We start from the raw sequence: 57671 nt of genomic DNA, 5'->3' as shown, positions 1-57671 counted from the left end.
TGGGCGTCCTTCAATACCGTGCGCGCCTTGCCGGTGCGTAAGCCGGTGAGCGAGGCAAAACCGCCCTTGGGCAGATGAATCGGCACACTGACGCCGCAGGTCAGCTGGCGTTCATGCAGGTAGGAGGAAACGGGAGCGTGGCACGGGTCGATGATCTTTTGCAGGGCGGTCTCTGTCTTCGCCTCATAGGACCAGACAAACGGTGATACCGAACTCAATGCCAGGTGTTGCACCGGGTCGATCTGGTAAAACCCTTCGCTGCACCATAAGGCGTGCCAGTCGGCCGGTGTGTTGCGCAGTTGCAACAGCGAAGGCGTGATCAGTGCGCCGTTGAGATCGATGGGCACCGGGCTGTAGTCATACACCAGCGCATCGAAGCCCAGTTGTTGGGCCAGGATAAACGTATTGTCCATCTGTTCATCCAGGCTCCTGCCCGGTATGAGGCGATTATTGAAGGCGGTCAGCTTGGCCAGCATCCGTTCTGCTCCCGAATTCATTTGAATCTCGACTTGCTGCAAGTAGAATGCCACGCCCCGGCGAAGGACTGCCAGGCCAAACCTATAAGAAATACTAGGTTATGGACGCACGGCATCCTCGGTAGTGTTGACCTGATAAACGGCCGCTACCCGCCAGGCCGATACAACACAAGGAATGTATGCATGTGGCGTGAAATTGCCCCCGACCAGCAATACAACGTGCAAGTCGACGGCCATAACCTCGTGGTCTACAGCTTTGGCGAAGGCGATGAGGTGCTGCTGTGTCTCAACGGCGGGCCGGGCCTGCCGTGTGACTATCTGCGCGACGCCCATGGCTGGCTCAAAGCACATAACCTGCGAGTGGTTGCATTCGACCAGCTTGGCACAGGCGCATCAGCCAGACCGACCGATGCCGCACTGTGGGAAATCCGCCGTTATGTCGAAGAAGTCGAGACCGTGCGCCAGGCGCTGGGCCTGGGCCGCGTGCATTTGCTCGGGCACTCCTGGGGCGGTTGGCTGGGGATCGAATATGCCGTGCATTATCCCGGTGCGCTCAAAAGCCTGATCCTGGAAAACACCGTCGGCGACATTCCCCACCTGTCCCAGGAGCTGGAGCGCCTGCGCGGCGCCCTGGGCAGCGAAACCGTGGCCATGATGCAACGCCACGAAGCCATGGGCACCCTCGACCACCCGCAGTACCAGGCCGCCATCACCTTGCTCAACTACCGCCACGTGTGTCGGCTCGACGAATGGCCGGAGCCGGTCAAGCGCTCCCTGGGCGACTGGAACATGGGGCCTTACGAAACCATGCAAGGCCCCAACGAGTTCCTCTATATCGGCAACCTCAAGGACTGGAACCGCCTCAAGGAAATGGCCGAGTTCACGATGCCGATCCTGATCACCACCGGCCAACATGACGAACTTACCCCCGCTTGCGCAATGCGCATGAAACTAGCAGCACCCCACGCCGAGTTGCATGTGTTCCCCAACAGCAGTCATATGCCGTTTTACGAGGAGCCGCAGGCGTACTTCCCGGTGCTGCTGGACTTCCTCGCTCGCCACCGAGACTGACGCATGAACCTGGCGCGCTACCGTTTTGTGTTGTCCCGGCCCCTGCAATTGCTGCCGGTGCTGCTGGGCATCAGCCTGATCACCTTCGTGTTGGTGCGCTCGATTCCTGGCGACCCGGCGCGCGCCTTGCTGGGTTCGCGCAGCACGCCGGATGCGCTGCTGAAGATCCGCGCCCAGTTCGGCCTCGACCAGCCTTTGTGGTTGCAATACTTTTACTTCCTGAAAAACCTGCTCAAGGGCGACCTCGGCCAATCGCTGCTGTACAAGGTCGACGCCCTGAAACTGATCGTCACCCGGATCGAGCCGACCCTGGTGCTGGTGCTGGGCAGCGTGGTGCTCGCGTTGTTGATAGCGGTGCCACTGGCAACGATTGCGGCGCGCCAGCAAGGCCGTTGGGCAGACAAGCTGATCCGCGTGTTCACCACGGTCGGCCTGGGCATGCCGGCGTTCTGGCTGGGGTTGATGCTGATCCTGCTGCTCAGCGTGAAATGGGGCTTGTTCCCGGTGTCTGGTTACGGGCGCACCTGGCTGGACAAGGCGCACCACATGCTCTTGCCGTGCCTGACCATCGCCCTGGCGCTGTCGGCGGTGCTGGTGCGTAACCTGCGGGCGAGCATGTTGATGGAATTGCAGGCGGATCACGTCACCGCCGCACGCGCACGCGGGCTGTCGGAAGGCGCGGTGTTTCGCCGGCATGTGCTGCCCAACGCTCTGGTGCCGGCGGTCAACCTGCTGGCGGTCAACATCGGTTGGCTGATCAGCGGCACGGTGGTCATCGAAAGCCTGTTCGCGATTCCAGGCATCGGCCAGTTGCTGGTGCGCGGCATTTTCACCCGTGACTACATGGTGGTGCAGGGCGTGGCGATGGTGCTGGCCTGTGCCACGGTGGTGGTCAACTTCATGGCTGACCTGGTGACAGTGGCCCTCGACCCACGGGTGAAGATGCAATGAGCAGTCGCCCCCTGATGGCCCCATGGCGCTTGCGCCTGCGCTTTGGTTTTCGCAATGGCCGACTGACCGCCGCATGGGGGTTGTTGATCCTGTTCGCGTGGTTGGCCCTGGCGCTGTTTGCGCCGTGGGTCGCGCCCTATGACCCCATCGCGCAGGACACCGGCATGAGTTTGCTGGCCCCCAGCCTTGCCCATCCGTTGGGTACGGACAATTACGGCAGGGACATCCTGTCGAGGGTGATCTGGGGTGCGCGCATCGACCTGCAGTTGGCGGTTATCGGGGTGATCTTCCCTTTCATCATTGGCACCTTTATCGGTGCGGTCTCGGGTTATATCGGCGGGCGTTTCGACAGTGTCTGCATGCGTGTGATCGACGTGGTGCTGGCGTTCCCGTTCCTGGTGCTGATGCTGGCGATCATGGCCATCCTCGGGCCGGGCTTACAGAGTTTTTACATCGCCATGGCGCTGGTGGGCTGGGTGTCGTATGCGCGCCTGATTCGCTCGCAGATCCTGGTGCTCAAGGAAAGCGAGTTCGCCCTGGCCGCCAAGAGCCTGGGCTTTGGCCATGGACGCATTCTGTTCCGGCATTTGCTGCCCAATGCGCTGTTTGGCTCCATCGTGTTTTCCATGTCCGACGCGGTGCTGGTGCTGCTCAACGGCGCCGCCGTCAGTTACCTGGGCCTGGGGGTGCAACCACCGACCGCCGAATGGGGGACGATGGTGGCCGAGGGGCAAGCCTTTATCACCACCGCCTGGTGGATCTGCACCTTTCCGGGCCTGGCCATCGTGACCTTGGCCATGGGCTTCAGCCTGTTGGCCGATGGTGTTGCGCAGGTATTGGGGGAGCGCTCATGAGCCTGCTGAAGGTGCGCGACCTCAGTGTGATCGCCAACAACGCCGGGCGTGAGGTCACCTTGGTGGACCGGGTGTCTTTCGACCTGGCCGAGGGTGAAGTCCTCGGCCTGGTGGGCGAGAGCGGTTCGGGCAAGACCATGGCCTGTCGCGGCCTGATGCGTCTGTTGCCATCGCCCAACCTGCGGGTGCAGGGCGGCGCGGTGCAGTTGGCCGGCCAGGACTTATTGGCACTGGATGATGCCGGTATGCGCGCCGTGCGCGGCGGGCAGTTGGGCATGGTCTTCCAGAACCCCAGCAGCCACCTGGACCCGCTGATGCGTATCGGTGAGCAGATCGCCGAGGGCATCCGCCTGCATCAAGGTGCGTCGAAAAAAGACGCGCGCTTGCAGGCGATCGAGGTATTGCGTCAGGTCGGGATTCCCGATCCGCAGGCCCGGGTCGACAACTACCCCCATGAGTTTTCCGGTGGCATGCGCCAGCGCGCAATGATTGCCGTGGCCCTGGGCTGCAACCCGAAGGTGTTGATCGCCGACGAACCGACCACGGCCCTGGATGTGACGGTGCAGGCGCAAATCCTGCGGCTGTTGCTCGACCTGCGCGACCAGCGTGGCCTGTCGATCATCATGATCACCCATGACCTGGGCGTGGTGGCGCAAACCTGCGATGCCATCGCCGTGATGTACGCCGGGCGCCTGTGCGAGCACGGCAGCAAATACGAACTGCTGGCCCAACCGCAACATCCGTATACCGCAGGCCTGATCGACTGCCAGCCGGCCCACAGCAGCGGGCATGCGTTGTTGCGCACCATTGCTGGCCAGCCGCCGTTGCTCGATGCATTGCCCGACGGCTGCCGCTTCCACCCGCGCTGCCCGCAGGCAGGCGCCTTGTGCACCGAGTTGCTGCCCCAGGGCGCACGCGTGGCCTGTCACTACCCGTTGGGAGCGCGCCCATGAGCTTGTTACAGCTCAAGGATCTGGAAGTGCGCTTTGCCGCGTCCGGCAGCGGCCTGCTGGGCCTCAACCGCCAGTGGGTGAGGGCGGTGAACGGGGTGTCGCTGAACCTCGCTGCCGGTGAAACCCTGGGTTTGGTGGGCGAGTCCGGCAGTGGCAAGAGCACCCTGGGCCGGGCAATTCTGCACCTCAACCCGATCAGCGCCGGGCAGGTGTTGTTCGACGGTATCGACATGGCCCATGGCAGCGCCATCGACATTGCCCGGCTGCGGCATGAAACCGCGATGATTTTCCAGGACCCCTACGCCGCACTCAATCCACGGCACAGCATTGGCGAAACCCTCGCCGAGGTACTGCGTGTGCAGGGTAAGGTGGCGGCGCAGCAGATTCCTGAGCGTGTGAATGAGTTGCTCGAACTGGTCGGCTTGCGTCCTGAGCTGGCTTCACGCAAGCCCGGCTCTCTCAGTGGCGGCCAGTGCCAGCGCGTGGGTATCGCCCGGGCGCTGGCGGTGGAGCCGCGCCTGATCATTGCCGATGAATGTGTGGCGGCGCTGGATGTGTCGATCCAGGGCCAGATCATCAACCTGCTGCTGGAACTGCAACAGCGCATGAACCTGGCGATCCTGTTTATCGCCCATGACCTGGCCATCGTGCGACGCCTGTGCGACCGCGTGGCGGTGATGTACCTTGGCAAGATCGTCGAGGAAGGCCCGGTGGAAGCGGTGTTCACCGCGCCGCGTCACCCGTATACGGCGGCGCTGATCCAGGCCATCCCGGAGATCGATCCGCACCGGCCATTGCCTGCGCAGCCATTGCCCGGCGAACCGCCGAGCCCGCTGAATCTGCCGACTGGTTGTGCCTTTCACCCGCGTTGCCGGTATGCGCAAGCCAAGTGTTCCTCGGTATTGCCCCCCACCCATTTCCTGCACGAGCATCGGTACAGTTGCGTGCTTGAAGACCCTTTGCTTTGACCTTCTGCCATTCATTAACAAGGAGTTGTGATATGCACTCGCGCCACTTGAAATTGCTCGCCGCCGCTACCCTCACGGCCTGGTCGCTGACCGCCGGCCTGGCACAGGCCGCCGGTGTGCTCACCATCGGCTGCCGTGAAGACAGCACCACCTTCGACCCGATCAAAAGCGCGCAAAACCGCGACACCTGGGTATTTGCCAACGTCTACGACACCCTGGTGCGCGTGGATAACCTGGGCACCAAAATGGAACCGGGCCTGGCCGAAAGCTGGGACATTTCCAAGGATGGCCTGACCTACACCTTCAAGCTGCGCGAGGCGAAGTTCTCTGACGGCTCGCCGATCACTGCCGCCGACGCCGCATTCAGCCTGCTGCGCATCCGCGACAACAAGGCCTCCTTGTGGAGCGACCCGTTCAGCCTGATCAACACCGCCACGGCCAGCGATGCCAAGACCCTGGTGGTCACCTTGAAAACCCCGGCGGTGGCCTTCCTCTCGCAACTGGCGTCGCCAACGGTGTCGATCCTGTCGGAAAAAGCCATGACCAAGATGGGCGAAGACGCCTACTCGGAAAACCCGGTGACCTCCGGCGCGTTTACCGTGGACGAGTGGCGCAAGGGCGACCGCGTGATCCTGAAGAAAAACCCGAATTTCTGGCAGGCCGGCAGCGTGAGCCTGGACGGCGTGGAATGGGTGTCGGTGACCGATGACAACACGCGCATGCGCATGGTGCAGAACAACGAACTCGACACGGCGATCTTCGTGCCGTTCTCCCGGGTCGAAGAACTGAAAAAAGACCAGAACGTGGTGATCCACGCCGACCCGTCCACCCGTGAAGATCACCTGTTGATCAACCACGAGCACGGCTTGTTGGCCAAGCCGCAAGTGCGCCAGGCCCTGGACATGGCCATCGACAAGCAATCGCTGGTCAAAGCCGTTACTTACGGTCAAGGCACCGTGGCTTATTCCTACATTCCAAAGGGCTCGCTGTACCACTACGCCAACAATCTGCAACGCCCGTACGACCCGGCCGAAGCCAAGAAGCTGCTGGCCGCTGCAGGTGCCCAGGATTTGAAGCTCAACTACGTGGTCAACGCCGGCAACGAGGCCGACGAGCAGATCGCGGTGATCATCAAAGACCAGCTGGCCAAGGTCGGTGTGACCGCCAACCTGCAAAAAGTCGACCCGACCCAAAGCTGGCAGATGCTGGTAGACGGTGAGTACGATATTTCGGTGATGTACTGGACCAACGACATCCTCGACCCCGACCAGAAAACCACCTTCGTGCTGGGCCACGATACCAACCAGAACTACATGACCCGCTACAAGAACGACCAGGTCAAGGCCTTGGTGGCGGCTGCGCGGATCGAGGCAGACCCGGCCAAGCGTGAGCAAATGTATGTGGAGTTGCAGAAACTGGCCAAACAGGATGTGAACTGGATTGACCTGTACTACAGCCCGTACATCAACATCTCACGCAAGAACGTAAGCAACTTCCTGCAGAACCCGTTGGGGCGCTTCACCCTTGAGGAAGTGGTCAAAAACTGAGTATTTGAGTACACCACAAAGCAATGTGGGAGCTGGCTTGCCTGCGATACAGACACCTCGGTGCTTCAGTGACACCGCGGTGATGCTATCGCAGGCAAGCCAGCTCCCACCTTTGTTTTGCGGTGTGTCAGGGCTTACTGCGCATCGAAGGCCTGGCCATTGATGCCCGCACTGTCCGGCCCCATCAGGTACAGGTACACCGGCATGATCTCTTCCGGCGCCGGCCTTTCCATCGGGTTTTCCCCTGGGTACGCCTGGGCGCGCATGCTGGTGCGGGTGCCGCCCGGGTTGATGCTGTTGGCGCGCACTGCGGCCACATCTTCCAGTTCATCGGCCAGGGTTTGCATCAGCCCCTCGGTGGCGAACTTGGACACGCCATAGGCACCCCAATAAGCACGGCCCTTGCGCCCGACGCTGCTGGAGGTGAATACCACCGACGCATCCTGGGACAGCTTGAGCAACGGCAGTAAAGTGCTGGTCAGCATGAACATCGCGTTGACGTTGACGTGCATCACCCGCATGAAGTTCTCGCCGGACAACTGCTCGATGGGCGTGCGCGGGCCGATGATCGAGGCGTTGTGCAACAAACCGTCGAGGTGGCCGAATGCCTTTTCGATCATCGCTGCCAGCTCATCGTATTGATGGGGCAGGGCGGTCTCCAGGTTGAACGGGATCACCACCGGCTGTGGGTGGCCGGCGGCTTCGATCTCGTCATACACCTGGGCCAGGTTGGCTTCGGTCTTGCCCAGCAACAGCACGGTGGCGCCATGGGCGGCATAGGTCTTCGCCGCTGCCGCGCCAATCCCGCGACCGGCGCCGGTTACCAGGATGATCCGGCCTTTGAGCAGTTCTGGAGGGGCAGAGTAATCAAACATAAATAGCCTCGACAAATTTCAAGGTGATACAGCTCTTGAAGTGGAATCCATATCCTGTGGGAGCTGGCTTGCCTGCGATGGCGGACGACCTGTCGCCAAATGTGCTGGCTGGCAGACCGCTATCGCAGGCAAGCCAGCTCCCACATTGCTTCGAACCATCAGCAACTGCACAGGGCGTTATCCAGCACCTTGCGCAATTCCAGCGGGTGATCCACCACCACATCCGCGCCCCAGTGGCGGGGGTTGTCGTCCGGGTGGATATAGCCATAGGTGACCGCCGCCGTGCGCGTACCAGCATCGCGGCCGGATTCGATGTCGCGCAGGTCATCGCCCACGAACAGCACGCTGGCCGGGTCCAGGTCGAGCATCTTGCACGCCAGAATCATCGGCTCCGGGTCCGGCTTGCTGTTTTTCACGTGGTCCGGGCAGATCAGCACGGCCGAACGCTCGGCCAGGCCCAGCCGTTGCATGATCGGTTCGGCAAAGCGCACCGGCTTGTTGGTGACCACACCCCAGATCAACTTGGCTTTCTCGATGTCTTCCAGCAGCTCGGCCATGCCGTCGAACAGCTTGCTGTGGACTGCGCAATCCTTGAGGTAACGCTCCAGGAATTCCTGGCGCAGTTCCTCAAAACCCGGCGACTCCGGGTCCATCGAGAAGGTCACCGCGACCATCGCCCGCGCACCACCGGAAATTTCATCGCGGATGTGCTGCGGGTTGATCGGCGCCAGGCCACGGTCGGCGCGCATGGCCTGGCAGATGGCGATAAAGTCCGGCGCGGTGTCCAGCAGGGTACCGTCCATGTCGAAGAGAACCGCTCGCAACTTCACAGGCTTACTCCTCGCGCAGGGTCTGGATCATGTAGTTGACGTCAACATCGTTGGCCAGCTTGTAGTGCTTGGTCAGCGGGTTGTAGGTCAGGCCGATGATGTCCTTGACGGTCAGCCCGGCTTGGCGGCTCCACGCACCCAGCTCGGAAGGGCGGATGAATTTCTTGAAATCATGGGTGCCGCGCGGCAGCAGCTTCATGATGTATTCAGCGCCGATGATCGCGAACAGGTAGGCCTTGGGGTTGCGGTTGATGGTGGAGAAGAACACCTGGCCTCCGGGCTTGACCATACGGAAGCAAGCACGGATCACCGAGGACGGGTCCGGCACGTGTTCGAGCATTTCCAGGCAGGTGACCACGTCGAACTGCTCGGGCATTTCCTCGGCCAGGGCTTCGGCAGTGATCTGGCGGTATTCCACGCTCACGCCGGATTCGAGCTGGTGCAACTGGGCTACGGCCAGCGGCGCTTCGCCCATGTCGATGCCCATGACGGTGGCGCCGCGCTGGGCCATGGCTTCGCTGAGGATGCCGCCGCCGCAACCGACGTCCAGCACTTTCTTGCCGGCCAGGTTGACGCGCTCGTCAATCCAATTGACCCGCAGTGGATTGATGTCGTGCAAGGGCTTGAATTCGCTCTCGCGGTCCCACCAGCGATGGGCAAGGGCTTCAAACTTGGCGATTTCGGCGTGGTCGACGTTGCTCATGGTGAATCCTCTGAATCTGATAAGTCGGTGTGTCGCGGTTGAACCCAAGGCTTCAGCCGCGTCGTTATTCGCTGTGCCCGCTGATGCGTTGGCCCCAGGCAATGGCCGTGGCGGTCAACTGTTGTTCATCCATGCGGGTCAATTGCCGGTCGTCGAGCAATGGCTTGCCGGCAACCCAAAGGTGTTTCACGCAATCGCGCCCGGTGGCATATATAAGCTGTGAGACCGGATCGTAGATCGGTTGTTGCGCCAGCCCGGAAAGATCAAAAGCGACGATGTCTGCCGCCTTGCCGACTTCCAGGGAGCCAATCTGGCTGTCCAGGCCCATCGCCCTGGCGCCGTTGAGTGTGGCCATGCGCAAGGCGCGGTGGGCATCCAGCGCAGTGGCCGAACCGGCCACGGCCTTGGCCAGCATCGCCGCCGTGCGGGTTTCGCCAAGCAGATCCAGGTCATTGTTGCTGGCGGCGCCGTCGGTGCCGATGGCCACGTTGACGCCAGCCTGCCACAAGCGCTCCACCGGGCAAAAGCCGCTGGCCAGTTTCAGGTTCGATTCCGGGCAGTGAATGACGCTGGTGTTGCTTTCTACCAGTAAAGCCAGGTCGTCTTCGCTGATTTGGGTCATGTGCACGGCCTGAAAGCGCGGGCCCAGCAAGCCAAGGCGAGCCAGGCGCGCCAATGGCCGCTCGCCGGTCTGCTCGATGGCTTGCTGCACTTCAAAGGCGGTTTCGTGAACGTGCATATGGATCGCGGCGTCCAGCTCTTCGGCGATCACCCGGATTTTTTCCAGGTTGGCATCGCACACGGTGTACGGGGCGTGGGGGCCGAAGGTGATTTTGATGCGCGGGTGGTGCTTGAGGTCGCCGAACAACTCGATACCCTGGCGAATCGCCTCGTCGGCACTGCTGGCGCCGGGGATCGGGAAGTCGAGGATCGGCAGCGCGATCTGCGCACGCATACCGCTGTTGTGCACGCAGTCACTGGCGACCTTGGGGTAGAAATACATGTCCGAGAAGCAGCTGATGCCGCCCTTGATCTGCTCGGCAATGGCCAGGTTGGTGCCGTCGCGCACGAACGCTTCATCGACCCACTTGGCTTCGGCGGGCCAGATGTGCTTTTCCAGCCAGGTCATCAGTGGCAAATCGTCGGCCAAGCCGCGGAACAGGGTCATGGCGGCATGGCCGTGGGCATTGACCAGGCCGGGGCTGAGCAGCATGCCGGGCAGTTCACGCACCTCTTGCGCCGCGAGCTTCAACGCCGCGTCCCGTGGCCCGATAAAGGCAATGCAGCCATCGCGGATACCCAGGCCGTGCTCCTTGAGCACCACGCCAGCTGGCTCGACGGGTACCAGCCAGGTCGGCAGCAGCAACAAGTCGAGCGGGGCGGCAGTGGAGGTCATCGCAGGCTTCTTCCCAGGCAGCTATAAAAGAAGGGCGAAGTATACCCGAGCGTCCTGGCTGGCGGATCGCTATAATCGGCGGCTTTTGTTCATGAGTGCGGGGTAAGGGATGCGCGACCGACTGTTGGCTGCAGACAAAGTGAAGGCCATCGAATGGCGTGATGGCGCGCTGCACCTGCTCGATCAGCGCGTTTTGCCGTCCCGGACGCAATGGGTGGCCTGCAGTACCGTTGAGTCGGTGGCCGACGCCATTCGCACCATGGTGGTGCGGGGCGCGCCGGCTATCGGCATCTGCGCCGCCTATGGCTTGGTCCTGGCCGCCCGCGAGCGTATCGCCGAGGGTGGTGACTGGCAGGCTGCATGGGAAGAAGACTACGCCTTGCTGGCCCATACCCGACCGACCGCATCGAACCTGTTCTGGGCCTTGCAGCGCATGCGCGACCGCCTCGACCGCCTCAAGCAGCACGCCGACCCGCTGGTGGCGCTGGAAGCCGAAGCCGTCGCGATCCATGAGAGCGACCGGGAGGCCAACGTGGTCATGGCCCAGTTGGGTATGGAGCGGATTCGCAAGCACCAGGGCAATGCCCAGGCGATCCTCACCCATGGCAACGCCGGCGCATTGGCCTCCGGCGGCGTTGGTACAGCCCTCGGGGTGATTCATGCCGCGTATCTGGAGGGGCTGGTCGAGCAGGTCTATGTCAATGAAACCCGCCCCTGGCTGCAAGGCTCCCGTCTTACAGCGTGGGAGTTGGCGGGCCAGGGCATCCCGGTGGCGGTGAATGCCGACTCCGCCGGGGCACATATCCTCAAGACCAAAGGCGTGACCTGGGTGGTGGTGGGGGCTGACTGTATTGCGGCCAATGGCGATGTGATCAGTAAGATCGGCACTTATCAGTTGGCCGTGTGTGCCATGCACCATGGCGTGCGCTTTATGGTGGTGGCGTCGAGTTCGACCCTGGATTTGATGATGGCTACTGGTGATGATGTCGCCCTGGAGCAGCGCGATAGTGGTGAGTTGCTGGCGGTTGATGGGCAGCGGTTGGATGTCGCGGCGTTTAACCCTGTGTTTGATGTGACGCCTGCGGATCTGATTGATGTGATCGTGACTGAAAAGGGCGTGGTGGAGCGGCCGGATGTGGCCAAGTTGGCCAAGTTGATGTGCCGTAAGCGCCTGCATTGAGGGTGTCGGTGCCTGTGGGGGCGCTATCGCAGGCAAGCCAGCTCCCACATTTAACGGTGTTCACACATCAAAGGTGGGAGCTGGCTTGCCTGCGATTGGCCCTTGAAGTCAATAAAACGTCTGCATTCCACCCTCGCAAAAAAGCACCATCGCGCCTCTGAGCCCCTCTCGTCCCCTTCAAGCCTGTCATCCGTCAAATTACTAGCCTCCATGCGCATCAGGGGGATAGGTGCGTGGCGGCGATTGTGATAACATCCGGCGGTTTCCAGGGCTGCCCCGAGGGGTGGCCTATAACGTGCAGATCCGTGTCATAACTCGTTGATTTGTCGTAAGTCGTTGTCAGGCACCGTGCCGGCAGCGGCGAGCTTCGTTCGTCCCGAATGGATGTGACGAGGTTTCACCCGAAAAAGGAATCAGGCTTCTCATGGGCGAACTGGCCAAAGAAATCCTCCCGGTCAATATCGAAGACGAGCTGAAACAGTCCTACCTCGACTACGCGATGAGCGTAATTGTCGGTCGGGCACTGCCTGATGCGCGCGATGGCTTGAAGCCCGTGCACCGGCGTGTGCTGTTCGCGATGAGCGAGCTGGGTAACGACTGGAACAAGCCGTACAAGAAATCTGCCCGTGTTGTCGGTGACGTGATCGGTAAGTATCACCCTCACGGCGACACTGCGGTGTACGACACCATCGTTCGGATGGCGCAGCCGTTTTCCCTGCGCTACCTGCTGGTAGACGGCCAGGGTAACTTCGGTTCGGTGGACGGCGACAACGCCGCGGCCATGCGATACACCGAAGTGCGCATGACCAAGCTGGCGCACGAGCTACTGGCCGACCTGCATAAAGAAACCGTGGACTGGGTGCCGAACTACGACGGCACCGAAATGATCCCGGCTGTCATGCCCACCAGGATTCCCAACCTGCTGGTCAACGGTTCCAGCGGTATCGCCGTGGGCATGGCCACCAACATCCCGCCGCACAACCTCGGTGAAGTCATCGACGGTTGCCTGGCCCTTATCGACAACCCTGAGCTGACCGTCGATGAGCTGATGCAATACATTCCCGGCCCGGACTTCCCGACCGCCGCGATCATCAACGGTCGCGCCGGCATCATCGAAGCCTACCGCACCGGCCGTGGGCGCATTTACATGCGCGCCCGCTCGATCATCGAAGACATCGACAAGGTCGGTGGCCGCCAGCAGATCGTCATCACCGAACTCCCTTACCAGTTGAACAAGGCACGCCTGATCGAGAAGATCGCCGAGCTGGTTAAAGAGAAGAAGCTGGAAGGCATCACCGAGCTGCGCGACGAGTCCGACAAAGACGGCATGCGCGTGGTCATCGAGCTGCGCCGCGGCGAAGTGCCGGAGGTGATCCTCAACAACCTCTACGCCCAGACCCAGCTGCAAAGCGTGTTTGGTATCAACGTGGTTGCCCTGATCGACGGCCGCCCGCGCATCCTGAACCTCAAGGACCTGCTGGAAGCCTTCGTGCGTCACCGTCGCGAAGTGGTCACCCGCCGTACCGTGTTCGAACTGCGCAAGGCCCGCGAGCGCGGCCATATCCTGGAAGGCCAGGCGGTTGCGTTGTCGAACATCGACCCGGTGATCGCCCTCATCAAGGCCTCGCCAACCCCGTCGGAAGCCAAGGAAGCGCTGATCAGCACACCTTGGGAATCCAGTGCCGTGGTCGCGATGGTTGAGCGCGCTGGCGCCGACTCGTGCCGCCCCGAGACCCTGGACCCGCAATACGGTCTGCGTGAAGGCAAGTACTTCCTGTCGCCAGAACAGGCCCAGGCTATCCTGGAACTGCGCCTGCACCGCCTGACTGGCCTTGAGCACGAGAAGCTGCTGGCCGAGTACCAGGAGATCCTCAACCAGATCGGCGAGTTGATCCGCATCCTCAGCAGCGCTGTGCGCCTGATGGAAGTGATCCGCGAAGAACTGGAAGTGATCCGCGCCGAATACGGCGACGTGCGCCGCACCGAAATCCTCGATGCGCGCCTGGACCTGACCCTGGGTGACATGATCCCGGAAGAAGAGCGCGTGGTGACCATCTCCCACGGTGGCTATGCCAAGACCCAACCGTTGGCGGCCTACCAGGCCCAGCGTCGTGGCGGTAAAGGTAAATCGGCTACCGGCGTGAAGGATGAGGACTACATCGCTCACCTGCTGGTCGCCAACAGCCACACCACGCTGCTGCTGTTCTCCAGCAAAGGCAAGGTGTACTGGCTCAAGACCTACGAAATCCCGGAGGCCTCCCGCGCTGCCCGTGGTCGTCCGTTGGTCAACCTGCTGCCGCTGGACAGTGACGAATACATCACCACCATGCTGCCGGTCGAGGAATACACCGAAGGTCACTTCATCTTCATGGCCACCGCCAAAGGCACCGTGAAGAAGACCCCGCTGGAATCCTTCAGCCGTCAACGCAGCGTGGGCCTGATCGCCTTGGAACTGGACGAAGGCGACGTGCTGATTTCCGCAGCCATCACCGATGGCGAGCGCGAAGTCATGCTGTTCTCCGATGGCGGCAAGGTCACACGCTTCAAGGAATCCGACGTACGAGCCATGGGCCGTACCGCCCGCGGTGTACGCGGCATGCGCCTGCCGGAAGGGCAGAAGCTGATTTCGATGCTGATCCCGGAAGAAGGCAGCCAGATCCTCACCGCTTCCGAGCGTGGTTATGGCAAGCGCACCGCCATCAGTGAGTTCCCGGAGTACAAGCGTGGCGGCCAGGGCGTGATCGCCATGGTCAGCAACGACCGCAACGGCCGTCTCGTCGGCGCGGTGCAGGTGCTCGACGGCGAGGAGATCATGCTGATTTCCGACCAGGGCACCCTGGTGCGTACCCGTGTGGCGGAAGTGTCGAGCCTGGGCCGTAACACCCAGGGCGTGACCCTGATCAAGCTGGCCAAGGACGAAAAACTGGTCGGCCTGGAGCGTGTGCAGGAGCCTTCGGAAGTCGAAGGCGAAGAGCTCGAAGGTGAGGAATTCGAAGGCGAGGTTATCGCAGCTGGCGATGACAACGTTGACGAGCCAACCCTCGACGCTGCCGCAGACGAAGAAGAACCGCAGGAATAAGCGGACACACAGGGGGCGGATGAAGATTCGCCCCCTTGTTGTTTGTCCCCTATGAAACACAGCGCCCTTTGCCTGGACGCGGTCCATGTGGGAGCTGGCTTGCCTGCGATACAGGCGCCTCGGTCATTCAGTGATACCGCGGCGCTGCTATCGCAGGCAAGCCAGCTCCCACAGATGTCCGCTCCAGAACGAGGGCGTTGCTGACATGATTGCAGCCCCACCAGATCAGAGTGAGATTGGATGTGAGCAAGAGAGCCTATAACTTCTGTGCCGGTCCCGCGGCGCTTCCTGAAGCAGTCCTGCAGCGTGCGCAGGGTGAACTCCTCGACTGGCATGGAAAAGGCCTCTCCGTGATGGAAATGAGCCATCGCAGCGATGAGTTCGTGTCTATCGCCAACAAGGCCGAGCAGGACCTGCGCGACCTGCTGGACATCCCATCCAATTACAAAGTGCTGTTCTTGCAGGGTGGTGCGAGCCAGCAGTTCGCCCAGTTACCGCTGAACCTGCTGCCCGAAGGCGGCACTGCCGACTATATCGACACCGGTATCTGGGGGCAGAAGGCCATTGAGGAGGCCTCGCGCTACGGCCATGTCAACGTGGCGGGCACCGCCAAGCCCTACGACTACTTCGCCATTCCCGGTCAGAACGAGTGGAAGCTGACCAAGGACGCGGCCTACGTTCACTACGTCGCGAACGAAACCATCGGTGGCCTGGAATTTGATTGGGTGCCGCAAGTCGGTGACGTTCCGCTGGTGTGCGACATGTCTTCGGACATCCTCTCGCGCCCGATCGACGTGTCCAAATACGGCATGATCTACGCCGGCGCGCAGAAGAACATCGGCCCGAGCGGCATCCTGGTCAATATCATCCGCGAAGACCTGCTGGGCCGTGCCCGTTCGCTGTGCCCGACCATGCTCAACTACAAGGTCGCGGCCGATAACGGCTCGATGTACAACACCCCGCCGGCGTTTGCCTGGTACCTCTCCGGCCTGGTGTTCGAATGGCTCAAGGAGCAGGGCGGCGTGGCGGTCATGGGCAAGCTCAACGAAGAGAAGAAGCGCGTCCTGTACGACTTCATCGACGCCAGCGGCCTGTACAGCAACCCGATCAACCTCACCGACCGCTCGTGGATGAACGTGCCGTTCCGCCTGGCGGACGACCGCCTGGACAAGCCGTTCCTGGCTGGCGCCGACGAACGCGGCCTGCTGAACCTCAAGGGCCACCGCTCGGTGGGTGGCATGCGCGCCTCCATTTATAACGCCGTCGACATCCACGCCATCAATGCGCTGGTTGCCTACATGGCAGAGTTCGAGAAGGAACACGGCTAATGTCTGAGCAAGAACTCAAGGCCCTGCGCGTACGCATTGACAGCCTGGACGAGAAGGTCCTGGAGCTGATCAGTGAGCGTGCGCGCTGCGCCCAGGAAGTAGCCCGGGTGAAAATGGCGTCGCTGGCGGAAGGCGAAGTGCCGGTGTTCTACCGCCCCGAGCGTGAAGCCCAGGTGCTCAAGCGCGTGATGGAGCGCAACAAGGGCCCGTTGGGCAACGAAGAGATGGCGCGGTTGTTCCGTGAAATCATGTCCTCGTGCCTGGCGCTGGAGCAGCCACTGAAAGTGGCTTACCTCGGCCCTGAGGGCACCTTCACCCAGGCAGCGGCCATGAAGCACTTCGGCCATGCGGTGATCAGCAAGCCGATGGCGGCCATCGACGAAGTTTTCCGTGAAGTCGCCGCCGGTGCGGTGAATTTTGGCGTGGTGCCGGTGGAAAACTCCACCGAAGGTGCGGTCAACCACACGCTGGACAGCTTCCTCGAACACGACATGGTGATCTGCGGTGAGGTGGAGTTGCGTATCCACCACCACCTGCTGGTGGGTGAAAACACCAAGACCGACAGCATCAGCCGTATCTATTCCCACGCCCAGTCCCTGGCCCAGTGCCGCAAGTGGCTGGACGCCCATTACCCGAATGTCGAGCGCGTGGCGGTGTCCAGCAACGCCGAAGCGGCCAAGCGGGTCAAGGGTGAGTGGAACTCGGCGGCGATTGCCGGCGATATGGCCGCGGGCCTCTACGGCCTGACGCGCCTGGCTGAGAAGATCGAAGACCGCCCGGATAACTCCACGCGCTTTTTGATGATCGGCAGCCAGGAAGTGCCGCCCACCGGCGACGACAAGACTTCAATTATCGTTTCCATGAGCAACAAACCTGGCGCGCTGCATGAGCTGCTGGTGCCGTTCCACGATAACGGGATTGACCTGACGCGCATCGAGACTCGTCCTTCGCGCAGCGGTAAGTGGACCTATGTGTTCTTTATCGACTTCATCGGCCATCACCGCGACCCGCTGGTCAAGGGCGTGCTGGAGAAGATCAGTCAGGAAGCCGTGGCACTCAAGGTGCTGGGCTCTTACCCGAAAGCGGTTTTGTGAGGCTTTGACATGAGTGGCAATTTCCTCGCCCTGGCGCAGCCGGGCGTGCAACAACTCTCGCCTTACGTTCCAGGCAAGCCTGTGGACGAGTTGGCCCGCGAGTTGAATCTGGACCCGTCCAAGATCGTCAAACTGGCGAGTAACGAAAACCCGCTGGGCCCGAGCCCCAAAGTGTTGGCGGCGATTCGTGAAGAGCTGGCCGAGCTGACCCGTTATCCCGATGGCAACGGTTTTGCCCTCAAGTCGCTACTGGCGGACAAGTGCCGGGTCGAGTTGAATCAAGTGACCTTGGGCAACGGCTCCAACGACATCCTTGAGCTGGTCGGCCGTGCCTACCTGGCGCCAGGTTTGAATGCGGTGTTCAGCGAGCACGCGTTTGCGGTCTACCCGATTGTGACCCAGGCGGTGGGGGCAGATGCCCGCGTGATTCCTGCCAAGGACTGGGGCCATGACCTGCCGGCGATGCTGGCGGCCATCGATGCCCAGACTCGCGTGGTGTTTATCGCCAACCCGAACAACCCGACCGGCACCTGGTTTGACGAGCAGGCACTGAACGAATTCCTGCAGGACGTGCCCGAGCATGTGCTGGTCGTGCTGGACGAAGCCTACATCGAGTACGCCGAAGGCAGCGACCTGCCCGACGGCCTGGATTTCCTTGCGGCCTACCCGAACCTGCTGGTGTCGCGTACGTTCTCCAAGGCTTATGGCCTGGCGTCGTTGCGGGTCGGTTATGGCTTGTCCACGCCTGTGGTGGCCGATGTGCTGAACCGCGTGCGCCAGCCGTTCAACGTCAACAGCCTGGCCCTGGCGGCCGCCTGTGCGGCGGTGAAGGATGCCGAATACCTGGAAGAAGGCCGTCGCCTCAACGAAAGCGGCATGCTGCAATTGCAGGAAGGCTTTCGTGAGCTGGGCCTGGGCTGGATTCCGTCCAAGGGCAACTTCATCTGTGTCGATCTCGGCCAAGTGGCCGCGCCGGTGTTCCAGGGCTTGCTGCGCGAGGGTGTGATCGTACGCCCGGTAGCCAACTACGGGATGCCGAACCACCTGCGTATCACCATCGGTTTGCCGGCTGAGAACAGCCGCTTCCTTGAGGCGCTGGCCAAGGTTCTGGCCCGTGGTTGATGTCACTGCATTGCAACCTGCTGTGCCTATGATCGGTCGCCTGGTGGTGGTCGGACTGGGGTTGATCGGTGGTTCCTTCGCCAAAGGCCTGCGTGAAAGCGGGCTATGTGGCGAAGTGGTGGGGGTGGACCTCGACCCGCAATCGCGCACGTTGGCGGTGGAGTTGGGGGTGGTGGACCGCTGTGAGGCGGACCTGGCCGTTGCGTGCCAGGGCGCGGATGTGATCCAGCTTGCCGTGCCGATCCTGGCCATGGAGAAGTTGCTGGCGGTACTGGCGGGCATGGACCTCGGGCAAGCGATCCTTACCGATGTGGGTAGCGCCAAAGGCAACGTGGTGCGCGCGGCACGATTGGCGTTTGGTGGCATGCCGCCGCGCTTTGTGCCGGGCCATCCCATCGCGGGTTCCGAGCAGAGCGGGGTGGAGGCCTCCAATGCGCAGTTGTTTCGTCGGCATAAGGTCATCCTGACGCCGCTTGCGCAAACCGATCCCACGGCGTTGGCGGTGGTGGATCGTCTCTGGCGCGAGCTGGGCGCGGATGTGGAGCATATGCAGGTCGAGCGTCACGACGAAGTGTTGGCAGCGACCAGCCACTTGCCGCATCTGCTGGCATTTGGCTTGGTGGATTCTTTGGCCAAGCGCAACGAGAACCTCGAGATTTTCCGTTACGCCGCCGGCGGCTTCCGCGATTTTACGCGGATTGCCGGCAGCGATCCGGTGATGTGGCACGACATCTTCCTCGCCAATCGCGAAGCGGTGTTGCGCACCCTGGACACCTTCCGCAGTGATCTCGACGCCTTGCGCGACGCGGTGGATGCGGGAGACGGCCATCAACTGCTGGGCGTGTTCACCCGGGCACGGGTGGCGCGTGAACATTTCAGCAAGATTCTCGCACGCCGGGCCTATATGGAAACCGCAGTGAACACCGATGATCTGACCTTCATCGCCAGCCCGGGTGGCCGCTTGAGCGGGCGCATCCGCGTGCCGGGTGACAAGTCGATCTCCCATCGCTCGATCATGCTGGGCTCGTTGGCCGAGGGTGTGACCGAGGTGGAAGGCTTCCTTGAGGGTGAGGACGCCCTGGCGACCTTGCAGGCCTTTCGCGACATGGGCGTGGTGATCGAGGGCCCACACCATGGGCGCGTGACCATTCACGGCGTCGGCCTGCAGGGCCTGAAGGCTGCGCCGGGGCCGATCTATGTGGGCAATTCCGGCACGTCGATGCGCCTGTTGGCCGGTGTACTGGCGGCGCAGTGCTTCGACAGCGTGCTGACCGGCGATGCCTCGCTGTCCAAGCGCCCGATGAACCGCGTGGCCAAGCCGCTGCGTGAAATGGGCGCGATCATCGAGACCGGGCCGGACGGGCGTCCGCCACTGAGCATTCGTGGCGGGCAATCGCTCAAAGGCTTGAACTATGTACTGCCCATGGCCAGTGCCCAGGTGAAATCCTGCCTGTTGTTGGCGGGGTTATACGCTGAGGGTAAAACCTCGGTGACCGAGCCCGCACCGACCCGCGACCACACCGAGCGCATGCTGCGCGGCTTTGGCTACCCGGTGGCGGTGCAGGGCGCGACGGCGTCGCTGGCGTCGGGGCATGGGTTGACCGCTACGCGTATTGAAGTGCCGGGGGATATTTCGTCTTCGGCGTTTTTCCTGGTGGCGGCCTCGATTGCCGAAGGCTCCGAGCTGTTGCTGGAGCATGTCGGTATCAACCCGACCCGCACCGGTGTGATCGACATCCTGCGGCTGATGGGGGCTGATATCACCCTCGAAAATCAGCGCGAGGTGGGCGGCGAGCCGGTTGCGGATTTGCGTGTGCGTGCTGCTGCGCTCAAGGGCATCGAAATTCCAGAGGCCCTGGTGCCGTTGGCGATTGATGAGTTTCCCGTGCTGTTTATTGCCGCAGCCTGCGCTCAGGGGCGTACTGTTTTACGCGGGGCCGAAGAGCTGCGCCTCAAGGAGTCCGATCGCATCCAGGTGATGGCCGACGGTCTGTTGGCTCTGGGCGTGAAGTGTGAACCCACGCCTGATGGGCTTATCATTGACGGTGGCCCGATGGGCGGCGGTGAAGTGCATGCCCATGGCGATCATCGGATTGCCATGGCGTTCAGTGTGGCTTCCCTGCGGGCGACGGCGCCTATTCGTATCCTTGACTGCGCCAATGTTGCTACGTCTTTTCCGAACTTTCTGACACTGTGTGCCCAAGTCGGCATCCGTGTTGCCCAAGAGGCTCAATTGTGAATATCAAAGCACCGGTGATTACCATCGACGGGCCTAGCGGCTCGGGCAAAGGCACAATCGCTGGCATTCTGGCCAAGCGCCTGGGTTGGTGCCTGCTGGATTCTGGCGCGCTGTATCGCCTGCTGGCGTTCGCTGCGCACAACCATGGTGTGGACCTGACCAACGAAGAGCTGCTGACGAAACTTGCCGCCCATCTGGATGTGCAGTTCATTGCGGCGACCGAGGGTCAGTTGCAGCGCATCATTCTGGAAGGTGATGAAGTCAGCGATGTGATTCGCACCGAAAGTATCGGCGCGGGCGCCTCCCAAGTGGCCGCGCTGCCTGCCGTGCGCGAGGCGCTGCTGCAGCGCCAGCGCGCATTCCAGGAGGCGCCGGGCCTGGTGGCCGATGGCCGCGACATGGGCACGGTGGTGTTTCCCGAGGCGCCGCTGAAGATTTTCCTGACCGCCAGCGCCGAGGAACGGGCACGCCGCCGATACTTGCAGTTGAAGGGCAAAGTCGATGGTGTTAGTCTGTCGAGTCTGCTAGATGAGATCCGTGCACGCGATGAGCGTGATACCCAGCGTGCGGTAGCCCCGCTCAAGCCGGCGGCTGACGCCATACAGCTGGATTCCACGGAGCTATCCATCGAGCAGGTGCTGGAACGCATCATGAGTGAAATCGCCATTCGCGATATCGCCGGGTGATCAAGAAGGCCGCAGGGGACCAGTCATAGTCCTGCGGTGGCTTCTTTTAACTGAAACTGACCCACACCGTCTGGGGTGTGGAGATGGGCGTATTCTTCGCCCTTATCAACAGGAATTAAAATGAGCGAAAGCTTTGCGGAACTCTTTGAAGAAAGCCTAAAAACCCTGAACCTTCAGGCAGGCTCCATCATCACCGGTGTTATCGTTGATATCGATTACCAAGCTCGCTGGGTAACCGTTCACGCTGGTCTGAAGTCTGAAGCTCTGATCCCGCTGGAACAGTTCTACAACGATGCTGGTGACCTGACTATCAATGTCGGTGACGAAGTTCACGTTGCTCTGGACTCGGTTGAAGACGGTTTCGGTGAAACCAAGCTGTCCCGTGAAAAAGCCAAGCGCGCTGAATGCTGGATTGTTCTCGAAGCAGCCTTCGCAGCTGAAGAAGTGGTCAAGGGCGTTATCAACGGTAAGGTTAAAGGCGGCTTCACTGTCGACGTTAACGGCATCCGTGCGTTCCTGCCAGGTTCTTTGGTCGACGTTCGTCCAGTGCGCGACACCACGCACCTGGAAGGCAAAGAACTGGAATTCAAAGTCATCAAGCTCGACCAGAAGCGCAACAACGTTGTCGTTTCCCGTCGCAGCGTGCTGGAAGCAGAGAACTCCGCCGAGCGTGAAGCTCTGCTGGAATCCCTGCAGGAAGGCCAACAAGTCAAAGGTATCGTCAAGAACCTCACCGATTACGGCGCATTCGTCGATCTGGGTGGCGTCGATGGCCTGCTGCACATTACCGACATGGCTTGGAAGCGTATCAAGCATCCTTCCGAAATCGTCAACGTTGGCGACGAGATCGATGTCAAGGTTCTGAAGTACGATCGTGAGCGTAACCGCGTTTCCCTGGGCTTGAAGCAGCTGGGCGAAGATCCATGGGTTGCTATCAAAGCTCGTTACCCAGAAAGCACCCGCGTAACCGCGCGTGTTACCAACCTGACCGACTACGGCTGCTTCGCAGAGCTGGAAGAAGGCGTGGAAGGCCTGGTACACGTTTCCGAAATGGACTGGACCAACAAGAACATCCACCCTTCGAAAGTCGTACAAGTCGGCGACGAAGTGGAAGTTATGGTTCTGGACATCGACGAAGAGCGTCGTCGTATCTCCCTGGGCATCAAGCAGTGCAAATCTAACCCATGGGAAGATTTCTCTGGCCAGTTCAACAAGGGCGATAAAATCTCCGGCACCATCAAGTCGATCACCGATTTCGGTATCTTCATTGGTCTGGACGGCGGCATCGACGGCCTGGTTCACCTGTCCGACATCTCCTGGAACGAAGTTGGCGAAGAAGCTGTTCGTCGTTTCAAGAAGGGCGACGAGCTGGACACCGTTATCCTGTCGGTTGACCCAGAGCGCGAGCGCATCTCCCTGGGTATCAAGCAACTGGAAAGCGATCCGTTCTCCGAGTACGTTCAAGAGAACGACAAAGGCGCCATCGTTAAAGGCACTGTGAAAGAAGTTGACGCCAAAGGCGCCATCATCGTTCTGGCCGACGATATCGAAGCGACTCTGAAAGCCTCCGAAATCAGCCGTGACCGCGTTGAAGACGCGCGCAACGTACTGAAAGAAGGCCAGGAAGTAGAAGCCAAGATCATCAGCGTTGACCGCAAGAGCCGCGTGATTCAGCTCTCCATCAAGTCGAAGGACGAAGTGGAAGAGAAAGAAGCTATCCAGAGCCTGAAAGAAGCTGCTCCGGAAGCTGCTGCTGACACCACCATGGCGGCACTGCTGCGCCAGGCAATGGCTAAGCAGAACTAAGTTCTGTAAAGCTGTAGAAAAAGGGCGACTTCGGTCGCCCTTTTTTGTGCCTGAAATTTGATGAAGCAACTGCACCGAACCAAGGCATTCAGCCCAATGTCAGAACTGACTATAGTCTTGAAAACGGCTATTTCGCGTTGCTGACTCAATAAGGGTTTGAATGAACAGAATTATCGTAATACTCGCCTTGCTGGTGCTTGCAGGCTGCTCCTCCACCAGCGCCAAGACCCACGCCAAGCGCGGCGTCAGCGGCATCGAGGTCGACTGCTCTGGCCTGGGCAACAAGTGGGAAAAGTGCGAAAAGCGCGCCGCCCGTGAGTGCAAGATGCAGGGCTACAAGGTTATTACCCGCTCCAGTGATGCGGAGGACGAAGAGGGCGACTACCTGTTCGGCTGGAACCCTGCTGGCGCGGTGACGCGGACCATGTTGGTGATCTGTAAGTAAGGGGTTGGCTGCTTGCTGAACGTGTTTATTCAGCCTCAGATAAGTTGACACATGGGCTGTTCAAATTCATCAACTCATGCTAAAACCTTCGGAGCGCTTTTCCTAGCTGCTTGAAAAAGAAGGGAAAAATATGACGAAGTCGGAGTTGATCGAACGAATTGTCACCCATCAAGGGCTGCTCTCATCCAAGGATGTGGAGCTGGCTATCAAGACCATGCTTGAGCAAATGTCCCAATGCCTCGCCACCGGAGATCGCATCGAAATCCGCGGCTTCGGCAGCTTCTCCCTGCACTACCGCGCACCGCGCGTAGGCCGCAACCCAAAAACCGGCCAGTCCGTCAGCCTCGACGGCAAATTCGTTCCCCACTTCAAACCGGGCAAGGAATTGCGCGATCGGGTGAACGAAGAAGAGGAAGAAGGCGTCTGAGTGTTTTTGGGAAAGGAGAAGGGTATGCGTGGGGTTAAGCGCGTTGTTGCGGTGTTGATTGCAGTGCTTGCGGCTTTGGTGGTTCTGGCGTTTGTGCTGGAGAACCAGCAGGGCGTGGCGCTGTCATTCCTGGGGTGGAGTACTGCGCAGATGCCGGTGGCGGTGTTTGTGGTGGTGGCTTTGATTTTGGGGATGGTGATTGGGCCGGTGTTGGCGGCATTTGTTCGTAGGCGTCCGAATAAGGCGATTGCCTAGAGGCCCTGGGAATAGAGGATTGATAGACCGTTTGTCAGAAAATTCTTTGTAATGGATCGGTTTGAGTTTTTCCCCGACTGCCCGCATGCTTAGCCTGGCTGGTTCAGACGGTTCCCCTTGAAAATCAGAATTTTCTTACATACATGTCAAGACTTGTAATATGTCGGAGAGATGGCAGAATGGAATCTGTTCTCGATAACGGGCATTTTGTGCGCTTAAAATTCGGCAGAGACGCTGTTTTTTGACGATTATCCAATTAGTATAAAAATACACAATTTTGTCTGCATAACGAGCCCGCAGTTTCTCTTGAAGGCAGGTTTTTGTTGTGAGTAGTAGTTTTCGCGCCCCCCCGGTTCCTCAGTTTGAAATCAGCTTTATGGCAGTTTCTGAGGCTGTCCTCAGGCAGAAGGTATTCATCGTTTTAGTCACTGCCGCGGTAGGCTTGGTTGCTTTGGCATACGCTTTTATCGCCACTCCTGTGTATCAGGTCAGCAGTGTGTTGAGACCTGCTGCTCTTAATGAGCTGGACGCCCTAAATCGCTCGGAGATTTACTCCCTGCCTCCTGGTGAGGCATTGACAAGAGTGGGCGCTGCGCTGGAGTCCTATGAAACTAGGCTTGGTTTCTTTCGCGAAAATCAGAAGCTCTTCAGGGCGTTTGAGCGTCCAGGTAGGACACTTGAGCAGAGCTTCGAGGAGTTCAATCGCAACTCGATCAGTTTGTCCCTCCCTGATCCAAAGAAAACAGATATTCTCAGTTCCTTCATTCGAATTGAGATGAATTACCCTAAAGATGTTGATGGCGTTTCCATCTTAAATGGATTTGTGAATTACGCTATAAATACGGAAAGAGAACATATAGCGGCAGACCTGAATGTTATTGTAAAAAATCGACTGAACGAATTGAATGGTAAACTTGATGCTGCGCGTTCTAATTATAATAATGACAAAGAAGCCAGAGTTGCCTCATTGCAAGAGTCCAATAACTTACGGCGTGCTCAACTACGCGATGAACTTAAGGCTCTTCGTGCTCAACTCAAGACAGAACGCTACGACCGAGTCGCGTATCTAAACGAGGCTATCGGCATCGCCAAGTCTTTGGGGATTCGTAAGCCAACTACACCTACCTCATTAGGTGAGGCGGATCGTGCGGGTTCGTCCACTACTATGCGAACCGAAGTCAATAATCAGCAGATCCCGCTTTATTTCATGGGGACAGAGGCTTTGGAGGCTGAGCGTAGTGTTCTGCAGCAGCGTAAATCAGACGACTTCACTGCTAAGAGGGTTGGAGAAATTGCCAAGGAATTGCAGTTGCTCGAAAATAATCGCGAAATTGAAATTTTAAATAGCCGCCAGAATGAAGATATTTTTCTTGCGGGCGTTCAGTCTTTGCGCGCCGAAGCTGTGCGGTTGCAGGGGCTCGCTATTGACATGAGTCGCTTAAAGTTGGTGACAATTGATAAGCAAGCTTTGGAGCCCATTAATCCAATCAAGCCCAATCGGAAGCTGATAATCATATTCGGTTTGTTATTAGGGGGTGTGCTCGGTATTGCAATTGTTGCCATCCGCTCTATCCTTAGCCAGCAGCGAGCTGCGAGACCTGTCTTGTTGGTAAGTAATACGGTTGTTTGAAGCTTGTGTCGGTTTGCCTGAAACTATCAGCTTGGTTTCAGGTGAACTCAATTTTTAATGCGATACATTATCCTTGAAAGCTTCGATACTTATTCATGGGTGTATATGTCAAATGGCGAGCGGTAGTGTTCCTATATTTGTCAGGCTCAGCCATGCTCGATTTTTATCGGCTTGTCTGGTTTTTCGAACGCGGCTTCAATAACTCTACTAGGCTTGTATTTGCTGTGCTGCACTTGCAATTGGCGCGAGCGCGCTCTGGCTCAGGTCCGAGGTGATGAAGGTGTGCCTTCGTACAACCGCGAAGTCTGACGTCGCCAGCATTTGCCCCCCCCCCCTGCACACTCGTTAGCAATATTCAAGGGCAGCACCGCTGCCCGATAATTTTATCGGCTTGACAAAGGAAGTTTAAAACCAATGAAAGGTATTGTTTTGGCGGGTGGTTCCGGTACGCGGCTTTATCCGATAACCAAAGGCGTCTCCAAGCAGCTGTTACCTGTATATGACAAGCCAATGATTTATTATCCATTGTCCGTCCTTTTTCTGGCGGGTATCCGCGATATCTTACTGATCAGCACACCCGTGGATATCGATGGCTTCAAGCGCTTGCTTGGCGACGGAAGTGATTTTGGCGTGAATATCAGCTATGCAGTTCAACCGCAGCCTGATGGCCTTGCTCAAGCTTTCATTATCGGCCAAGAGTTCATTGGCGATGATTCGGTGTGCCTGGTGCTAGGCGACAATATTTTTTATGGTCAAGGTTTCAGCCCGATGCTCCGTTCGGCTGCTGGGCAGGCGAGTGGCGCAAGCGTATTCGGTTATCAGGTAAAAGACCCGGAGCGTTTCGGCGTCGTAGAGTTTGACGAGCAAAAGCGTGCGATTTCGATCGAAGAAAAGCCGTCCAAACCCAAGTCCAATTTTGCCGTGACCGGACTTTATTTTTACGACAATGATGTTGTGGAAATAGCTAAGCAGGTGAAACCATCTCTTCGTGGGGAGCTGGAAATCACTAGCATCAATGAGGCCTACCTGAATCGAGGAGACCTTAGGGTGGAGCTTCTCGGACGTGGTTTTGCATGGCTCGATACAGGGACGCATGAAAGCCTGCTCGAGGCCGCCCATTTCGTTGAGACCCTGGAGAAGCGCCAAGGGTACAAGGTCGCATGCCTTGAAGAAATTGCCTTTACTAACGGCTGGCTGACGGCTAATCAGTTGGGTCAGATCGGAGAAAGTCTCAGTAAAAACGCTTACGGCCAGTATTTGCTAAGCATCGCACGAGAAAAAAAATAAGGTATACGCCGATCAACTCAGATCAGGCTTGCTGTGTGGCATAATTTTCCAGGCGCTGACTCAGCGCTTGGGATTTTTCAGAGCGTACCCTGAAAATGCTGAGTCGAGGCGCGAGCTGGTCGTATACTGGTCTGCTGAATATGGAAAAAAGCTAGACTTTTTGAGGCTTCGAACTGAGTTTTAAGAGAAAATGATGATTGCATTTAATAGACCACCCTACACTGGCAGTGAAGATCAATATGTTCTAGCTGCGATGAGAAGCGAAAAAATATCAGGTGATGGCGAGTATTCTGCCTTATGCAAAAATTGGTTTGAGGAGACGCTAGGCTGCGACAAATTCCTGCTGACGCCTTCCTGTACCCAGGCTTTGGAAATGGCGGCATTGCTGATCGATATCCAGCCCGGTGACGAAGTCATCATGCCGAGTTATACGTTTGTCAGCACCGCAAACGCTTTCGTGTTACGCGGCGCTCGTATTGTGTTCGTGGACATGCGCCCCGATACCATGAATCTTGACGAGACCCTTATTGAAGCGGCCATTACGGACAAGACCAAGGCGATTGTCCCTGTTCACTACGCCGGTGTAGCGTGCGAAATGGATACGATCATGGATATTGCTCGGCGGCACGATCTATTCGTTATTGAAGACGCGGCACAAGCGATGATGTCAACTTATAAAGGGCGTCCGTTGGGCACGATAGGTCATTTGGCTGCCTTTAGTTTTCACGAAACCAAGAACTATACAAGCGCGGGTGAGGGCGGAGGCTTAATCATCAACGATGAGCGGTTTTCCTCGCGTGCTGAAATCATTCGTGAAAAGGGTACCAATCGCAATCAATACTTCCGAGGTATGGTTGATAAATACAGCTGGGTCGATGTAGGAAGTAGTTACCTTCCATCAGATATTCAAGCTGCCTATCTTTGGGGGCAACTCGATAATAGTATTCTGATTAATGAAACGAGATTGAAAATTTGGAACTCGTACAAGGTCGGCTTACAGGGTCTGGCGGAGGCAGGCAAGTTGGTATTGCCTACCATTCCGACCGATTGTGAGCACAATGGCCATATGTTTTATATTAAAGTCAGCGATCTCAGTACGCGAGCAGCGCTGCTGGCGCACTTGAAATCGGCAGGTGTTGGTGCCGTTTTTCACTATGTTCCGCTTCACTCGGCACTTGCAGGCGAGAAGTTCAGTCGATTTGAAGGTGTAGATCGTTTCACTACGGCTGAAAGCGAAAAGCTGATTCGTCTGCCAGTATGGTATGGATTGAGCGAACAGCAGGTCCAGACGGTTATAGCTGCGGTAACAAGCTTTTACGGCTCTCTCTGAGGCGGGTCTGTGTAATTGTAGTCTTATAACGCTCGGGTGGGTTTTGTGTCTGGTTTATATAGTGCCATGTGGACGGGGTTCGCTCATTTAACAAAAATACTTGCTGGATTCATCGTGCTAAAATTAGTAGCGGTGTATTTGGGAGCTGAAGGCCTGGGTAGCTTAGGCCAGTTAATGAGTTTAATTACCATCTTGTCTCTGATTGCGGGGGGAGGAATAACCAATGGCGTCATTAAATATGTAGCTGAATACAAAATCCTGCCACCGAAGATGCTCCATTTTGTATCTGGGGCATTTTCGTATGCATCGTATTTCTCTGTCGCCTTGTTGGTTATCTGCCTATTTTTCTCAGGCCCCCTTGCCAAAGTTATTATGGGGGATGTGAAATATTTTTGGATAATTATCTTAGTTGGTTTTGCCCAATATGGCTTTGCATTAACGAATTTGATAGTTGGCGTAGTTAACGGTTTAAAGGAGACAAGGGTTTTTGCGATCATCCAAATCGTTGGTGGTTTCTTGGCCATTCCCGTTGCCTGGGCACTCATTGCAAAGTTTGGTTGGAATGGTGCAGTTATCGCGCTCTGCGTGATAGTGGTTTCTCCGTTGCTCCCGGGTATAATGGTCTTTTTCAAGTCGAGCTTTAAAGGGCAAGTAAAATTATTGGCTCTGCGTCAGTTGCCAGTAAAGTTGTTGGCACCGTTTTCGCTTATGTTGTTTACCAGTGCGGTTGCTTTTCCGGTAGTCGAGATGGTGGTAAGGAATTATCTCATTACGAGTGAGGGGTATCATCAAGCAGGTCTATGGCAAGGTGCGATAAAGCTCTCAAGTGCCTACCTTGGTTTTTTTAGTATGTTTCTTGGGTATTATTTCATGCCCATGATATCCGAGCAGCATGATAAGAAAGTTATAGCACGGTTAGTGTTTAGATATCTGGCTTTTGTGATGCTGCTGTTTATCCTTGGCGGTACCGTTTTGTATGTTGGGCGATCTTTTTTTCTGGTGCTGGCTTTGTCGTCCGATTTCAAAGAGCTTGAAGAGTTAATCATATATCAATTGGCCGGTGATTTTTTTAGGATATCCGCATATGTGATCGGTTATGTGGCTGTGGCCAAAGCTGCCACGAAGCTCTATGTAGTAGCTGAGTTTTTTCAAAGCATTGTATTTTTAGGAGCAGTGTTCGCTGCATCATTTTTGTATAATGGTGTACAGGGAGTGATGCTCGGATACATGGCTACGTATATAATTTATTTCATCGTTTGTGTTGTGGGTTTCTGGATTTATCTAGGGAAATCAGTTCGGCGTCTTGAATAATAAATTGATATTGGAGATAGTATGAAAAAGGTCTTGTTTGTACAGTCGTCACTGGGGTTAGGGGGTATTGAGACTTTTTTCGTCCGCCTAGTTAAAGAGTTGAGCGCCAAAGGCGTACGCCCACAGTTTGTGTTTCTCTATAAAAAACTCATTAATCCAAAGCTGTTGATTGAGCTTCAAAAGTTTTCCGATGTCTATTATTGGCAAGATTTGTTGAGCCTTTCTGTCGACGGGGTGGGCGAGAAAGCAAAGCTGATGCTTCCGCTGAGCTCAAATAAGGTCGAAGCGCTGTTTTCCGACTGTGAGGCTATACACGTCTCTAATGCATTGACTTATCTGTGTGCTCAACGGCTCGCTTCCTGTTTATCTCAAAATCTTAAATGCGTATTTGGGATTTATCATGCTAACGAACTTTCATGGGGTGGAGACAAACTTCCAATTTACGAGAGCTACTTTCGAAACAAGCTGTTTGGCGCGCCGCCAATGATTTTATTTTTTAATCAGTCCTCCGTAGATAAAACCGCGAAGGCTAATAATTTCCCTGCGTACCCGTTTAAGCTGTTCCCCCTCGGAGTGGATATGCCGAGCCTTCGTGGCGAATCGAAGGTGTCAGGCGATAAGCTTCGACTTGTTTCAGTGGGGCGCCTTGTAGAGTTCAAGACCTACAATTTATATATGTTGGATGTTGCCCGAGAGCTAAAAGACAATGGCATCGACTTTACTTATAGTATCTTCGGTTCCGGACCTTTAAGCGAAATTATGGCCGCCAGGATTGCGGAGTTGAATTTGCAGGATAGCGTCATCCTCGAAGGCGATCTAGAATATTCGCGGCTTGATGAGGAACTCTCAACGCACCACCTGTTTATTGGTACAGGTACAGCTTTGCTGCATGCAGCAGCAAATGGACTGGCATGCATTACAGCTATTGAAAACGAACAAGCCGCCACATCCTATGGGTACTTTTCTGAACTGCCTGGATATGATTACCATGAGCAGGGCATGGATTTCGAAAAATTTAAGTTCTACGACTTGATCGCGCAATACAGTGTGCTTGATGCCGCAGATAGAGAGACATTGTCACAGCGGCATCTTGTGAGAAGCAAAGCGTTCAATATGAATGCCTGTGCGGATAATTTTGTTGATGCTTTTGAGACGTCTCCACCCATTAAAAAGTCGTCGTTTATATTTTACTCCTTCATGTTTCGTTTTGTTGCCTGTGAGCTCAGCGCGAAAATTACTTCTGGTGAAAGATATAGCAAAAAATATGAGCATGTTCTGTGATTACTAAAGACTCTGCGCTCTGTTTTTCTTCCGTTTGCTTGAGTGTCGGAGCATGGTGATGTTGTTTATCTTTATAGCGCTCGTCATTGTAAAAGTCGGCTTTTTCTTTATGTTTATCTCCAGTCCGACGACACTGTTTTCGGGCGGCAGCGATGCAGACTTCTATGACGCTTATGCCTTGGGTGAGGAATCTCTGACATCTAGCGTCTGGCCTGACTGGTTGAGAGCGCTGAATGAGGTAGGGCTCTATTCGCGGGTGGGCGTTAGTATTTTTTTGATGGTGCTGGGTGTCTTGGTCATTCCGATTTTGTGTGGCCGTCTTGCGTTGGTTAAAGGCTACCCCTACAAAACAAAGATTTACTTGGGCATTGCCATCGCTGTCAGTATGTATCCAACACTTTTTTACTATACGCTCGATATCTATCGAGACGTGTTCATGTTGTTCGTTTTTTTGTCGGGATTACTGTTTGTGAAATGGTCAATCCACTCTGAGTCTCCGTTGAAAAAGCTGTTCTATATGGTTGTTGTATTTGGCCACGGTTACTTACTTTATCTGTTTCGAGGGTACCTCGGTTTCGCGTTTTTGATTTCCTATTTTGGCTTTTTTATGTTTCGTGTGCGGAAATTGTCATTCTTTCTGCATGTGATCCCTATGCTTCTTGCGTTGAATGTTTTTTATATTTTGGGTTTTTTTGAGCCGCTAATGGCTTATAGAGGGCTGTTCGATGGTGTGGAGGGTGGTGCAAGTTTGGGGATTCGTTTCGACTCTGCGTTAATGTTTATCCCCGATTTTACACTAAACCTGCTTTACCAGTTGTTTGGTCTCTACTTCCCAAATATTATGGCAGTGTTTGTGTTTTTATTAGAAAGTATCCCTTTTTCGATAGCGTTTGTTTATGTTGTTAGGAATCGGATATACGCAAATTCTTTTGTTAACTTCATGTTTGTATTTTCGGTTGTTTACTCGATTATATGGTTGCTAGGTAATGATAATCTTGGTACGGCTATGAGGCTGCGTATGTATGCTTATGTCAGCTTTATCATCTGTAGTGTGATTATTTATCAGCGCAAGAAACTATTTCTACAAGGGCAAACTGCCAGCTGAACGTTGCGGGTAGAGTTTTAGTTGGGCCTCACTACAGCGGAGTTGTATGCATGAACGTTTCAATAACGGGGGGAAGTGGTTTTATCGGGAAGCTGCTGTTAGCAGCGTTATCTGCGCGTGGTGACCGTATTACTCAGCTTTCTCGTCGTGATGACATGCAGGGGGGGGCTGCGCGTTGCATTAAGGGCGACCTTGTATCAGGGGGGAAAGCACTGGTCGAATTTGTCCAGGGCTGCGACGTTGTTTACCATTGTGCAGGAGAAGTCAAAAATACAGCGCTGATGTACGCTCTGCATGTTGGGGGTACCAGAAACTTGCTTCAAGCGGTGAGCGAAGAAATCATGCGTACGGGCCGAGCCATTCATTGGGTCCAGCTCAGCAGCACTGGCGCATATGGGCCGCAAGCCAAAGGTGCATCTCTTCCCACAACCGTGGACGAGAGCTTCACTCCCGCCCCGGTCGGGGAGTATGAGGTGACCAAGACAATTGCTGATGAATTGGTTGTGGCTCTAGCCTCCATACAGCCCCTATTTACCTACACGATCATCAGACCCTCGATCGTCATTGGGAAAGACATGTCTAACCAGTCTTTCTTTCAAATGGCGAGTGTCGTACGCAAGCGATTATTCTTCTATATAGGCGTCGAAGGGGCTTTGTCCACCTATGTTCACGTGGACGATGTCGTCCGAGCGCTATTGATATGCTCAATTGATCGTAGGGCTGTCGGGGAGACGTTCATACTGTCAAATGACTGCCTATTGAAGGAGGTTATTGATCAAATGGCCAGGAGTCAGGGGGTGTCGATCCCGCGCTTGAGGTTGCCCGAACGAGGAGTACGAATATTGATTCGTCTACTTTCTCCTTTCATGCGATTGCCTTTGACCCCGGAGCGTGTGGATGCGTTAACTAAGCGTGTTGGCTACAGCGCCGCGCGTATCAAGAGCACCTTGGGCTTCGATTTTGGTAGCTCTATTCCTGAAGCTGTTCCTGGCTTGATTACAGCTCGAACTGAGCAAGTTTCCTGAATTTATGGTGGTAGCGCATGGCTCATCTTAAAAAAATCTGTATCGTCGCAACAGTGCCCGTCGCCCTCCGAGCGTTCATGCTTGAGCATGTGAATAAGCTGGCAGAAACCCACAGCATTACACTTATGGCAAATGGTACGGAGGCCGACGTAGTTGGAATGTTGGGTGAGAACGTCCGGTTCTTACCGCTTCCGATTGAAAGGCAAGTGTCACTGCTCAGCGACTTGAAGTCATTGATCGCGCTGTACCGGATCTTTTCTAAAGAGAAGTTCGACTGCGTTTTGTCGATCATGCCCAAGTCGGGCCTTCTTTCTATGTTGGCAGGATTCTTTGCGCGTACGCCTGTACGTGTGCATATTTTCACAGGCCAAGTCTGGTTTACCAAGCAGGGAATTGCGCGCATTGGACTCAAAAATCTGGATAGGCTGTTATCGTTCTGCGCTACCAGCTTACTAGCCGACAGCCCTTCTCAACGGGAGTTTCTTGTTTCGCAAAGAGTCGTCAGCCCGAGCAAAATCAGCGTCCTGGGTCAGGGGTCCATCAGTGGTGTTGACGTTGCGCGTTTCAAGCCGAGCGCGCAATTGCGTCGGGATATACGTGAATCGCTTGGCATACCTGAGGCGGATGTGGTTTATCTATTCATGGCGCGCCTTACCCATGTGAAGGGTGTTCCGGAATTGGGGCAGGCTTTCAGGGCCCTAGCTGCTAATCTGCCAAACGCCCACCTGTTGGTAGTGGGTCCCGATGAGGATGGCCTTGATGGTCGCCTGAAGGAGTTGATGGTACCGTTTGGTAACCGCTATCACCGGATTGGTTACACTCAAGTGCCAGAAAGCTACATGGCGGCTGCGGATGTATTTTGTATTCCCAGTTATCGTGAAGGCTTTAGCCTGGCGACGATCCAGGCAGCCGGTGTCGGCCTGCCTGCCATTGCGTCCCGGATTTATGGGCTGACTGACGCTGTGAAAGAGGGTGTGACGGGGATCTTTCACCGCGCGGGCTCGGTTGGTGAATTGAGCGCTGCCATCTTGAAGTTTTATTCCGATGAGGCAATGCGAAAGCGGATGTCCAAGGCCGCGGAGCTCAGGGCTCATAAAGATTTTTCTCAAGCATTCATTGTTCAAGAGATGTATAGCTATATAACATCCTTATTGAACAAGGCTCGCTAAGTGGCTATGGCAAGGCTTCTGTTGAGTTAGCCTGGGGTTCGAAACTCTAGTAATTGAATGGCATGATTTAATGTGGGTAGATGGATGAAACGGTGTTTTGATTTTTTCGCTTCTTTTGCCGCGTTGTTTTTTCTGTGGCCTGTCCTCGCGCTGGTTGCCTGGCGAATCAAGAAAAACCTCGGTTCGCCAGTCTTGTTCAGACAGGTAAGACCTGGCCTCAATGGCGTCCCTTTCGAGATGATAAAGTTTCGAACCATGCGCGATGCAACGGATGAACAGGGCAATACATTGCCTGATTCGGAGCGTATGACGCCTTTTGGCTCGTTTTTGCGCTCCTCCAGCTTGGACGAGCTACCTGGCTTATGGAATGTGCTCAAGGGTGATATGAGTCTGGTGGGGCCAAGGCCACTGTTGATGGAGTATCTGCCTTTGTATTCGCCTGAGCAGTTGCGTCGTCATGAGGTCCGTCCTGGCCTTAGCGGCTGGGCCCAAGTAAATGGACGCAATGCGATCAGTTGGGAGGAAAAGTTCAAGCTGGATGTGTGGTATGTGGACAACGCCAGCTTTTTGCTCGACCTCAAGATCATTTACCTGACGGTGAAGAAGGTGATTGTCAGGGACGGTATCAGTGCTGAAGGCGAGGCTACCATGTCCAAATTCACTGGAGGTGACCCCCTATGAAATTGGCTGTACTGGGGGCTAGTGGGCATGGCAAGGTGGTGGCTGATACAGCCCAAGCCTGCGGCTGGAAACAAGTAGATTTCTTTGATGACGCCTGGCCCACTCGGCAGCAAAATGGCCATTGGGAGGTCATCGGCGGTTCAGCCCAGCTGTTAACTCGCCTGGACGATTATGACGGGGTGTTCATCGCCATCGGTAATAATAGGATACGCTATGGCAAGTTGAACGAATTGAAATCAGTCGGCGCAAAGATCGTCTCGCTAATTCATCCCCATGCGGTCATCAGTCAATACGCCTCGATCGGTATCGGTTCTCTGGTTCTGGCTGGCGTCGTCGTCAATGTAGATGCTGTGATTGGTCGTGGTGTAATACTCAACACCGGCTGCAGTGTCGATCATGATTGTGTCATACACGATGGCGTGCATATTTGCCCAGGCGCACGGCTTGCTGGCGGGATTGAGGTTGGCAAGCTGAGTTGGGTTGGTATTGGGTCCAGCGTTCGACAGTCGCTACGCATAGGTACAGAAGTAGTGATTGGCGCCGGTGCGGCGGTAGTGACTGATATCGCTGACGCTTTGACGGTTGTCGGTGTACCTGCACGTGTTCTTTTCAAGACATGAGGCTTCGTGCTGTTCTAATTGGCTGCTCCGGACGATAATGTCATTCTTGCGGCGCCCCTGATAGTTCTTATTCTTCACTTAATTGTCATCTCGACGGGTATTCACAGTGCTAAATACACCTTTTTCTCCTTGGCCATCTTTCAGTCACGAAGAGGCCGATGCTGTCCGCGATGTGATTCTTTCCAATAAAGTCAACTATTGGACTGGGCAGGAAACCCGAACCTTTGAGAAGGAGTTCGCGGCTTGGTCGGAAACGGAATACGCGGTTGCGCTGGCCAACGGCACTGTAGCTCTGGATGTGGCATTCAAGGCGCTTGGGATCGGTAGCGGTGATGAGGTCATTGTTACGTCCCGTACGTTTCTGGCATCTGTTTCGAGTATTGTCAACACAGGTGCCGTGCCTGTATTCGCTGATATTGATTTAGATTCACAGAATATTACGGTCGAAACCATCCGTGCCGTATTGACCCCCCGTACTAGGGCTATCGTTTGTGTTCACTTGGCCGGCTGGCCATGTGATATGGATCCAATCATGGATCTTGCCGCAGAAAACGGCCTCAAGGTAATTGAAGACTGCGCGCAGGCGCACGGCGCGTTCTACAAAGGGCGTCGCGTCGGCTCGATCGGCCATATTGGCGCGTGGTCGTTTTGTCAGGACAAGATTATGACCACTGGGGGAGAAGGTGGCATGGTTACCACCAATGACCGCGAGTTATGGTCGTCGATGTGGTCATACAAGGATCATGGCAAGAGTTGGGAGGCCGTTTATGAGCGCCAGCATGCTCCCGGCTTCCGTTGGCTACACGAAAGTTTCGGCACTAATTGGCGGATGCTCGAAGTGCAGGCAGTGATAGGCAGGATCCAACTACGACGCATGGCTGATTGGGCAGCGCGCCGTAGTGCCAATGCGATGCGTATCTGGGATGCAGCCGGTCAGGTTGCTGGCCTGCGCGTCCCTCAAATACCCGCACATATCACTCATGCGGCATATAAATGCTATGTCTTTGTAGAGCCATCGTCTCTGAAGGACGGGTGGAATCGCGACCGAATTCTCGAAATGCTCGTTGCTCGAGGCGTCCCGGCGTTTTCCGGTTCCTGCTCTGAGGTTTATCTGGAAAAAGCTTTCGACAATACCGGATGGCGCCCCACTATTCGCTTACCTAATGCAGTTGAGCTAGGTGAGACCAGCCTGATGTTCCTGGTTCATCCAACGCTGACGGATAAGGAAATTGAGCTGACCTGTGAGGTCTTGGCGCAGGTAATGCGCGAGGCAACGGTAATATAGGTGCTGCAGGCTCTAATCTAATCAAAGAACCTGAGGTCCGGCATGTGATGAAGAATCAAGCCGTATTCAAACGTTCAATTGTTACATATGAATCGTTTCAGTTTTAGCAAGGGTGTTTAGAGGGGTTATGGATAAGATACGTGCGTACCTGGTGGGATTGCCCCGACGACAAAAACGCGTCCTGCAACTGATAACTGACGTGTTAGTGGTCTGGTTTGCGTTATGGATGGCTTTTGTAGTACGTCTTGGCGTAGATGAGATGATCAATCCTGTCGCGATGCACTTATGGCTGTTTATCTGCGCCCCGGTGGTTGCCATTCCCTTGTTTATCCGCTTTGGTATGTATCGTGCGGTGATGCGTTACTTCGGTAATGATGCGCTGATTGCGATTATCAAGGCTGTGAGCCTTTCGTCACTCATACTTGGTGTTGTTGTCTATTGGTACAGCAACCACCAAAATGTTGTCCCGCGCTCTATCATATTCAACTATTGGTGGCTAAGCCTCATCATGGTGGGCGGTCTGCGCTTGGGGATGCGTCAATATTTTCTGGGCGATTGGTTCGCCGCTGCACAACACGTGCCTTTCACCAATCGTGAGGATGGCTTGCCCCGTGTTGCTATCTACGGTGCTGGCGCAGCGGGTAATCAGTTGGTAGCAGCCCTGCGTATGGGTAGAGTGATGCGCCCGGTAGCATTCATCGACGACGACGCCAGTATCTCTGATCGTATTATTTCCGGTCTTCAGGTTTACAAGCCCAAACATATTCAGCGGATGATCGACGCCACAGGCGCTCAGGAAATTCTTTTGGCTATACCCTCGTCTAATCGTGGGCGTCGCCGGGAAATCCTCGGGTTTCTTGAAGGTTTCCCCCTGCATGTGCGCAGTGTCCCTGGCTTTATGGATTTGGCGAGCGGCAGGGTGAAGGTCGACGACATCCAGGAAGTTGATATCGCTGACCTTCTGGGCCGCGATGCCGTGCCTGCTCAAGACGAACTATTGGAGCATTGCATCAAAGGGCAGTGCGTTTTAGTGACCGGCGCTGGTGGTTCAATCGGCTCTGAGCTTTGTCGACAAATACTTGCTTTGCACCCTACGACACTGCTGTTGTTCGAACATAGTGAGTTCAACCTTTACAGCATTCTTTCCGAGCTTGAGCAACGTATTATTCGTGAGTCCTTACCGGTTAAGCTGTTGCCAATCCTGGGGTCCATACGTAATCCGTCCAAGCTAATCGACGTCATGAGCACTTGGCGGGTCGATACTGTGTATCACGCCGCTGCCTATAAGCATGTTCCGATGGTAGAACATAATATAGCCGAGGGAGTGTTCAATAATGTGATAGGTACGCTCAATACGGCGCAGGCTGCTTTACAGACTGGCGTTGCCAACTTTGTATTGATTTCAACAGACAAGGCCGTACGTCCGACCAATATCATGGGTAGCACGAAACGGTTGGCTGAGTTGGTCTTGCAGGCACTGAGCCGTGAAGTCGCCCCCGTATTGTTCGGCGATAATGACTGTTTACCCAGAGTCAATAAAACGCGCTTTACCATGGTTCGTTTCGGTAACGTACTTGGTTCTTCGGGTTCTGTGATCCCGCTGTTCCATAGACAGATCAAGTCGGGTGGACCCTTGACGGTGACTCACCCGAAGATTACCCGTTACTTCATGACAATCCCCGAAGCGGCGCAGTTGGTAATCCAAGCCGGCTCCATGGGCCATGGGGGAGATGTATTTGTGCTGGATATGGGAGAGCCCGTAAGAATCATCGAGCTGGCTGAGAAGATGATTCACTTGTCTGGTCTGAGTGTGCGCTCTGAGAAGAATCCTCATGGCGACATTGCCATCGAGTTTTCCGGCTTGCGTCCCGGCGAAAAACTGTATGAAGAGTTGCTGATCGGTGACAACGTAGTGGCTACCCAGCACCCGATGATCATGAGCGCTGATGAAGATAATCTCGCTTGGGATGTGCTCAAGGTCAAGTTGACGGAGTTGCTTTCTGCTTTGGACCAGGATGATTACACGCGTGTTCGGCAATTGCTGCGCGATACTGTCAGCGGCTATGCACCAGATGGCGAAATAGTTGATTGGATCTACCAGCAGCGTCGTCTTGAGCCTTAAGGACATGACTTTTATCGTGTGCGTCGGAAATGCCTCCTAGAGGCCTGCGTTGATGAGCATTGGCGGAGAATCTGGCCGTTAGCATCTCCTTAAGACTCATGCGCATCAACGGTAACCTGATCTGGTCCCCGGTAGCCTTGGCAAGCCCATCTGTGATTTATTCGTGGTATGGCTAACTGAGAGCGTATTCTATTCGGAATATCTGATGCCAGATTTCTGGCATCAGGGTGGTGCAAAATTATTTTTCCGATTCTAAATAATGTTTTTCGAACTCCAAAAGTTCTTGGCTTCGATTTTTAAGCCTTTTCGCCGGTACGCCGAAATAAATGCCCCAAGGGTCTGTCGACTTTGTAATCATTGACATTGCCCCTACTGAACAACCTTCTGCCAGCGTTACACCTGGCAAAACAATGGAGGAGGTTCCGATGATAACGTGACGACCGATATGTACCGGTAACTTTGCTTCGTTCTTGTACTGGCTGGGTACAGTTGGATTAGTCAGGGTTTTTCCGCTGTAATCATCGGATTGAGCAAAAACATGACAACCATATGCCAGGCCTGAGAAATCCTCCATGGTGATGCCAAGCTCGCCCCCCGCCACATTATTGAAAATGGCTATATGGACATTTCGCCCTAGTGTGACGGTTCCTGAGATAACACAAAAGTCATCAATGCGTGTATTGTCGCCGATTGAAATTCGATCACAGTTATATATTGAAGCCTTGTCGCTTATCTTTACATTTTTTCCAAGGCTTTTAAAGCCCATTTCTTTTAACTTTTCTTCTGGAATAAAAGCCATTTTGATAACTCTTTTAGTTTGCTGTGGTAATTTTTATAAGATGTATGTGTATGTGTATGTGTATGGGTTTATAGAGGTGCATGCACTTCGTACAGTAATTGGACTCTTAAGACTTGTACGAGCAACGGCGTCCAAGATTATGAAATCATCTGCGGTGACGCTCCAATGGTGGGCGCAAAGAATGCTATGCCTTGCGCGCCACAGAGCTTTACTAGGTACTGTGCGATTCGATCGGCGATTTTTATCCGTTTGAAAAAAGCGTTCACACATTAGTTTTGGGCCTTGTGAGCACAGGTCTATGGCGTATTCCCATTGCGATTCTAGACCATGAGCGTTTCTATGTCCGTTGATATTCGAGGACACAATACCTAGCTTATCCGAATATTGGTCAAGGTGTACAAGAGCGAGTGTGACATGTTCACACCCTGTTACTCATCCATTTTTGACACCCTCGACCCATCGCCTAACGTGGAAAAGCAGCTTCGGAAAAGCTGCTTTTCTCTCACCGATGTCATGGAGCGTCATCAATGCAAAACCTCTACATATCCTCCCTAGTATTCGCCTTCCTCACCAGCCTCTCCGTCGCCACCAATGCTGCCCCTTCCGTCAAGCCAGAAGCCCCAACCCCAATCTCCACCCAAATGACCAAGTCTGAGCAATCCACCAAGGTCAACCTCAACGCAGCCGACGCCGAAACCCTGCGCCGCGATCTGTTCGGTATTGGTGCTTCCAAGGCGAAGGCAATCGTGGCTTATCGGGAAAGCAACGGTCCGTTCACAGCGGTGGATGAGTTACTGGAAGTGAAGGGCATCGGCAAGGCACTGCTGGAGAAGAATCGCGACAGGTTGGTTATTAATTGAGGATGTGAAATAGCTTAGAAGGCCGGTCAATGACCGGCCCTTTCTTTGTCGGAGGCGCGCGCCTTTAGACTTCCAAGCGATATTGGCATGAAACGTGATTACATCTCTCCAATGATTGTTCAACAATCCTGAGGTAGTGATGACGCTCAGCATGTCTTTAGCCGATCAAATAGCCCTGGAACTACGTGCCGACATAATCGGTGGGCGGTTATTGCGAGGTATGCCGTTAATCGAGAAGGATCTCGTCACCGCCTACAACGCCTCGCGCAACACTATCCGTGAAGCGCTGCATCGTCTGGGCCAGGAGGGCCTTACTCGCTATGTACGTATTAAGGGCGTAATGGTTCGGCGCCTGGAGCGGGAGGAAGTCCGCGATCTGTTTGTAGTCCGCCGCACCCTGGAATTGCAGGCCATAGCCCAAAGCGGCCCGCTGACGGACGCTCAATCAGGGCGTATGCAAAGCGCTATTGAGGCCACCACCCTGGCTCGTGAGCGTGAAGATTGGCGAGCGGTGGCCACCCACAGTCTGGTGTTCCATCAACAGATTGTTGCGTTGATGGCCAGCCCCCTGTTCGACGAGTTTTTCGCCCAGGTGATTGCCCAGTTACGCCTGGTGTTCTGCGCTGCACCTGACGAGCAACGTTTCCAGTCGCCCTGGCTGGAGCGCGATCAAGAGATATACGGCTTATTAGCCAGGCACAACAGACCAGCAGCCAGCGAGGCGATCAGCCTTTACCTGGATGACTCGGAACACCTTTCTCTCGCTTTGTTTGATCAACCTTGATGGAGGAGTGCCCCATGTACAAAGACTATCCCGCCGCGTACCAGGTCAGCAAAGGTTCGGCGTTGCAGGTGGATACGGCGTTCTATGAGCGCATTCGTGATCAGAAAACCCAGCGCACGTTGATCGAACAGTTCGAGGTGCCGATCCGCACGGGGAGGGCGTGGAAGGTGCCGGCGGGGCATGTGTTTCGTGTGACCACGCCGGTGGGGCCGCAGGTGGGGGATTTCAATGTCTGGAACGCTAACGACCCACGCGAACGTTTGTGGGCCGCGCGCACCCGGCAGCTTCAAGGCGCCCATGTCAGCACCCATGATCGGTTGTGGTCGAACCTGCCTTTTCTACGGCCCTTGGTCACGATTACCGATGACAGCCTGGCCAGCTACGGCATTGATGAGCACGGTGGGCGTTTGCACGATTTGTTGGGCACGCGATGCGACCCCTATGTGAACCGTATGTTGACCGGGGAGGACTTTCATCACCATTGCCACTCGAACCTGACGCGTGCGGTATTGCCCCATGGGCTAACGGAGTTCGATGTGCATGACGTGTTGAATATTTTCCAGTGCACCGGGCTCAATCAGGATGACATGTACTTCATGAAAGCCTGTCCGGCGAAGAAGGGCGATTACCTGGAGTTTTTTGCCGAGATTGATCTGCTCTGTGCGTTGTCGACGTGCCCTGGCGGGGATTTGTCGCTACCGATGTGGGGGCCGGATGCGCAGGATCCGCTGACGGTGTGCCGTCCGTTGGGGGTGGAGATCTACCGGTTGGAGGATGAGTTGCTCAATGGCTGGAGCCAACCGGAACGTGCTGCCTACAAGGGGCAGCACGGCTTGCATATTGCCAAGGCGGATTGGGAGTAACGCAATATTCAGCGATCCTGCGCATCCTTGGCATCTGCCTGCGCATTGCGCTCGGCTACGCGTTTACGTTGTTCGTCGGTGAGTTCCACCTTGTTGGCGCTGTCACGCAGCATCATCAGGCCACCGACGATCGACCCGATCGCTACTACCATAATCAACCATGCATACCACGGCATAAGACGCTCCTTGAGGCAGAGGTTCGTGGGAGAATTTTCCCACGGTAATCACTGCTTTGAGTGACGGGCTTTCTGAGTAGTTCAGTGTAGGCCCGTTCTGCCTCATAGGCGCTACTGTCCGGTCAACATTGCATCCGCCGGCGCATCGATGCGGTCTTGTGCGGTCATCTGGAAGTAGATAAAGCCCACCGCCATAAAGCCCAGGAAGATCAGCCCGATCAAGGCATTGAACCAGGCCATCGCCACCAGGCATACCACCGCTAGCGCCAGCGCAATGCCCGGCACGATGGGGTAGCCCGGCGCGCGGAAGGTGCGTTCCAGTAGTGGCTCGGTCTTACGCAGTTTGAACAGGCTGAGCATGCTCATGATGTACATGACGATGGCACCGAACACCGCCATGGTGATCATCGCGGCGGTCAGGGTCATGCCGCCCAGGTTGATCAGGCCGTCGCTGTAGATGGCGGCGATGCCCACCACGCCGCCGGCGAGGATGGCCCGGTGCGGTGTCTGGAAACGTGAGAGTTTGGCCAGGAAAGACGGCAGGTAACCGGCACGGGCCAGGGCGAAGAACTGGCGCGAGTAGCCGAGGATGATGCCGTGGAAGCTTGCCACCAGGCCGAACAGGCCAATCCATACCAGCATGTGCAACCAGCCGGAGCTGTCACCCACCACGGTTTTCATCGCCTGGGGCAGTGGGTCGTTGATGTTCGAGAGGGTGCGCCAGTCACCCACCCCGCCAGCGAAGAACATCACGCCCATGGCCAGGATCACCAGGGTGAGGATGCCGCTGATGTAGGCCTTCGGAATGGTGCGCTTGGGGTCCTTGGCTTCTTCGGCGGCCATGGCCGCGCCTTCGATGGCGAGGAAGAACCAGATCGCGAAGGGGATGGCGGCAAACATACCGGCAATCGCCGGGGCACTGAAGGTGTCGGAACCGGCCCAGCCATTGAGGGCAAAATTGCTGAAGCTGAACGCCGGGGCGACTACGCCCATGAATACCAGCAGTTCGGCGACGGCCAGCACGCAGACCACCAACTCAAAGGTGGCGGCAAGTTTCACCCCGAGGATATTCAGGCCCATGAACACGATATATGCACCGACGGCGGCGTGCTTGGGGTCGAGTGCCGGGAATTGCACGTTCAGGTACGCGCCAATGGCCAGGGCAATCGCGGGCGGGGCGAAGACGAATTCGATCAAAGTGGCCAGGCCGGCAATCAAGCCGCCTTTCTCACCGAAGGCGCGACGGCTGTAGGCAAAGGGGCCTCCGGCGTGGGGAATCGCAGTGGTCAGTTCGGTGAAGCTGAAGATAAAGCAGGTGTACATCGCGGCGACCATTAATGATGTCACCAGAAACCCTAAGGTCCCGGCGACGCCCCAGCCATAGCTCCAGCCGAAATATTCGCCGGAGATCACCAGCCCGACGGCGATGCCCCATAGGTGCAGGGTGCCCAAGGTGGGTTTGAGTTGTGTGTTCATTGTGGGGTGCTCCCTGAACCGTTTGGAATGATTCAAGGTGTTGCAGTGGTTATGCCAAGCCTCAGAACTATGTCGTAAAGCAGTGCCTATGTCGCCGGGGGGACGGTTTGGCGTTTGAATGTGGCATGAGTTGCACCACATAAGTGCGGTGGTGACTTGGCGGGCGCTTTCGCGGGCAAGCCCGCTCCCACACTTGACCGAGTGTTAACTGAAAGAACGCAGTCGAATGTGGGAGCCGGGCTTGCCCGCGAAGAGGCCCTCCCAGCCACTGCAAATCCCGCTGTAAACCCCGCGTAAACCCACTCTTTACGCCATCTTTACGCCCCACCCACCACCTCGCTCTCGTTCCTTTACACCCCTCCTGCGGACAATGCCCCCACACGCGGCAATCGCCGCAAGACGGGGAGACTTCCATGAGTGTTCTGGACGGGGTGTCACTGCTATTGGCCGTGGCGCTGTTCATTTATCTGCTGGTTGCGCTGTTACGCGCGGATCGGAACTAGGAGCGGCTATGCACAGTTATGACTATTGGCTGATCATCGCCTTCTTTGCCGTGGTACTGGTGCCGGCTCCGTTCCTGGGGCGGTTCTACTACAAGGTGATGGAGGGCCAGCGCACCTGGCTCAGCCCGGTGCTGGGGCCGGTGGAAAGCGCCTGTTATCGCCTGTCGGGTGTGGACGCACAGCAGGAACAAAGCTGGCAGAAGTACATGCTGGCCTTGCTCGCATTCAACCTCGCCGGCTTCCTGCTGCTGTTCTCTATTCTGTTATTTCAAGGCTCCCTCCCGCTGAACCCGCAAAACCTGCCGGGCCAGGAATGGACCTTGGCGTTTAATACCGCCGTCAGTTTCATGACCAATACCAACTGGCAGAACTACAGCGGTGAGGCGTCCCTAAGTTATCTAAGTCAGATGGCCGGCCTCACGGTGCAGAACTTCGTCAGCGCCGCGACCGGCCTGGCCGTGCTGGTCGCACTTTGCCGTGGGATCGGGCGCAAATCTGCCCAGACCCTGGGTAACTTCTGGGTCGACATGACCCGCGCCACCCTCTACGGCCTGCTCCCGTTGTGCCTGGTGCTCGCACTGTTTCTGGTATGGCAGGGCGTGCCGCAAACCTTCGCCCACTATGTTGATGCCGTCACGCTGCAGGGCGTGGACCAAGTGATTCCCCTGGGCCCGGCCGCCAGCCAGATTGCGATCAAGCAATTGGGCACCAACGGCGGTGGCTTCTTCGGCGTGAACTCGGCGCATCCGTTCGAAGACCCGACCGCCTGGGCCAACCTGTTTGAAGTGGCCTCGATCATTCTGATCCCGGTGGCACTGGTGTTTACCTTCGGCCATTACGTCAAGGACCTGCGCCAGAGCCGGGCGATCCTCGCGTGCATGCTGGCGCTGTTCTTGATCGGCGGCGCGACGTCGCTGTGGTCCGAATACCAGCCCAACCCAACCCTGAACAACCCGGCCGTAGAGCAAACCGCCCCGCTGGAGGGCAAGGAAACACGCTTCGGCACCACCGGTACCGTGCTGTGGTCGGTGACCACTACCGCGGCGTCCAACGGCTCGGTCAATGGTATGCAAGACAGCCTCAGCCCTCTGAGTGGGATGGTGGCGCTGGTCAACATGATGGTCGGCGAAGTGATCTTCGGCGGTGTCGGTGCCGGTATGTACGGCATGTTGCTTAACGTGTTGATCGCGGTGTTCCTTGCCGGCTTGATGATCGGCCGCACCCCGGAATACCTGGGCAAGAAACTCCAGGCCAGGGAAGTGCAATTGTTGGTGGTGACCCTGCTGGTGATGCCGGTTGGTGTGCTGGTGCTGAGTTCTATCGCTGCCAGCCTCCCGGGCCCGGCGGGCGCTATCAGTAACCCTGGCCCCCACGGCTTCAGCCAATTGCTGTACGCCTACACCTCGGCCAGTGCCAACAACGGTTCGGCGTTTGCTGGCCTCGGCGCTAACACCCCGTTCCATAACCTGATGCTGGGCCTGGGCATGTTGATCGGCCGCTTCGGCTACATCCTCCCGGTACTGGCCCTGGCCGGCAGCCTGGCGATGAAGAAAGCCGCACCGATTGGCCAGAACAGCTTCCCCACCCATGGCGCGCTGTTTGTGACCCTGTTGACCGTGACCATTTTGCTGGTGGGCGGCCTGACTTTCCTGCCGACGCTGGCGTTGGGTCCCATCGCTGAACACTTGAGCATGGGCTTCTAGTTAAGGGATATGAAAATGAATATGCCTGCAAAAAACGCGGCCCCGGTCAAACCCCAGGAGCCTGCCAAAACCGCCATCTCGGCGCTGTGGCGTCCGGCGCTGGTCCAGGCGTTCGTCAAGCTCGACCCACGCCAACTGCAACGCTCGCCAGTGATGCTGGTGGTCGAACTGACCGCCATCCTCACCACCGTGTTGTGCTTCGTGCCCGATACCACCGTGCCCACCTTTGTTGCGGTGCAAATCGCGGTGTGGCTGTGGTTCACCGTGCTGTTCGCCAACTTCGCCGAAGCCCTGGCCGAAGGCCGCGGCAAGGCCCGCGCCGACAGCCTCAAGGCTGGCAGCGAAGGCTTGAGCGCCCGACGCCAGGAAGCCGATGGCAGCTTCAAGGTGGTGCCGGCCACCAGCCTGCGCAAGGGCGATGTGGTACGTGTTGCCGCCGGGGAAATGATCCCCGGTGACGGCGAGGTCGTCGAAGGGATTGCGGCGGTCAACGAAGCGGCGATTACCGGCGAATCCGCCCCGGTGATCCGCGAGTCTGGCGGCGACCGTTCGGCCGTCACCGGCAACACGCGGCTGGTGTCGGACTGGCTGCTCATCCGCATCACCGCTAACCCGGGCGAGTCCACCCTGGACCGTATGATCGCGCTGGTGGAAGGCGCCAAACGCCAGAAAACCCCCAACGAAGTCGCGCTGGATATTCTGCTGATCGGCCTGACCCTGATCTTTCTGCTGGTGGTGGTGACCCTGCAGCCGTTCGCCCACTTTGCCAATGGCAGCTTGCCGCTGGTGTTCCTGGTCGCACTGCTGGTGACGCTGATTCCCACCACCATTGGCGGCTTGTTGTCGGCCATCGGGATTGCCGGCATGGACCGCCTGGTGCGTCTCAACGTGATCGCCAAGTCTGGCCGCGCGGTGGAAGCGGCGGGGGATGTGCATGTGTTGCTGCTAGACAAGACCGGCACCATCACCTTTGGTAACCGTCGTTGCTCGGCCGTGGTGTCCGCGCCTGGCGTCAGTGGCCGCGAATTGGCCGAAGGCGCGCTGCTGGCGTCCCTGGCGGATGACACGGCGGAAGGCAAGTCCATCGTTGAATACCTGCGCGCCTTGCACCCCCAGGCCGAGCCGAGCCTGGAGGCGTTGACCGCCGTGCCCTTCAGCGCCGAGACCCGTTTGTCCGGTGTCGACTATCAGGGCCGTGTGTTCCGTAAAGGCGCGGTGGACTCGCTGCTGGCGTTTATCGGCCAGCAACGCAGCGACCTGCTGCCTGCGCTGTCGCGGGAAATCGACAAGATCGCCCAGAGCGGCGGCACGCCCTTGCTGGTGTGCGCCGATGGCAAGTTGCTGGGGGCGATCCATCTCAAGGACGTGGTCAAGCCCGGTATCCGCGAACGGTTTGCCGAGTTGCGCAAGCTGGGGATTCGTACCGTGATGGTCACAGGCGACAACCCGCTGACCGCCGCCGCGATTGCCGCTGAAGCGGGGGTGGACGATGTGCTGGCCGAAGCCACGCCAGAGAAGAAACTCGCGCGTATTCGCCATGAGCAGAACGATGGACGCCTGGTTGCCATGTGTGGCGATGGCGCCAACGATGCCCCGGCGCTGGCCCAGGCTGACGTCGGCATGGCGATGAACGACGGCACCCAGGCCGCGCGCGAAGCCGCCAACATGGTCGACCTCGACAGCGACCCGACCAAGCTGCTGGACGTGGTGCAGATCGGCAAGGAACTGCTGGTGACCCGTGGCGCGCTGACGACCTTTTCCATCGCCAACGACGTGGCCAAGTACTTCGCGATCCTGCCGGCGCTGTTCGCCTCGATCTACCCGCAACTGGGCGTGCTCAACATCATGCACTTGCAGAGCCCACAGAGCGCGATCCTCTCGGCCATCGTGTTCAACGCGCTGATTATCGTGGTGCTGATCCCATTGGCCCTGCGCGGTGTGCGCGTGCAGGCGGCGAGTGCGGCGGCGTTGTTGCGGCGCAATCTGCTGATCTACGGGCTGGGCGGGCTGTTGGTACCGTTCGTGGGCATCAAGGCCATCGACATGCTACTGACCGCGCTGCACCTGGTTTGACCTGGCCGCTGATCGTTCCCACGCTCCGCGTGGGAATGCCGCCGCCCCGGACGCTCCGCGTCCCACCGCACCACTGAATTGAGGAGTCTGAAATGTCCAACATCATCCGCCCGGCCCTGAGCTTGCTGGTACTCATGACCCTGATCACCGGCGTGGCCTACCCGCTGGTAGTCACCGGCGTGGCCCAAGTGGCCTTCCCCGATCAAGCCAATGGCAGCCTGGTGCGCGACGCCAGCGGCAAGGTGCGTGGCTCCAGCCTGATCGCCCAGGACTTCACTGGTGACCGCTGGTTTCACCCACGCCCGTCAGCCGGTGCTTTTGCCACCGTGTCCAGCAGTGCCAGTAACCTGGGCCCCAGCAATCCGGCCTTGGCGACTCGCATATTCGAGGACGCCAGCAAGCAGTCAGTGCCTGGCCAGGGCCCGGTGCCACTGGCCTCGCTGACCACCTCCGGCAGCGGCCTTGATCCACACTTGCCACCGCAGGCGATTGCCTATCAACTGGCGCGAGTGGCGGCGGCGCGAAATGTGCCGGTGTCGACCTTGCAGCGGTTGCTGGATGAGCACATCGAAAGCCCGTTGGTTGGCCCGCCCGTCGTAAATGTCCTGGCCCTGAACATGGCTTTGGAAACGTTGTAAGCCTTGCGACCGCCATCGCGGGCAAGCCCGGCTCCCACATTTGGAATGCATTCCACTGTGTGAGCCGGGCTTGCCCGCGATGGCGGCCTTGAAGACTCTCCATCAATACCTGAAGGAACCCCCGAGCATGAGCGACGCCGGCCGCGCCGATGCCCTGTTAGCCGATCTGCCCCGGGACGGCCGTGGCCGGCTTAAAGTCTTCCTCGGCGCCGCGCCCGGTGTGGGTAAGACCTACGCCATGCTCCAGGCGGCCCATACCCAACTGCGCCAGGGCGTGCGCCTGCTCGCTGGGGTGGTCGAAACCCACGGCCGCGCCGAGACCGAAGCCTTGCTCAGCGGCCTGCCGCAACAACCGCTGTTGCGCAGCGAATACCGTGGCGTGATGCTCGAAGAAATGGACCTCGACGGCCTACTCGCCGCCAAGCCAAAGCTGGTGCTGGTGGATGAACTGGCCCACAGCAACGCCCCCGGCAGCCGTCATGAAAAACGCTGGCAAGACATCCAGGAACTGCTCGCCGCCGGCATCAACGTGTTCACCACGGTCAACGTCCAGCATCTGGAAAGTCTCAACGACCAAGTGCGTGGTATCACCGGCGTGCAAGTGCGCGAAACCCTGCCGGACTGGGTGCTGCAAGAGGCCGACGAACTGTTGCTGATCGACCTGCCGTCTCGCGAGCTGCTCGAGCGCCTGCGTGACGGCAAGGTGTATGTGCCCGAACAGGCGCGTGCGGCCATCGATGCGTTTTTCACCCAGACCAACCTCATGGCCCTGCGCGAACTGGCCATGCAAACCGCCGCCGCCCACGTCGACGATGACCTGGCCCAGGGCTACCGCCAACTCGGCCAGGCCGCGCCGGCAGTGCGTGGGCGCCTGTTGGTCGGTGTGGATGGCGATGCGCAAGCCGAACGACTGGTGCGCCATGCCAGCCGCGTGGCCCAGCGTCGGCATTTGCCCTGGAGCCTGGTGCACATCGACAACGGCCGTGCTCGGGATGAGCAATCGCGCCTGCGCCTGCAAAACGCTCAGCAACTGGCAGAGCGGCTGGGCGGGGAAGTGGTGTTGCTGCGCGCTGGGGAAGTGGCCAAGACCCTGATCCAGCACGCCGTTGAACGCCGTGCCAGTTTAGTGCTGGTGGGGCAGTCACGGATGCGCTGGCGGCGGCGCCTGTTCGGTGGCGGCTTGGCGGCACGCCTGTTGCGCAATGCCCGCGGCTTGGAAATCAACGTCCTCGACAGCGATGACATGCCTGCACCGCCACGTCTGCCGGAGGTACGCGGGTTGGTGTGGTTCGATTACGCCCTGGCGGTGGTGGCCACCTTTGTCGCTGCCGCAGTGGCCTGGGCCGTGTCCAGTGCGTTGGCGCTGCCGAACATCTCTTTGGTATTTCTCGCCGCCGTGCTGCTGGTGGCGGTGCGCAGCAGTCTGGGGCCGTCCCTGGTGTGTGCGGCACTGTCGTTTTTGACTTACGATTTTCTGTTTATTCCGCCGAATTTTTCCTTCGCCATCCAGCGCGAAGAAGACGTGCTGACCCTGTTGTTCTTCCTGTTGATGGCAGCGTTGACCGGCAACCTCGCCGCACGCCAGCGCCGCCAGTTGCAGGCGTTGCGCGATACCCAGGAAGAAACCAGCGAGCTGCTCGACCTGTCGCGCAAGCTCACCGCTGCCACCGACCGCCAAGCTGTCATCAGTGCCGCCGCCCACCATCTGCAAGGTTGGAACGACCTCGACCTGTGCCTGGTCAATCGCGACGGGCAGGGCGGCTGGAAGGTCGAGACCGGTGGCCCGTTGACCCTCACCGAAGCAGAACGCGCCGCCGCCGACTGGGCCTGGCAGCATGATCAGCCGGCCGGCATGGGCACCGGCACCTTGCCGTTTGGGCGTTGGTGGTGGTGGCCGTTGTCGGGTGAAGAGGGGCCCTTGGGGTTGCTGGGTGTCAGTGCCAAGCCTGGCCTGGAATTGAGCGGGCAACGTCGACGTTTACTCACCGCGTTGAGCCAACCGCTGGCCCAGGCGCTGGCGCGGGCACAACTGGGGCAGGAGCTGGAATCGGCGCGCCTGCACGGCGAAACCGAACAACTGCGCAGCGCTTTGCTCGCGTCGGTGTCTCACGATTTGCGCACGCCATTGACGTCCATGCGCGGCAGCATCGACAGCCTGCTGGCCCTGGGTGAAGCCATCCCGCTGGAGGATCGCCGCGAATTGCTCGAAGGCACCCGTGATGAAGCCGAGCGCCTGGACCGCTATATCCAGAACCTGCTGGACATGACACGCCTGGGTCATGGTGCGCTGAAACTGGCACGCGATTGGGTGTCGCCCGGCGATATTGTCGGCAGTGCCCTTGGGCGACTGCGCGCCGTGCTGGCGCCGTTGCAGGTGAGCACCGATGTGCCGCCGGAGCTGCCTTTGTTGTATGTGCATGCGGCGTTGATTGAGCAGGCCTTGGTCAACGTGTTGGAAAACGCCGCACGGTTTTCGCCCCCCCAGGGCCGCTTGCAGTTGCGCGCTGGGGTGCAGGATGAGCAGTTGTTTTTTGCCGTGGCGGATGAAGGACCGGGGATTCCCGAGGAGGAGCGGGCGAAGATTTTCGACATGTTCTACACCGCTGCCCGCGGGGATCGAGGCGGACAGGGCACCGGCCTCGGCTTGGCGATCTGCCAGGGCATGGTCGGCGCGCACGGCGGGCATATCAGCGTGGCCGATGGCATTGACGGGCGAGGCACCTGCATCACTTTGTTTCTGCCGTTGCCGACACCACCTGTCCTGGAACACAACCTGTAGGAGCGAGCTTGCTCGCGAAGGTCGTTAACGATAATGATGACGTCCTGAATGCACGCGGTGCCTAGAGGTTTTTCGCGAGCAAGCTCGCTCCTACAGGGGGGGGATTTTTTAATGGGTTTTGATGAGACACCATGAGCCAGACCGCGACGATTCTTGTCATTGATGACGAACCGCAGATCCGCAAATTTCTGCGCATCAGCCTGGCTTCCCAAGGCTATAAGGTCATCGAAGCCGGCACCGGCAACGAAGGCCTGGCCCAGGCGGCCTTGAGCAAACCGGATTTGCTGGTGCTCGACCTGGGCCTGCCCGACATGGACGGTCAGCAGGTGCTGCGCGAGTTTCGCGAGTGGTCCACGGTGCCGGTGCTGGTGCTGTCGGTGCGGGCCAGTGAAGGTCAGAAGGTCGAGGCCCTCGACGGTGGCGCCAATGACTACGTGACCAAACCGTTCGGCATCCAGGAGTTTCTTGCCCGTGTGCGTGCGCTGTTGCGCCAGGCACCGGCCGGAGAGGCCCAGGAAGCCGCCTTGAGTTTTGGCCCGCTGACCGTAGACCTAGCCTACCGCCGCGTTTTGCTGGACGGTGCCGAGGTGGCGCTGACCCGCAAGGAATACGCAGTGCTGGCGCAGTTGGCACGCCACCCTGGGCGGGTGATTACCCAACAGCAATTGCTCAAGGACATCTGGGGGCCAACCCATACCGAGGACAGCCACTACCTGCGGATCGTGGTGGGGCACCTGCGCCAGAAGCTGGCGGATGACCCGACCCGGCCACGGTTTATCGTGACTGAGGCGGGGGTGGGGTATCGGTTGCTAGGTGCCTGAATCTGTGGTGCCTGCGCTGGCGCCATCGCAGGCAAGCCAGCTCCCACAGTTGAAATACATGCCCCTGTGGGAGCCGGGCTTGCCCGCGATGAGGCCATCTGCAACACCCACACGCTCAACTCTGTTCGCTTTCATACCGATCCAACGTATCACTGGCAATCTCCCGCCCCAAAGCGATCAACTCCGGCGCTTTATAGAACTCGAAAAACCGGCACACCCGCTTTGGCACGTTGATCAGCACATCGGGCGGATACCCAGCGATCTTGTATTGCGCCAAGGAGGTTTGCATCACCTCGAAACTCTGGTTGATCAGGTCCAACAGCGATGCAGGACCGACGTTGTCGATGATGAACGAGCCGGTCGCCGACTTCGGTGCGCCAGCTTTCTCCGGCGCCGCGGCGGGTTGCTGGGCTTCGGGTTCGGCAGACTCCAGCCACGGGTTGATTTCGGCGGCCTGGGCCTGCAAGGCTTCTTGTTCCAGTTTCATCAACTGCTCGGCCTGTTTGCGGCGAAACGGCAGGTGCGAACCCAGTGACTTGGCCAGGCTGTTGAAGCGGCTCTTGAACGCTGGCGGGCGCTGGATCACCGGCAATTGATAGTGCTTCTGGTTGGTGGCGTTGAGGTTGACCGCAATGATCAAGTCACAGTGGCTCGACACCACCGGCACGATGGGCAGCGGGTTGAGCAGGCCGCCGTCCACCAGCATGCGGTTGCCTTGCATCACCGGGGTGAACAGGCTGGGGATGGCCGCCGAGGCGCGCATGGCCTGGTGCAGGCAGCCTTCCTGGAACCAGATCTCCTGTTGGTTGGTGAGGTCGGTGGCGACGGCGGTGTAGGGGATGCGCAGCTCCTCGATATTGATATCGCCGACGATCTTGCGGATTTGCCCGAACACCTTCTCACCGCGAATCGCTCCCAGGCGAAAGCTCACGTCCACCAGGCGCAAGACGTCGAGGTAGTCCAGGCTTTCGATCCAGTTGCGGTACTCGTCGAGCTTGCCGGCAGCGTAGATCCCACCCACCACGGCGCCCATGGAACAGCCGGCGATACAGGCGATGTCATAGCCGCGTCGTTCGATTTCCTCGATCACCCCTATATGGGCGTAGCCCCTGGCGCCACCGGAGCCCAGCACTAAGGCAACACGTTTCTTCATGGCCAGATCCTTCGCAAAACAGGGGCCCACAATGCACCCATCAAGGGGCCTGCTTCAATCCTTGCTGACAGCGCGCAAGATTTTTCCAGGCTGGCGATCAGGCTCGGGTATGCTCTGGCAATAGGTACTACCGATTTCAGGCTAAGGACAAGGCACTTTTCCCTGTAGGCAACGTCTACAGGCTACGACTGAATTTGTATATTTGAGGTGTCATCAATGAAAGCCTGGATCTGTGTGCCTGTGATCGTGCTGGCCTTGGCTGGTTGTGCCGGGAAAACCGCGTATCGCGACAGCTGTGGCTCGCAATTGGACGCCGCCTGGAAAGAACTGGACCTGGCCAAGGCCGAAGGTTTTGCCGGCACTGTCAGCTACTCCAAGGCGTTGTCGCTGTTGACTGGCGCCAAGACTCAGCAGCAGTTTGAAGCGTTCGAGGGCTGCTCCAACAAGGCCGAGAAAGCGCGGTTCTACATTCGTGAGTCTCGCGCCGGGCGATGACCCCGCAGCGGGCAGGATTTTTCATCGGAAAGTGAGGGCAGGATGTCAGCGTTGGTCAATCAGTTAGTCGCTCAGGTCATTGGCCTGGAAGTAGGGTTACTGAGCTGCCAGGCTCGCCTCGCCGCCGTCACTGACGATGAAGCCTTGCATGATTTGCGCACCACGGTACGCCGCCTGCGCAGCCTGTTGCGCCCTTTGCGCGGGCTGCCCGGTGTCGAACAGCTTGAATTGGCCGCCAGCACGGTTGGCCAACTGACTACGCCGCTACGCGACCGAGAGGTGCTGGCGGCGTATTTGCATCAGCACGGTCATCACGACGCGGCTGATCGGCGCCTGCGTCTGCAGCCCGAGGCTTACCGCCAAGTGGCGCAAACCCCGGAGCTGGCGCACTTGCTGCTGATCCTGGATGCATTCCCACGGTTTATCCGCGCATCCCAGCACCAGAAACTGCTCAAGGGCTTGCGCCCGCGTATCCAGAAACGCCTGGCCAAGCAATGGCAGGCACTCGATGGCGCCTTGAAGGACCCCGATCATGACCGCCACCGGCTACGGTTGCTGATCAAGCGTGTGCGCTATGCCGCCGAGGCGTATCCCGAGCTGGACAAATTACCCACCAAGGCCCTGTCGCACTTGAAGAAGGCCCAGAGTGCGCTGGGTAACTGGCATGACTGTTGGCAGTGGCTGGCCCAGGCCGGCCATGAGCCAGACCTGCAACCCTGCGTAGCAGTGTGGCAGCGCACCATGCTCAAGGCGCAAGGCAAGGCCGACCGTGTGCTGGACACGCTCAGCGCCGAGTGTTTTTAAACCGGTCCGGTTTTTGGCCGGAATAGGCGCTGTGCCTGTGCAATTCGATGGTTAAGATTCCTCCAGGATTTTCTTGATGTGAGGTCGCCATGCGCTTTAGTGATTTGCTCGACGCTGCCCGTAGCAATCCGCTGGATGTCACCATCCCTGCCGAATGGGCCCAGGGCCGGGCCACCTTTGGCGGGCTGGTCGCTGCCTTGCAGTACGAGGCGCTGCGCGCCCAGGTGCCGGCGGACCGACCGCTGCGCTCGCTGGCCATCACCTTTGTCGGCCCGGTAGCGCCGGATGTATCCGCCAGTTATCAGGTCGAAGTGCTACGCGAAGGCAAGGCGGTCAGCCAGTTGCTCGGGCGCGTGGTGCAGAACGGTGAAGTGGCGACCCTGGTCCAGGCCAGTTTTGGCGCCTCTCGCCCCTCCGAAATTGACGTGGCAAGTGAGCCGCCACCGGTATTCAAACATTGGGATGAGTGCCAGGAACTGCCCTATATCAAGGGCGTTACCCCCGAATTCATGCGTCATTTGGCAATGCGCTGGAGTGTCGGTGGCCTGCCGTTTACCGGCAATAAATCCCGCGACATGGGCGGCTGGGTACGGTTGCGGGGGGATGTGAAAGAGGAGCCACTGACCGAGGCGCATATCCTCGCCCTGGTCGACGCCTGGCCACCGGCGTTGCTGCCACACCTGAAAAAGCCCGCGCCGGGCAGCACCCTGACCTGGACCATCGAGTTCATCCAGCCGTTGCAAGACCTGACTACGCTCGACTGGTGCCAGTACCACGTCAACATCGAACACGCCCGCGACGGCTATGGCCACGCGGCCGCTGCGTTGTGGAGCCCGACCGGCGAGTTGATCGCCCTCAGCCGCCAGACCGTGGTGGTGTTCGCCTGAACCCGCCGGTCAGTGGTGGTGCCGCTGCCGCCAGGCGCGCCACCAGCCACCGCTGAGCACAAAGCGCGGGAAGGTCACGAACTGCTCAACCACCAGGCGCTGCACCGCATCTTTACGATCACTGAACGGCTCACTGGCCTGGGCTTCCAGGCTATGGCCGTGACGCTGCAACGCCAGGCCCGCGACAATGCCAATCACACCGACCGCGAAGCTGGCCAGGCTGAGGCTGAACACGCCCGACACGATCAGTAGGAAACCGACGATAAACAGCGGCACGGCAATCAGGTGCAACGCCAGGTTGGTTGGGTGCTGATGGTTCTGTGGGTACTGACGCCATTGCCAGGCGGGGAGATTGGGGTGACGTTTGCCCATGGTGGTGAATCCTCTGTCCGTTGAAACAACTTGGACAGAGTTTAGGTGGGGTGGGGCGGGTCGGCGAATTGACGTTCGCTATAGCATTCATAGGAACGAACGGTCGAGTAAATCACGTTTTTGATTTTTATAGAGTATTGTCTGTCCAGTTATAGTCTCCTGGTTCGGGGCTATTTATATAAACTGTCGGCCCTTCCATGGAAAGCCACTTGGCTTTGAGTTCAATAGACGCGTTTTTTGAGTTTGCGGTAAGAAAAAAGTACCCGTTTTCTCGCTTTATATTTATTGTGAAAATATCCCTGCGCGGGAGGTTTACTATTTTTAAGTTGCTAATTTCAGAACAGCTTAGTGCAATTCTGCACGTGTTATATCCTTTGTTTTTCCATTTTTCAGGCAACACATCAGGGAAATCTGGTATGTCAAAACCTATTCCAAAAGAGGGCTGGTCATTTTCTATGCCCAGTGAATGAATGTAAGCTTTGCCGATTTCAATCGGTTGGCTAAAGACTTTGTTAAAAAATATAGTCCCGTCAAGTTCGTTCCAGTATTTCATTTTTTATCCTTGAATACGTAATGGTCTTTTGTCCCCGGAACGCTGCCGGTTCGCGGTGTATCAAATGGACGCAGATTGAAGTGAGCGCCTTGATTGCCAACTCCGTTTGGAGCGCCGAATTTATGCCCGGCTGAATGGTCTTGTATTAATACTTTTGATCCATCAGCCCTCGTATATTGATAAACCCTTGTGTGAATAGGTTTTCCCGAGCTATCTAAAATTGCTTTTCCGTTTATATCTGACATTTTCACAATGCTGTATTGTTTTTTTGTGCCAGACCTCGGGGCGGTAATTACATCAGGTTGTTGTGCCATCGGTATATTGGCGTCTCTTTTTGCCTCGCGGAACGCTCCTTTACGAGATATATCAGGTACTTCAGGTTCAGCAGGTATAGCGCAGGTTGGGTTTTTCTTTACTGAGCCAGTGCAGTTAGCATTTAGTCCAAGGGGATCCACCCATCCCGTAGGATTGGGCACATACCGGTACCCATTGATCCCCCCCGCCAACTTCACCGGATCTGGCGTCAGGTAACGACCAATATCCGGATTGTAGTAGCGATGGCGATTGTAGTGCAGCCCGCTTTCCTGGTCGAAATACTGCCCTTGGAAACGCAGCGGGTTGTCGATTTTGTCCACATCTAACCGAGCGATCTGGCCGTAGGCGCGGTAGTGGGCGGACCAGACGATTTCGCCCTCGGGGCTGGTCAGTTCCTGCGGGGTGCCGAGGTGGTCGAGTTGGTAGTGGTAGGGCTTGGTTTCTTTTGGGCCGAAACCGTCCAACAGTGCCAATGGGCGGAAGCTG

The 57671-nt window shown here is 57.3% G+C and carries 53 protein-coding genes (1 of these 53 running past the window's edge); 41 read left to right on the top strand and 12 right to left on the bottom strand.

Annotation, left to right across the window (positions count from 1 at the left end):
* A protein-coding gene (locus AC4PS6_RS04630; protein WP_019820650.1) for a LuxR family transcriptional regulator crosses the window boundary here: on the bottom strand, positions 1–476 show its 5' portion. It extends 289 nt beyond the left edge of the window; only the first 476 of its 765 coding nucleotides appear in the window; it begins with the start codon at positions 474–476; its stop codon lies beyond the left edge, outside the window.
* Between the two features lie 183 nt (positions 477–659).
* On the opposite strand from AC4PS6_RS04630, the gene AC4PS6_RS04625 reads away from it, so the two are divergent.
* The 6 genes from AC4PS6_RS04625 to AC4PS6_RS04600 are packed head-to-tail and all read left to right on the top strand — an operon-like array spanning position 660 to position 6820.
* Positions 660–1547 carry a proline iminopeptidase-family hydrolase gene (locus tag AC4PS6_RS04625; RefSeq protein ID WP_019820648.1) on the top strand — a complete coding sequence of 296 codons (888 nt, stop codon included), beginning with the start codon at positions 660–662 and terminating at the stop codon, positions 1545–1547.
* A 3-nt stretch (positions 1548–1550) separates the two neighbouring features.
* Positions 1551–2498 (top strand): ABC transporter permease, encoded by a 948-nt coding sequence (locus AC4PS6_RS04620; RefSeq protein WP_003189752.1) that lies wholly within the window; start codon positions 1551–1553, stop codon positions 2496–2498.
* Positions 2495–3352, top strand: a complete 858-nt coding sequence (locus AC4PS6_RS04615; protein WP_019820647.1) for an ABC transporter permease — start codon at positions 2495–2497, stop codon at positions 3350–3352. The genes AC4PS6_RS04620 and AC4PS6_RS04615 overlap by 4 nt, the downstream gene beginning before the upstream one ends.
* Entirely contained in the window at positions 3349–4305 is a 957-nt protein-coding gene (locus AC4PS6_RS04610) for an ABC transporter ATP-binding protein (RefSeq protein WP_336827325.1), read from the top strand. Before AC4PS6_RS04615 ends, AC4PS6_RS04610 begins: the two co-directional genes overlap by 4 nt.
* The gene (locus tag AC4PS6_RS04605) at positions 4302–5273 is read left to right on the top strand and encodes an ABC transporter ATP-binding protein (protein WP_336827326.1); all 972 of its coding nucleotides are present in this window, start codon (positions 4302–4304) and stop codon (positions 5271–5273) included. The genes AC4PS6_RS04610 and AC4PS6_RS04605 overlap by 4 nt, the downstream gene beginning before the upstream one ends.
* Positions 5274–5305: 32 nt before the next feature.
* Positions 5306–6820, top strand: a complete 1515-nt coding sequence (locus AC4PS6_RS04600; protein WP_014717612.1) for an ABC transporter substrate-binding protein — start codon at positions 5306–5308, stop codon at positions 6818–6820.
* A 134-nt stretch (positions 6821–6954) separates the two neighbouring features.
* Here AC4PS6_RS04600 and AC4PS6_RS04595 read toward each other — a convergent pair whose 3' ends face one another.
* From AC4PS6_RS04595 to AC4PS6_RS04580, 4 genes are all read right to left on the bottom strand, one after another.
* Complete coding sequence (locus AC4PS6_RS04595; RefSeq protein WP_014717613.1) at positions 6955–7695, bottom strand: YciK family oxidoreductase; 741 nt, start codon at positions 7693–7695, stop codon at positions 6955–6957.
* Between the two features lie 158 nt (positions 7696–7853).
* Positions 7854–8525 carry an N-acetylmuramic acid 6-phosphate phosphatase MupP gene (gene mupP, locus AC4PS6_RS04590; RefSeq protein WP_003189759.1) on the bottom strand — a complete coding sequence of 224 codons (672 nt, stop codon included), beginning with the start codon at positions 8523–8525 and terminating at the stop codon, positions 7854–7856.
* Between the two features lie 4 nt (positions 8526–8529).
* Positions 8530–9228, bottom strand: a complete 699-nt coding sequence (ubiG, locus tag AC4PS6_RS04585; protein WP_003189760.1) for a bifunctional 2-polyprenyl-6-hydroxyphenol methylase/3-demethylubiquinol 3-O-methyltransferase UbiG — start codon at positions 9226–9228, stop codon at positions 8530–8532.
* A 64-nt stretch (positions 9229–9292) separates the two neighbouring features.
* On the bottom strand, positions 9293–10624 hold the full coding sequence (locus tag AC4PS6_RS04580; RefSeq protein ID WP_019820640.1) for a TRZ/ATZ family hydrolase: 1332 nt from the start codon (positions 10622–10624) through the stop codon (positions 9293–9295).
* Positions 10625–10733: 109 nt separating this feature from the next.
* Here AC4PS6_RS04580 and mtnA point away from each other — a divergent pair, with 109 nt between their 5' ends.
* The 23 genes from mtnA to AC4PS6_RS04465 all read left to right on the top strand — a co-directional run bounded on the left by mtnA (position 10734) and on the right by AC4PS6_RS04465 (position 39131).
* Positions 10734–11804 (top strand): S-methyl-5-thioribose-1-phosphate isomerase, encoded by a 1071-nt coding sequence (mtnA, locus tag AC4PS6_RS04575; protein WP_336827327.1) that lies wholly within the window; start codon positions 10734–10736, stop codon positions 11802–11804.
* A gap of 424 nt (positions 11805–12228) precedes the next feature.
* A complete protein-coding gene (gene gyrA / locus AC4PS6_RS04570) occupies positions 12229–14883 on the top strand; it encodes a DNA gyrase subunit A (protein WP_014717617.1) in 2655 nt (884 codons plus the stop codon).
* Positions 14884–15125: 242 nt separating this feature from the next.
* The gene (gene serC / locus AC4PS6_RS04565) at positions 15126–16211 is read left to right on the top strand and encodes a 3-phosphoserine/phosphohydroxythreonine transaminase (protein WP_492180713.1); all 1086 of its coding nucleotides are present in this window, start codon (positions 15126–15128) and stop codon (positions 16209–16211) included.
* A complete protein-coding gene (pheA, locus tag AC4PS6_RS04560; protein WP_003172650.1) occupies positions 16211–17305 on the top strand; it encodes a prephenate dehydratase in 1095 nt (364 codons plus the stop codon). The genes serC and pheA overlap by 1 nt, the downstream gene beginning before the upstream one ends.
* Positions 17306–17314: 9 nt before the next feature.
* Positions 17315–18427: a histidinol-phosphate transaminase gene (gene hisC / locus AC4PS6_RS04555; protein ID WP_003189769.1), complete on the top strand. Its 1113-nt coding sequence runs from the start codon at positions 17315–17317 to the stop codon at positions 18425–18427.
* A 28-nt stretch (positions 18428–18455) separates the two neighbouring features.
* A complete protein-coding gene (locus AC4PS6_RS04550; protein ID WP_233098553.1) occupies positions 18456–20666 on the top strand; it encodes a bifunctional prephenate dehydrogenase/3-phosphoshikimate 1-carboxyvinyltransferase in 2211 nt (736 codons plus the stop codon).
* Positions 20663–21352: a (d)CMP kinase gene (gene cmk / locus AC4PS6_RS04545; protein ID WP_003189772.1), complete on the top strand. Its 690-nt coding sequence runs from the start codon at positions 20663–20665 to the stop codon at positions 21350–21352. The genes AC4PS6_RS04550 and cmk overlap by 4 nt, the downstream gene beginning before the upstream one ends.
* Positions 21353–21472: 120 nt before the next feature.
* Complete coding sequence (gene rpsA / locus AC4PS6_RS04540) at positions 21473–23158, top strand: 30S ribosomal protein S1 (RefSeq protein ID WP_003189774.1); 1686 nt, start codon at positions 21473–21475, stop codon at positions 23156–23158.
* 160 nt (positions 23159–23318) lie between these two features.
* Positions 23319–23603: a hypothetical protein gene (locus AC4PS6_RS04535; protein ID WP_014717621.1), complete on the top strand. Its 285-nt coding sequence runs from the start codon at positions 23319–23321 to the stop codon at positions 23601–23603.
* A gap of 130 nt (positions 23604–23733) precedes the next feature.
* Positions 23734–24030: an integration host factor subunit beta gene (ihfB, locus tag AC4PS6_RS04530; RefSeq protein ID WP_003189779.1), complete on the top strand. Its 297-nt coding sequence runs from the start codon at positions 23734–23736 to the stop codon at positions 24028–24030.
* A 24-nt stretch (positions 24031–24054) separates the two neighbouring features.
* Complete coding sequence (locus AC4PS6_RS04525) at positions 24055–24285, top strand: LapA family protein (RefSeq protein WP_336827329.1); 231 nt, start codon at positions 24055–24057, stop codon at positions 24283–24285.
* Between the two features lie 325 nt (positions 24286–24610).
* Positions 24611–25915 (top strand): Wzz/FepE/Etk N-terminal domain-containing protein, encoded by a 1305-nt coding sequence (locus tag AC4PS6_RS04520; protein WP_014717623.1) that lies wholly within the window; start codon positions 24611–24613, stop codon positions 25913–25915.
* Between the two features lie 414 nt (positions 25916–26329).
* Entirely contained in the window at positions 26330–27202 is an 873-nt protein-coding gene (rfbA, locus tag AC4PS6_RS04515) for a glucose-1-phosphate thymidylyltransferase RfbA (RefSeq protein WP_014717624.1), read from the top strand.
* A gap of 193 nt (positions 27203–27395) precedes the next feature.
* On the top strand, positions 27396–28532 hold the full coding sequence (gene rffA, locus AC4PS6_RS04510) for a dTDP-4-amino-4,6-dideoxygalactose transaminase (RefSeq protein ID WP_336827330.1): 1137 nt from the start codon (positions 27396–27398) through the stop codon (positions 28530–28532).
* Between the two features lie 45 nt (positions 28533–28577).
* Complete coding sequence (locus AC4PS6_RS04505; RefSeq protein ID WP_108538534.1) at positions 28578–29843, top strand: O-antigen translocase; 1266 nt, start codon at positions 28578–28580, stop codon at positions 29841–29843.
* A gap of 21 nt (positions 29844–29864) precedes the next feature.
* Complete coding sequence (locus AC4PS6_RS04500; protein WP_020302495.1) at positions 29865–31124, top strand: glycosyltransferase family 4 protein; 1260 nt, start codon at positions 29865–29867, stop codon at positions 31122–31124.
* Positions 31125–31182: 58 nt separating this feature from the next.
* Positions 31183–32229, top strand: coding sequence for a hypothetical protein (locus tag AC4PS6_RS04495; protein WP_231125704.1), 1047 nt, complete (start codon positions 31183–31185; stop codon positions 32227–32229).
* Positions 32230–32279: 50 nt separating this feature from the next.
* On the top strand, positions 32280–33254 hold the full coding sequence (locus AC4PS6_RS04490) for an NAD-dependent epimerase/dehydratase family protein (protein ID WP_014717629.1): 975 nt from the start codon (positions 32280–32282) through the stop codon (positions 33252–33254).
* 17 nt (positions 33255–33271) lie between these two features.
* Entirely contained in the window at positions 33272–34423 is a 1152-nt protein-coding gene (locus tag AC4PS6_RS04485) for a glycosyltransferase family 4 protein (protein ID WP_014717630.1), read from the top strand.
* Between the two features lie 84 nt (positions 34424–34507).
* The gene (locus AC4PS6_RS04480) at positions 34508–35104 is read left to right on the top strand and encodes a sugar transferase (protein ID WP_014717631.1); all 597 of its coding nucleotides are present in this window, start codon (positions 34508–34510) and stop codon (positions 35102–35104) included.
* Complete coding sequence (locus tag AC4PS6_RS04475) at positions 35101–35724, top strand: acetyltransferase (RefSeq protein ID WP_014717632.1); 624 nt, start codon at positions 35101–35103, stop codon at positions 35722–35724. The genes AC4PS6_RS04480 and AC4PS6_RS04475 overlap by 4 nt, the downstream gene beginning before the upstream one ends.
* 106 nt (positions 35725–35830) lie before the next feature.
* A complete protein-coding gene (locus AC4PS6_RS04470; protein WP_014717633.1) occupies positions 35831–37009 on the top strand; it encodes a DegT/DnrJ/EryC1/StrS family aminotransferase in 1179 nt (392 codons plus the stop codon).
* Positions 37010–37136: 127 nt separating this feature from the next.
* A complete protein-coding gene (locus tag AC4PS6_RS04465) occupies positions 37137–39131 on the top strand; it encodes a polysaccharide biosynthesis protein (RefSeq protein WP_014717634.1) in 1995 nt (664 codons plus the stop codon).
* 238 nt (positions 39132–39369) lie between these two features.
* Here the strand turns inward: AC4PS6_RS04465 and AC4PS6_RS04460 are convergent, their stop codons facing one another.
* Positions 39370–39930: an acyltransferase gene (locus AC4PS6_RS04460; RefSeq protein ID WP_014717635.1), complete on the bottom strand. Its 561-nt coding sequence runs from the start codon at positions 39928–39930 to the stop codon at positions 39370–39372.
* Between the two features lie 527 nt (positions 39931–40457).
* Here AC4PS6_RS04460 and AC4PS6_RS04455 point away from each other — a divergent pair.
* From AC4PS6_RS04455 to AC4PS6_RS04445, 3 genes are all read left to right on the top strand, one after another.
* Complete coding sequence (locus AC4PS6_RS04455) at positions 40458–40790, top strand: ComEA family DNA-binding protein (RefSeq protein WP_014717636.1); 333 nt, start codon at positions 40458–40460, stop codon at positions 40788–40790.
* A gap of 139 nt (positions 40791–40929) precedes the next feature.
* Complete coding sequence (locus tag AC4PS6_RS04450) at positions 40930–41574, top strand: GntR family transcriptional regulator (RefSeq protein WP_020302494.1); 645 nt, start codon at positions 40930–40932, stop codon at positions 41572–41574.
* A gap of 14 nt (positions 41575–41588) precedes the next feature.
* Positions 41589–42437, top strand: coding sequence for an urea carboxylase-associated family protein (locus AC4PS6_RS04445; RefSeq protein WP_014717638.1), 849 nt, complete (start codon positions 41589–41591; stop codon positions 42435–42437).
* Between the two features lie 8 nt (positions 42438–42445).
* On the opposite strand, the gene AC4PS6_RS04440 is transcribed toward AC4PS6_RS04445, so the two are convergent.
* Positions 42446–42613 carry a DUF2897 family protein gene (locus AC4PS6_RS04440; protein ID WP_003172675.1) on the bottom strand — a complete coding sequence of 56 codons (168 nt, stop codon included), beginning with the start codon at positions 42611–42613 and terminating at the stop codon, positions 42446–42448.
* 111 nt (positions 42614–42724) lie between these two features.
* A complete protein-coding gene (gene eat, locus AC4PS6_RS04435) occupies positions 42725–44089 on the bottom strand; it encodes an ethanolamine permease (RefSeq protein ID WP_014717639.1) in 1365 nt (454 codons plus the stop codon).
* 413 nt (positions 44090–44502) lie between these two features.
* On the opposite strand from eat, the gene kdpF reads away from it, so the two are divergent.
* From kdpF to AC4PS6_RS04405, 6 genes are all read left to right on the top strand, one after another.
* Positions 44503–44592, top strand: coding sequence for a K(+)-transporting ATPase subunit F (gene kdpF / locus AC4PS6_RS04430; protein ID WP_003218754.1), 90 nt, complete (start codon positions 44503–44505; stop codon positions 44590–44592).
* Between the two features lie 8 nt (positions 44593–44600).
* A complete protein-coding gene (gene kdpA / locus AC4PS6_RS04425) occupies positions 44601–46295 on the top strand; it encodes a potassium-transporting ATPase subunit KdpA (RefSeq protein WP_073844189.1) in 1695 nt (564 codons plus the stop codon).
* 15 nt (positions 46296–46310) lie between these two features.
* On the top strand, positions 46311–48368 hold the full coding sequence (kdpB, locus tag AC4PS6_RS04420; RefSeq protein ID WP_020302492.1) for a potassium-transporting ATPase subunit KdpB: 2058 nt from the start codon (positions 46311–46313) through the stop codon (positions 48366–48368).
* A 92-nt stretch (positions 48369–48460) separates the two neighbouring features.
* Positions 48461–49006: a potassium-transporting ATPase subunit KdpC gene (kdpC, locus tag AC4PS6_RS04415; protein ID WP_014717642.1), complete on the top strand. Its 546-nt coding sequence runs from the start codon at positions 48461–48463 to the stop codon at positions 49004–49006.
* A 127-nt stretch (positions 49007–49133) separates the two neighbouring features.
* Positions 49134–51785: a DUF4118 domain-containing protein gene (locus AC4PS6_RS04410; protein WP_058410162.1), complete on the top strand. Its 2652-nt coding sequence runs from the start codon at positions 49134–49136 to the stop codon at positions 51783–51785.
* A gap of 131 nt (positions 51786–51916) precedes the next feature.
* The gene (locus AC4PS6_RS04405) at positions 51917–52606 is read left to right on the top strand and encodes a response regulator (RefSeq protein ID WP_014717644.1); all 690 of its coding nucleotides are present in this window, start codon (positions 51917–51919) and stop codon (positions 52604–52606) included.
* 115 nt (positions 52607–52721) lie between these two features.
* Here AC4PS6_RS04405 and AC4PS6_RS04400 read toward each other — a convergent pair whose 3' ends face one another.
* Positions 52722–53759, bottom strand: a complete 1038-nt coding sequence (locus tag AC4PS6_RS04400) for a patatin-like phospholipase family protein (protein WP_003189836.1) — start codon at positions 53757–53759, stop codon at positions 52722–52724.
* Between the two features lie 216 nt (positions 53760–53975).
* Between AC4PS6_RS04400 and AC4PS6_RS04395 the strand changes: the two genes are divergently transcribed.
* From AC4PS6_RS04395 to AC4PS6_RS04385, 3 genes are all read left to right on the top strand, one after another.
* Entirely contained in the window at positions 53976–54254 is a 279-nt protein-coding gene (locus tag AC4PS6_RS04395; RefSeq protein WP_003189839.1) for a hypothetical protein, read from the top strand.
* 42 nt (positions 54255–54296) lie between these two features.
* The gene (locus AC4PS6_RS04390; RefSeq protein ID WP_336827333.1) at positions 54297–55058 is read left to right on the top strand and encodes a CHAD domain-containing protein; all 762 of its coding nucleotides are present in this window, start codon (positions 54297–54299) and stop codon (positions 55056–55058) included.
* 89 nt (positions 55059–55147) lie between these two features.
* Positions 55148–55945, top strand: a complete 798-nt coding sequence (locus AC4PS6_RS04385) for an acyl-CoA thioesterase (protein WP_336827334.1) — start codon at positions 55148–55150, stop codon at positions 55943–55945.
* Between the two features lie 9 nt (positions 55946–55954).
* Here AC4PS6_RS04385 and AC4PS6_RS04380 read toward each other — a convergent pair whose 3' ends face one another.
* The 3 genes from AC4PS6_RS04380 to AC4PS6_RS04370 form a co-directional block, all read right to left on the bottom strand.
* On the bottom strand, positions 55955–56317 hold the full coding sequence (locus AC4PS6_RS04380; protein ID WP_003189844.1) for an Mpo1-like protein: 363 nt from the start codon (positions 56315–56317) through the stop codon (positions 55955–55957).
* Positions 56318–56444: 127 nt separating this feature from the next.
* Entirely contained in the window at positions 56445–56870 is a 426-nt protein-coding gene (locus AC4PS6_RS04375) for an Imm50 family immunity protein (protein ID WP_020302489.1), read from the bottom strand.
* The coding region (locus AC4PS6_RS04370) for an RHS repeat-associated core domain-containing protein (RefSeq protein WP_492180712.1) at positions 56867–57671 on the bottom strand (805 nt) is incomplete at its 5' end. The genes AC4PS6_RS04370 and AC4PS6_RS04375, both read right to left, overlap by 4 nt.

Source organism: Pseudomonas sp. DW-iso17 (genome assembly GCF_058725345.1).
Note: the sequence above shows the minus strand (reverse complement) of the source record. Positions and strands in the feature narration are given on the sequence as shown.

Coding starts and splice junctions, on each gene's coding strand:
- AC4PS6_RS04395 (WP_003189839.1), top strand. CDS start 53,976: ATGAAAGCCTGGATCTGTGTGCCTGTGATCGTGCTGGCCTTGGCTGGT.
- AC4PS6_RS04410 (WP_058410162.1), top strand. CDS start 49,134: ATGAGCGACGCCGGCCGCGCCGATGCCCTGTTAGCCGATCTGCCCCGG.
- AC4PS6_RS04485 (WP_014717630.1), top strand. CDS start 33,272: ATGGCTCATCTTAAAAAAATCTGTATCGTCGCAACAGTGCCCGTCGCC.
- AC4PS6_RS04490 (WP_014717629.1), top strand. CDS start 32,280: ATGAACGTTTCAATAACGGGGGGAAGTGGTTTTATCGGGAAGCTGCTG.
- AC4PS6_RS04605 (WP_336827326.1), top strand. CDS start 4,302: ATGAGCTTGTTACAGCTCAAGGATCTGGAAGTGCGCTTTGCCGCGTCC.
- AC4PS6_RS04375 (WP_020302489.1), bottom strand. CDS start 56,870: ATGAAATACTGGAACGAACTTGACGGGACTATATTTTTTAACAAAGTC.
- AC4PS6_RS04385 (WP_336827334.1), top strand. CDS start 55,148: ATGCGCTTTAGTGATTTGCTCGACGCTGCCCGTAGCAATCCGCTGGAT.
- AC4PS6_RS04400 (WP_003189836.1), bottom strand. CDS start 53,759: ATGAAGAAACGTGTTGCCTTAGTGCTGGGCTCCGGTGGCGCCAGGGGC.
- eat (WP_014717639.1), bottom strand. CDS start 44,089: ATGAACACACAACTCAAACCCACCTTGGGCACCCTGCACCTATGGGGC.
- kdpA (WP_073844189.1), top strand. CDS start 44,601: ATGCACAGTTATGACTATTGGCTGATCATCGCCTTCTTTGCCGTGGTA.
- mtnA (WP_336827327.1), top strand. CDS start 10,734: ATGCGCGACCGACTGTTGGCTGCAGACAAAGTGAAGGCCATCGAATGG.
- AC4PS6_RS04475 (WP_014717632.1), top strand. CDS start 35,101: ATGAAATTGGCTGTACTGGGGGCTAGTGGGCATGGCAAGGTGGTGGCT.
- AC4PS6_RS04615 (WP_019820647.1), top strand. CDS start 2,495: ATGAGCAGTCGCCCCCTGATGGCCCCATGGCGCTTGCGCCTGCGCTTT.
- AC4PS6_RS04525 (WP_336827329.1), top strand. CDS start 24,055: ATGCGTGGGGTTAAGCGCGTTGTTGCGGTGTTGATTGCAGTGCTTGCG.
- rffA (WP_336827330.1), top strand. CDS start 27,396: ATGATTGCATTTAATAGACCACCCTACACTGGCAGTGAAGATCAATAT.
- AC4PS6_RS04380 (WP_003189844.1), bottom strand. CDS start 56,317: ATGGGCAAACGTCACCCCAATCTCCCCGCCTGGCAATGGCGTCAGTAC.
- AC4PS6_RS04595 (WP_014717613.1), bottom strand. CDS start 7,695: ATGTTTGATTACTCTGCCCCTCCAGAACTGCTCAAAGGCCGGATCATC.
- ihfB (WP_003189779.1), top strand. CDS start 23,734: ATGACGAAGTCGGAGTTGATCGAACGAATTGTCACCCATCAAGGGCTG.
- AC4PS6_RS04600 (WP_014717612.1), top strand. CDS start 5,306: ATGCACTCGCGCCACTTGAAATTGCTCGCCGCCGCTACCCTCACGGCC.
- AC4PS6_RS04500 (WP_020302495.1), top strand. CDS start 29,865: ATGAAAAAGGTCTTGTTTGTACAGTCGTCACTGGGGTTAGGGGGTATT.
- ubiG (WP_003189760.1), bottom strand. CDS start 9,228: ATGAGCAACGTCGACCACGCCGAAATCGCCAAGTTTGAAGCCCTTGCC.
- AC4PS6_RS04550 (WP_233098553.1), top strand. CDS start 18,456: ATGATCGGTCGCCTGGTGGTGGTCGGACTGGGGTTGATCGGTGGTTCC.
- AC4PS6_RS04620 (WP_003189752.1), top strand. CDS start 1,551: ATGAACCTGGCGCGCTACCGTTTTGTGTTGTCCCGGCCCCTGCAATTG.
- pheA (WP_003172650.1), top strand. CDS start 16,211: ATGTCTGAGCAAGAACTCAAGGCCCTGCGCGTACGCATTGACAGCCTG.
- rpsA (WP_003189774.1), top strand. CDS start 21,473: ATGAGCGAAAGCTTTGCGGAACTCTTTGAAGAAAGCCTAAAAACCCTG.
- hisC (WP_003189769.1), top strand. CDS start 17,315: ATGAGTGGCAATTTCCTCGCCCTGGCGCAGCCGGGCGTGCAACAACTC.
- AC4PS6_RS04495 (WP_231125704.1), top strand. CDS start 31,183: ATGTTGTTTATCTTTATAGCGCTCGTCATTGTAAAAGTCGGCTTTTTC.
- AC4PS6_RS04390 (WP_336827333.1), top strand. CDS start 54,297: ATGTCAGCGTTGGTCAATCAGTTAGTCGCTCAGGTCATTGGCCTGGAA.
- AC4PS6_RS04405 (WP_014717644.1), top strand. CDS start 51,917: ATGAGCCAGACCGCGACGATTCTTGTCATTGATGACGAACCGCAGATC.
- rfbA (WP_014717624.1), top strand. CDS start 26,330: ATGAAAGGTATTGTTTTGGCGGGTGGTTCCGGTACGCGGCTTTATCCG.
- kdpC (WP_014717642.1), top strand. CDS start 48,461: ATGTCCAACATCATCCGCCCGGCCCTGAGCTTGCTGGTACTCATGACC.
- AC4PS6_RS04460 (WP_014717635.1), bottom strand. CDS start 39,930: ATGGCTTTTATTCCAGAAGAAAAGTTAAAAGAAATGGGCTTTAAAAGC.
- AC4PS6_RS04480 (WP_014717631.1), top strand. CDS start 34,508: ATGAAACGGTGTTTTGATTTTTTCGCTTCTTTTGCCGCGTTGTTTTTT.
- AC4PS6_RS04625 (WP_019820648.1), top strand. CDS start 660: ATGTGGCGTGAAATTGCCCCCGACCAGCAATACAACGTGCAAGTCGAC.
- AC4PS6_RS04535 (WP_014717621.1), top strand. CDS start 23,319: ATGAACAGAATTATCGTAATACTCGCCTTGCTGGTGCTTGCAGGCTGC.
- AC4PS6_RS04580 (WP_019820640.1), bottom strand. CDS start 10,624: ATGACCTCCACTGCCGCCCCGCTCGACTTGTTGCTGCTGCCGACCTGG.
- gyrA (WP_014717617.1), top strand. CDS start 12,229: ATGGGCGAACTGGCCAAAGAAATCCTCCCGGTCAATATCGAAGACGAG.
- kdpB (WP_020302492.1), top strand. CDS start 46,311: ATGAATATGCCTGCAAAAAACGCGGCCCCGGTCAAACCCCAGGAGCCT.
- AC4PS6_RS04440 (WP_003172675.1), bottom strand. CDS start 42,613: ATGCCGTGGTATGCATGGTTGATTATGGTAGTAGCGATCGGGTCGATC.
- kdpF (WP_003218754.1), top strand. CDS start 44,503: ATGAGTGTTCTGGACGGGGTGTCACTGCTATTGGCCGTGGCGCTGTTC.
- AC4PS6_RS04455 (WP_014717636.1), top strand. CDS start 40,458: ATGCAAAACCTCTACATATCCTCCCTAGTATTCGCCTTCCTCACCAGC.
- AC4PS6_RS04465 (WP_014717634.1), top strand. CDS start 37,137: ATGGATAAGATACGTGCGTACCTGGTGGGATTGCCCCGACGACAAAAA.
- AC4PS6_RS04445 (WP_014717638.1), top strand. CDS start 41,589: ATGTACAAAGACTATCCCGCCGCGTACCAGGTCAGCAAAGGTTCGGCG.
- AC4PS6_RS04610 (WP_336827325.1), top strand. CDS start 3,349: ATGAGCCTGCTGAAGGTGCGCGACCTCAGTGTGATCGCCAACAACGCC.
- AC4PS6_RS04450 (WP_020302494.1), top strand. CDS start 40,930: ATGACGCTCAGCATGTCTTTAGCCGATCAAATAGCCCTGGAACTACGT.